Consider the following 40,508-nt stretch of genomic DNA (forward strand, 5'->3'; position numbering starts at 1 on the left):
GAAGGCGTTCTGCAAAGCAACAACATCGCGCAGGGTGCCATCGCCTGTGTTGCTTCGATTGATCTGAAGGCCGATGAGCCAGCAATCATCCAAGCCGCCAAGCGTCTTGGCGTGCCGCTCCGCGTCTTCACGGCGGACGATCTGAACGCCGAAACGCCGCGCCTCGCCAACCCGTCTGACGTGGTCTTGGCTGAAGTCGGAACCCGTGGTGTGTCCGAAGGGGCTGCCCTCGCCGCAGCGGGGCCAGACGCCACGCTGCACGTCGAGAAAACCAAAACCGCCACGACGACCTGCGCAATTGCTAAAGCGCCCGTACCGATTACGGGCCTAAAAGGTCGCCCTCGCGGGCGATTGTCTGTTGTCGGCATCGGGCCGGGTCAGGCGGCGTGGCGCACGCCAGAAGTGTCCCGTCTTGTCGCGGACGCAGAAGAATTGGTGGGTTATGGATTGTATATTGATCTTCTAGGGCCGCTCGCGGCTGGGAAGATCCGCAGCGATTTCCCGTTGGGTGGAGAAGAAGCGCGTTGCCGCTATGCCCTCGAACAAGCGGCTCTCGGCAAGAACGTCGCGCTGGTTTGCTCTGGGGATGCGGGCATTTACGCTATGGGTGCGTTGGTGTTCGAACTGCTGGATCGTGCCGAAAACGAGGAAGGCGTCAGCGATGCAGCTCGTCGTGTTGAAGTCGTCTGTTCCCCTGGTGTGTCTGCCTTGCAAGGTGCCGCCGCGCGGGCAGGGGCGCCGCTGGGGCATGATTTCTGTACGATCAGCCTGTCTGATCTTCTGACTCCACGCGATGATATCGTCCGGCGTCTGAAAGCGGCCGCCGAAGGGGACTTTGTGATCGCGTTCTACAATCCCGTGTCCAAAACCCGCCGGACGCTATTGGCCGAAGCCCGCGACATCCTGCTGCAACACCGCCCTGCGGATACGCCTGTGATGCTCGCGTCTAACCTTGGCCGCCCAACGGAACTGGTGCGCTACCGCCGTTTGGACGAACTTGAGGTGGATGAGGTCGACATGTTGACGGTTGTCCTGATCGGGTCATCCAACTCGCGCCTTGCTCAATTGGGCGAGGGACCGCGCATGTTCACTCCGCGTGGCTATGCCCGCAAAATTGACGGCGACCTTACCGACAAACGCCATGACCCCTACGAACCGGAGACTGCATAAATGACCGTTTACTTCATCGGCGCAGGGCCGGGTGATCCTGAACTTCTGACGCTCAAAGCCGCGCGCTTGATCAAGGCCTGCCCCGTTTGCCTTTACGCGGGCTCACTGGTTCCCGAACAGGTGGTTTCTATCGCGCCCGAGGGGGCGTTGGTCATGGACACTGCGCCCATGCACCTTGATGAAACCCATGCTGAAATCGTCAAAGCACACGCCAAGGGCCAAGACGTTGCGCGTGTGCATTCGGGTGATCCGTCGCTTTACGGGGCCATCGCTGAACAAATTCGTCGCCTAAAGGCTGACGGGATCGATTATGAAATCATCCCCGGCGTTCCTGCCTATACAGCGGCGGCTGCGGCGTTGGGCCAAGAACTTACCGTGCCAGAAGTGGCGCAATCTATCGTGCTGACTCGTATGTCGATGAAATCGACGGGCATGCCTGCGGGTGAAACGCTCGACAATTTCGGGCGCACCGGAACAACGCTGGCGATCCACCTTGGCATCCGTGCGCTGCGTGAAATTGAACGCCAGCTCACCCCTCACTACGGGGCCGACTGTCCTGCCGCTGTGATCTACCGCGTGGGCTGGCCGGATCAGTTGATCATCCGTGGAACCTTGTCCGATATTCGCGCAAAAGCACGGGATGCCAAAATCACTCGTACGGCACTGATTCTCTTGGGGCCCGCCCTCGCGCAGGATAACGGGTTCCCTGACTCCGCATTGTACGATGCCGCCAAACCCCATGTGCTAAGGCCCAAAGCGAAAGCATAGCGCGGATGCCGCAGCGCGGCGGAAGGTTAACTTGACGGTAACGATAAATGCGCCATCCTTTGCGCCATTGGATGGAGACTAAAATGTTGGAATCACTGCCTCAATCGATCTGGAACGAGCTTCACGCAGCTCAGTCCAAAGCTGCCGCGAAACAGACCCGCCTGCGGGTTGAGGTGAATGGCGAAAGCTACCGGATTCAACGGATGACCAACACTGGGTTCTCTCTTGATCTGGAAGACGCGCCAAAGCTGCGCGGGTTGGTCGATATTTTTGATGGTGGGCGGCATGTCAGCCAATGCCTGATCGTCGCCGCTGCTGAAGACGGCAACCACATGGTCTATGAATTCAAACGCAATACGGCGGCCAGTGATGGCGCGCCGCTTGATTTTGAGCGCAAAAAAGACGCGCCTATTGCCCTGCTGGGCCGCTAGTTACTGTAAATCGCCAAACGCTTTTGCCAACCGATCGACAGCCTCTTGCACTTGCGCGCGGGGCGCTGCGAAGTTGAACCGCAAGAAGTTATCGCCCCCGCAACCAAAGGTCGGGCCGTGGTTGGCTGCGATTTTCGCATCTTGTTCCACGCGACGGGTAAAGTCCTCGCGTGTCATACCGGTTCCGCTGAAATCCACCCAAGCAAGGTAGGTCGATTCCAATGGCATCGACGCCAAACCCGGGATCGCATTGACCGCATCATCAAACAGCTTGCGGTTGCCATCCAGATAGACGCGAAGCTCATCAACCCAAGCAGCGCCTTCCGGCGAATACGCAGCCGTGGCCATAAATAAACCAAAGCTATTGGGCGACAAGCCAAGTGCAGCCATACGCCCTGCAAATTGGGCCCGCAGATCAGGGTCTTCGATGATCACATTACCCGAATGAGACCCCGCGATGTTGAACGTCTTTGTGGTCGCCGTCATTGTGACCAAGCGGTCCTCGATCCCTTCGATGTGCGCCATCGGAGTATGTTTTGCACCAAAGGTCAGGTCGTGGTGGATTTCATCGGACACCAGCAAAAGATCATGACGTTTCGCAAATGAGGCGACTGCTTGCAATTCGCCCTTGGTCCAAACTCGTCCACCCGGGTTATGAGGCGAACACAGGATGACCATACGCTCATTGCCAGTCATTTGCGCATCATAGGCGTCGAAGTCGAACTCATAGCGTCCGCTGTGGTTGACCAGCGGGCATTCAACAACCTGACGGCCCGCCGCATTAATCACTTTGGCGAAGGCGTGATAGACGGGCGTAAACAAGACGACCCCGTCGCCGGGTGCTGTGAACGCATCCACACACATCCCTGTACCATTCACCAATCCATGGGTGGTGAAAATCCAAGACGGATCGATGTGCCAGTTATGGCGTGTCTTCATCCACCACTGAATGGCGGCAAGGTATTCGGTCTCATCGCCAAAATAGCCGTAAACACCGTGGTCGTGCATGGCCTGAATGGCGTCTTGCACACATTGAGGCGGCTTGAACTCCATATCTGCCACCCACATCGCGATACCGTCGTTGGCATCGACGCCGTAAATCGGCTCCATCCCGTCCCATTTGATGCAATGAGTGCCACGGCGGTTGATAGGGGTGTCAAAATCCATATGAAGTCTCCTGTTTTAGCCAAGCTATCGCCATGTGGCGCAGGTGCAAGCCCTTGTATGGTGGAATGAACCGCTGGAGATGTTGCGCAATCGGAGCCGAAGTCTTACATGGCGTTTCATGACATTACGCTCCATCTTGATCCACCCCGACCCACGCTTAAAAGCGACCGCTACACCCGTTGCTGAATTCAACGGCGATCTGGCAGCTTTGGCCGATGATATGCTTGAGACTATGTATGACGCGCCGGGCATCGGTTTGGCCGCGCCCCAGCTGGGCATCATGAAGCGGATGTTGGTCATGGATTGCGTCAAAGAAGAAAACGCGACGCCGGAACCAATGGTGTTGATCAACCCAACAGTTATCGAAAGCTCGGAAGAGACCAACGTTTATGACGAAGGCTGCCTGAGCATTCCTGATCAATACGCCGAAGTGGAACGCCCCGCGATTGTGAAAGTCGAATGGACGGATATAAGTGGGAAAAAGGTTCAGGAAGAATTTGACGGGCTCTGGGCGACCTGCGTGCAGCACGAAATCGACCATTTGAACGGCAAACTGTTTATCGATTACCTAAAACCGCTCAAGCGTCAGATGATCACCCGCAAGATGCAAAAACTGAAACGCGAGATTGCACGTGGTAACGCGTAATGTCCGCCTTTGGCCGGACGCCGTATTGTCACAGGTCTGTGCTGCCGTTGATGTGCACGATCCTAACACTGCAGTGCTGATCGATGATCTTTTCGATACGATGTACGCGGCGAATGGACGTGGGTTAGCTGCGCCGCAGATTGGCGCGTTGAAACGTGTTTTCGTCGTTGATGTGACATGGAAAGAAGGCCCACGTGATCCACGCGCCTTTGTTAACCCAGAGGTGCTGAGCACAAGCGAAACCATTGTCGCGATGGATGAGCAGTGCCTTTCGATTCCTGACTTACCCATGCCCGTTAGCCGCCCAGACCGCGTCCAACTGCGCTGGATTAACCGCGACCTCCAGACGGAAACTGCGTGGTTCGACGGAATGCTTGCGCGTTGTATCCAGCACGAATTTGATCACCTTAACGGCACAGTGATTTTCGATCACCAGACGTCTGATGCCCGTACCGAATTGGAAGCCGCCTATGTCTCATAGACCGTTCGTCCCTTACCCCGCCAAAGTCCTTCGCACGCCAGCAAACGAAGTTGATGCAGTAACAGACGACATTCGTATGATCTGGGCCGAAATGATCGAAGCCATGGATTCCATGCCCGGTGTCGGGCTTGCTGCACCGCAACTGGGTATTCCGTTGCAATTGGCGGTGGTCGATGCCTCCGACAAGCGTGGCCAATCGGTCCGGATGGCGAACCCGAAAGTTCTTCATGCTTCCCAGGAACTGCGTGCCCACGAAGAAGCTTCGCCAAATGTGCCAGGTGCATCTGCGACGATCAAACGTCCGCGTGCCGTGACCGTCGAATTCTTGAACGAACAGGGCGAAGTCGAAACGAAAGATTTCGTGGGTCTCTGGGCGACCAGCGTTCAGCATCAAATCGATCACCTGAACGGCAAAATGTATTTCGACCGCCTAAGCCGCACCAAACGCGATATGTTGATAAAGAAAGCCCGCAAGCTGGGCAGCTAACCCAAGGGGATTACGATGCGCATAGTTTTCATGGGGACGCCTGACTTTTCGGTGCCAATCTTGGATGCCTTGGTAGATGCAGGTCATGAGATCGCGGCTGTTTACTCACAGCCTCCCCGCCCTGCAGGACGGGGTAAGAAAGACCGACCAAGCCCTGTTCAGTCGCGGGCCGAAGAGTTGGGTTTGGACGTCCGTCACCCAATATCGCTTAGGACCGACGACGCGCAGGCAGAGTTTACCGCGCTGAATGCTGAGATCGCCGTTGTTGTCGCCTACGGGTTGATCTTACCACAAGAAGTTCTGGATGCGCCCGCGAAGGGCTGCCTTAACATTCACGCGTCTTTGCTGCCGCGTTGGCGGGGGGCTGCACCTATTCATCGCGCGATTATGGCCGGCGATTCCAAGACAGGTGTTTGCATCATGCAGATGGAAGCGGGGCTGGATACCGGACCGGTTCTGCTGCGTCGCGAAATCGCCATTGCCGTGGATGAGACAACGGGCGCTTTGCATGATCGGCTGAGTAGCTTGGGCGCGCGTTCCATCGTCGAAGCGCTCGCCACGTTGGCGGACCTGACGCCTGATCCTCAGCCTGACGATGGCGTCACATATGCATCCAAGATCGACAAAGCCGAAGCACGAATTGATTGGACGTCCCCCGCAGATGAGATTGTCCGTCAGATCAACGGGCTGTCACCTTTTCCCGGCGCATGGACCGAAGCTGCGGGGGAACGCATAAAGCTTCTTCAAGCCAGCATCGCGACTGAGACGCTCGATGTCGGGGCAATCAGTGCATCAGAAGGTAGACTGTTCGCGGGGACCGGCGCCGGAGCGCTTGAAATCTTGCGACTTCAAAAGGCAGGTAAGAAACCTGCCTTGGCTGCCGACCTCCTTAAGGGATGGACGCCACCTGCCGCCTTTGACTAACCCTTGAACGGTGCCATGCCTGCGCGCGCCAATTCGTCGGCGCGTTCGTTTTCGGGATGGCCAGCGTGCCCTTTGACCCATTCCCATGTGACGTCGTGACGATTGCGGGCTTCGTCTAAACGCTGCCAAAGATCGATGTTCTTGATCTCGCCGCCCTTCTTTTTCCACCCCTTGGCCTTCCAGCCGTAGATCCATTTGGTGATCCCGTCTTTGACGTAGGAACTGTCGGTCACCAGCGTTAGTTTTGATGCGTTCGATAAGGTTTCAAGCGCATTGATCGCCGCCAGCAATTCCATCCGGTTGTTGGTTGTGTGCGCTTCGCCCCCCTTTAGATCGCGTTCTTTGACGACAGTATCGCCATCGCGTGCGATCAACACAGCGCCCCAGCCGCCTGGGCCGGGATTGCCACTGCACGCGCCGTCTGTGTAAGCAAATAATTCAGGCAATTTTCCGGGCTCGCATATTAACAAAGGGATCAATTGTTCCGGCCATTCCGGCTTCTCGACCTTCTTCGAACCCAAGAACCTCGAACCCAGCGTCACGCAGCAATTGCTGCAATTCGTCCACGGTGACAAAGGTATAAAGCCGATCGATATGATCGCGCTTTTCACCTGTTCCGACCTTCATCGCAACATGGAAAACACCGCCATCGCGCAGAGCAGAAGCGATTGCCGAAAAATGTTTGGGCAAGTCCGGTTTAGGCGCATGCAGGAGCGAGAAATTCGCCCAGACCCCATCATAGGCCGCCACCATATCTAATTCGTCAAAAGTCAGCTTTCGCGCGCCGATGTTGTGAGCCTCATTGGCCAATTCGATCATGCCGTCCGACGCGTCAACCGGATCTGGATTGAAGCCAGCTGCGCGCATATGGACCGATGCCCGCGCAGGCCCGCAGCCAAGGTCGAGAATGTCTCCGCCGTCAGGCAACAACGACAGAAAGTCTTGCAAAGACTTACTGCTCGAGCCGCTGTCAAAACATTTGTCGTAATTGTCTGCTGCGCCGTCATAAAAAGCGATGGTTTTTGGATCGGTCATGCTGTTTCTCGCAGGACGCGCGGCACTTTGAATTCTACGTTCTCGACCGCGGTTTCCACCTGTTCAACGGTCACGTCATAGCGATCCTTAAAGGCGTCAATAACTTCGTTGATCAGCACCTCGGGGGCGGACGCGCCGGCGGTAATGCCGATGCTAGTGATACCGTCCAAGGCGCGCCAGTCGATGTTGGCGGCCCGCATGACAAGTTGGCTGTAGGCGCAACCCGCTTTACGACCGACCTCGACCAAACGTTGCGAATTGGATGAATTGGGTGCGCCAACGACCAACATAGCATCCGCCTTTGGGGCCATAGCTTTAACCGCTTCTTGGCGATTGGTTGTCGCGTAACAGATGTCTTCTTTGTGTGGCCCAACGATGGCCGGAAACCTTGCATTCAGAGCGGCAACAATGTCCGTTGTGTCATCGACCGAAAGGGTCGTCTGTGTGACAAAAGCCAATTGTTCAGGGTCGCGCGGCGTGACCTCTGCCACGTCTTCAACCGTCTCAACCAAAAGCACTTCACCATCCGGCAATTGTCCCATTGTTCCGACAGTTTCAGGGTGGCCTGCATGTCCGATCATGATCATTTGTAGACCGTTTTCTGCGTGGCGCTGGGCCTCAATATGGACCTTGGACACCAGCGGGCAGGTGGCATCAACAAAGACCATCTCGCGCTTGGCGGCGGCGGCGGGCACTGCTTTGGGCACGCCATGTGCAGAGAAAATCACGGGACGGTCGTCAGGGCATTCATCCAATTCTTCGACAAAGACAGCGCCCTTGCCGCGCAAATCATCCACCACGAACTTATTGTGTACGATCTCATGACGCACATAGACAGGCGCGCCCCATTTTTCCAAAGCCATCTCTACGATCTTGATGGCGCGATCCACGCCTGCGCAAAACCCACGTGGCGCGGCGAGGTATAACGTAAGTGGGGCTTTGGTCATGGGAGTCTCCTGCTTGCCACCGTAGGTAAGCATTTAGCGTCGGCACGTCCAGATCAAGCCCGTGCAGAAAGTCTGCAATCCATCCTGTTCTCTTTCTGCAATACGCGAAAAGCCTTGCCTTCCCCTAGGTGGAACCTCGTAGAGACGAAGTGACAATTTGGAGAGAATAATGAGCGCGAAATTTTTGACTGTTCTTACTGTTGGTGCTTTAGGACTTGGCGCAACCATGGCCGTAGCTGAACAGGACACTCACTCACAAGTGAACTTGTTCGCTTACGAGGATTTAGCCGCCGTGGCCCATGGAGCCGAACTCTATGCAGAAAATTGTGCGTCTTGCCATGGAGAGAGCCTTGAAGGGCAAGAGAATTGGCGTACTCCAAGCTCTAATGGCCGAAGTCTTGCTCCTCCTCACGACGCCTCTGGTCATACTTGGCACCACCCTGACGTGCAGCTGTTCCAGATTGTTAAATTTGGCACTGCCGCGCTTGTAGGAAATGGTTACGAAAGCGATATGCTTGGGTACGAAGGCGTCTTAAGTGATAGTGAGATTCGTAATGTAATGGCGTTCATCAAAAGTACGTGGCCCAGCGATATTGTTGAGCGCCACAATATGATGAATGCTGCGGTTGCCGCGCAGAACTAGCGATATCCAAGTCGAAGGAATTGCTATGACGTTGCCATAAACAAAAACAGGCGCCCTTGAAGGGCGCCTGCTGTTTTAGCTTTCTTCCTCGACCATTTCGGCCTTGGGTTCTTCGCGTGGCTCTCTTGGAGGGCGCCCGATAACGTCGCGCAGTTCGTCGAGTTCGATGAAGTTATCGCACTGACGACGAAGCTCATCCGCGATCATAGGCGGTTGGCTGCGGATCGTTGACACAACAGACACCCGAACACCTTGGCGTTGCAGGCTTTCAATCAACGGCCGAAAGTCACCATCACCAGAGAAGATCACGATGTGATCAACATGCGGTGCCAGTTCCATCGCGTTCACGGCCAATTCAATGTCCATGTTACCTTTGATCTTGCGACGCCCCATGGAATCAGTGAATTCCTTGGCGGGCTTCGTGACCATGGTAAAGCCATTATAATGTAACCAATCTACCAGCGGTCGAATTGGAGAATATTCATCATTCTCCAACAGGGCTGTGTAGTAAAACGCACGCAACATTTTGCCGCGCCTCATGAACTCGCTACGTAACAACTTATAATCGATGTCAAACCCGAGCGACTTAGCCGCTGCATAGAGGTTTGAACCGTCGATGAAGAGGGCGAGCCTCTCATCACGATAAAACATGACAATTAGTCCTTTCAAATTGTCCGAACCGGTGGGAACTATGTGAGTGGTTTCAAAACCCGGTAGGACACTACAGAATGTAAAGCTTTTACGACATGTCGCAAGGGGCGCAAGAGATGAAGAGCAGGATAGTGCTTGTCGCGTTGGGAAGTAATGTAACGTCACAAGCAGGCGGGCCGTCTGAAACAGTTGCTGCGGCCATTGACGCATTGGGGGACCAGTTTGGTGAAACGCGGGTCAGCAAATTTTACCAAACACCAGCATTTCCTGCGGGTTCGGGGCCGGATTTTGTCAATGCGGCCTGTGCATTTTACAGTGATCGGCCCGCGTCGGAGATTCTTGCAGGCTTGCACAGCATCGAAGCGGCATTTGGGCGTGACCGGCAGGTCCGATGGGGATCACGTACGCTTGATCTAGATCTCATCGCATGCGGTGACGACGTGCGGCCTGATCATGACACTTTTCGATACTGGCGCGATATGCCCCTGTCAGAGCAGCAAACCCGTGCGCCAGAGCAATTAACCTTGCCGCATCCGCGGCTTCAGGAACGTGCTTTCGTATTGGTTCCGTTGGCTGATGTCGCCCCTGATTGGGTGCACCCTGTCCAGAACCGCACGGTTTCTGAAATGCTGTCTGAATTGGGCGCAGCCGAGTTGTCAGAGATCACGCCACTGAATTAACGGAATCGCTTGTCTTATTGCTGTCAAGCCATTAGATAGCCGTTTCTGACCCTACCTATATCGATTTGATTGGAGTGCCCCATGGCCCGCGTGACCGTTGAAGACTGCGTTGACAAGGTTCCGAACCGTTTTGAACTGGTGATGCTTGCTGCACATCGGGCACGTGAAATTTCTGCCGGTGGTGCGCTGACTGTTGCGCGCGACAACGACAAAAACCCTGTCGTATCCCTGCGTGAGATCGCTGAAGAAACACAGACAGCGGATGATTTGCGCGAGCGCATGATCGAAGCCAACCAGACACAAATCGAAGTCGATGAGCCGGAAGAAGATTCCATGGCTCTTCTGATGGGTGGTGGATCCCCTGAAGCAGACAAGCCTGCCGAAGACGATCTGAGCGAAGAAAAGCTTCTTCGTGCTTTGATGGAAGCTCAAGGCCAGAAATAAGGTGGTGCAGCGCACATGATCTCTGCTGACGATCTGATTGCGCTGATCCGCACCTACAACCCAAAGACCAATGCGGACATGATCGCCGATGCTTTTGCATTCGGCGAGGAGATGCATGACGGCCAGTTCCGTCATTCTGGTGAACCGTATTTCACCCATCCTGTCGCTGTCGCGGCCATCCTGGCTGAACAGCAGATGGATGACGCGACGCTCATCACCGCGCTGTTGCACGACACCATCGAAGACACCAAAGCCACCTACGCCGAGGTTGAGCAACGCTTCAGCAAAGAGATCGCCGAACTGGTCGATGGCGTGACAAAGCTCACCAACCTTCAGCTCAATTCGTCCGAGACCAAACAGGCCGAGAATTTCCGCAAGCTGTTCATGGCAACATCGCGTGATTTGCGCGTTACGTTGGTCAAGCTCGCGGACCGGCTGCATAACATGCGGACCATCAAATCGATGCGCCCGCAAAAGCAGGCCCAAAAGGCCCGCGAAACCATGGACATCTATGCACCGCTCGCAGGGCGCATGGGGATGCAATGGATGCGCGAAGAACTCGAGGACCTCGCGTTCCGAGTTCTAAATCCCGAGGGCCGCAATTCTATCATTCGCCGCTTTATCACTTTGCAAAAAGAGACGGGTGATGTCGTCGAAAAGATCCAAGCTGATATGGAGCTTGAGATGGACAAGGCGGGCCTGTCTGTCGACATCTATGGGCGCGCCAAAAAACCCTATTCGATCTGGCGCAAGATGCAGGAAAAAGAACAAGGTTTCAGCCGCCTGTCTGACATCTACGGCTTCCGGGTTATCACTCAGACAGATGCCGACTGCTACGCGGCCCTTGGTGCGATTCACCAGCGTTGGGCGGCTGTGCCCGGTCGCTTTAAGGACTACATCAGTCAGCCAAAAACCAACGGGTATCGGTCTTTGCACACCACGGTTTCTGGCCGTGACGGGAAGCGCGTCGAAGTGCAAATTCGCACGGTAGAAATGCACGAAGTCGCCGAAGCAGGCGTCGCGGCCCACTGGTCCTACCGTGAGGGTGTGCGCGTCGAAAACCGCTTTGCGGTCGACCCTGCGCGCTGGATTGCTCAGTTGAGCGAACGTCTGGACGAAGACCACGACCACGACGAATTCCTCGATATGGTCAAACTGGAAATGTATCAGGACCAAGTGTTCTGCTTCACGCCCAAGGGCGATGTTATCAAGCTGCCCCGTGGTGCGACCCCAATTGATTTCGCCTATGCGATCCACACCCGTATTGGACATGCCTGCGTCGGGGCAAAGGTGGATGGCATTCGTGTTCCGCTCTGGACCCGCGTCAAAAATGGCCAGTCGGTGGAGGTTATCACAGCAGAAGGCCAAACGCCCCAAGCCACGTGGACGGATATCGCTGTAACGGGGCGCGCGAAGACCGCGATCCGTAGGGCGCTTCGCGAGGAAGATCGTGAACGATTTATCCGTTTGGGCCGTGAACTTGTCCGTGTCTCTTTTGAAAATATTGGCAAAGAAGTTACGAACAAGGCGTTGAAGACCGCCGGAAAATCGCTTGGATTATCCAATGTCGACGATCTATTGGAACGGGTCGGTGCGGCCGAGATCACATCTCGTGAAGTCGTGTCCGCAGTTTTCCCTGATCTGGCGAAATCCGTCGGTCATGAGATCGAAGCCCGCCGCGCTGTTATCGGTCTTTCGCCGGATCAGTCGCATCGTCGCGCCCAATGCTGCCAGCCGATCCCGGGGGAACGTATCGTCGGGATCACGTCGCGCGGTGAAGGTGTGGTCGTTCACGCGATTGATTGTGAGGTTCTCGTCAATTACGAAGACCAGCCCGAACGCTGGATCGATCTGCATTGGCAAGAAGGCACCCACTCGGTCACCAACACGATCACATTGGAACTAACGATAACCAATGATGCGGGTGTATTGGGCCGCATCTGTTCTGTGATTGGCGAACATGACGCCAATATTTCCGACCTTGTCTTTGTCGATCGAAAACCTGATTACTTCAGGCTGTTGATGGATGTCGATTTACGCGACACAGAACACATGCACATTATTATGAATGCCCTTGAGGTGGATAGTAATGTCGCGGCGGTCGCGCGACACCGTGACCCCGAACGCGCCGGCAAAGTTCAGCGCAGAAGTTAAGGCCCGAGGGCAGAGGAAACATAGGTGGTTTTCAGACGACGAGACAGGCGCTCATTTTGGCGCGCGACGCTGGAACTGCTCTGGCCTCGCGGCGGATGGGGCCGTGCGGCGCAATATGTCAAACATCGTGTACGTCGGCTTCCCGACACCCCTGAAAAGATTTCACGCGGAATTTGGGCAGGCGTTTTCACCACGTTTTCGCCGTTCTACGGGATTCATTTTTTCATTGCGGCATTTATCGCAATGGCCATGCGCGGCAATATACTTGCATCACTTATGGCCACGTTCTTCGGCAACCCGTTGACCTATATTCCGATCGCTTATGCGTCTCTAAGTACGGGGCACTGGCTTTTGGGGACGCGCATGAAACGCGACCTTCTTGAGGGAGCTCCAGGGCATGAAGTCTGTCGCATTGGTTGCCAGTTTAATAATGCATTTAGTGACCTATGGCATAATTTCACTGCGTTGTTCACGCATCAGGAAATGGATTGGCGCGGCTTGTCCGAATTCTACGGCGAAGTTTTCTACCCGTATTTCGTGGGCGGAATTATTCCCGGGATCATCACGGCGACCATCGCATATTACATCTCTGTACCGGTCATCCGTGCCTATCAAAATCGGCGCCGTAAACGTCTTCGCGCGAAACTTGCCCACCTGAAGAATCCTGCTGACGGCGCATAAAATCCGCGTTAGACTTAAGTCCAGCAGGAAGGGTCTCTTATGTCCAAACTACGTCTTGGTGTGAATATTGATCATGTGGCTACAGTGCGCAATGCGCGGGGCGGAAGCACTCCGGATCCCGTCCGTGCGGCCATTCTCGCGCAAGAATTTGGGGCGGACGGAATCACAGCACACCTTCGCGAAGACCGTCGCCATATTGCGGATGCGGATATTGATGCGCTGATGGACGCACTGAACGTGCCGTTGAATTTCGAAATGGCAGCGACAGACGAAATGCAAAAGATTGCCCTGCGCCATAAGCCGCATGCGGTCTGCATCGTTCCAGAAAAGCGCGAAGAACGCACCACTGAGGGCGGGCTGGAAGTCGCGCGGGAAGAAAACCAGCTTGCGCATTTCATCGCTCCGTTGCGCGAAGCAGGGTGCCGCGTCTCGATCTTTATTGCAGCGGACCAACGTCAAATCGACGCGGCTCACCGAATTGGTGCTCAGGTCATCGAACTTCACACTGGCGCTTTTTGCGATGCCCACGCAGAGGGCGATTTCGCCACACGCGATGCTGAACTGGAAAAAATGCGTGACATGTCGACCTATGCCCATTCGCTGGGGCTGGAAGTCCATGCAGGCCACGGGCTGACCTATGACACCGTGCAACCTGTTGCTGCTTTTCCTGAAGTCATGGAACTCAACATCGGGCATTTCCTGATCGGTGAGGCAATCTTCCTAGGCCTCGGACCGGCGATGGCTGAAATGCGCCGTCTCATGGACGAGGTTCGCACTTAAACGGCCCTTGATTGTCCTACTTGCTTGGCAGCGCCGAACCACGCACACTCCCTTTGGTTAGAACGGAGTTTGTCATGCGTAGATTGTTACCCCTGATCATCACACTTTTTGCAGCGCCCGTCGCCGCGCAGACGGCCTTTCCTTGTGACTGGCAGGCCCGCGCAGATGCCATCGTTGAACCGTGGGAAGACTACAGTCGAACATTCGCCGATGGGAAAGTGCGTGTTGCGTTACTAGACACCATCGAACCCGCCGCCGCGGCGATGTACCTGCTGATCCTGCACCCACCATATGATGAACTTTCCGGTCGGACCTGCACTGTCGTTGGGCTGGACGAAGGTTTGGGATACGCTGGCATGTTTTTCGAAGATCTGGACGCAAGTTACGATCCCGCAACGGGCCTGACGTTCACAATTCCTGCAATTATCTACCTCCCAGAACAGAGCTTTCAGAACTCGGCTTTGCTGAGCATTACCGTCAATCAATCTAGCGGTGATGTCGCAGTCACGCAGGAGCTTGCCGAATGAACGACCTGTTGTTCCCATTGCCGTTGATCCTGCTGGGGTGGGCGGTTGCGGGCGGCAGTCCTGGCCCTGCGACGCTTACGATTTCGAGCACATCCATGGCTCATGGTCGCGCAATGGGGCTGCGGCTTGCGGCGGGCGTTGTTCTGGGGTCCGCAATTTGGGGCATCGCAGCGGCGCTCGGTTTTTCGGCGATCATGGTCGCGAATGCATGGCTCTTTGAGGTGATCCGCTTCGCCGGTGCTGGCTATCTTCTGTTTCTTGCTGGAAAGTCATTGCTTTCTGCATGGCATGGCAAGGCCGTCCAACCGCAGGTTCCTAGCCGGGCAGGTGCATTCGGCAAAGGTTTGGCGCTGCACCTCACCAATCCCAAAGCGATCCTGAGCTGGGGGGCGATCTATGCCGTTGTTTTGTCTGCAGATGCAGCGCCAATGTCGGTCGCTTTCCTGTTTTGCGTGCTGAGTCTGACGTCCATGGCGATATTTTTTGGCTATGCAGTCCTGTTTTCCTCCGCTCCGATTGCTACGGTCTACCTACGCGCGAAACGCGGTTTTGATCTGGTGTTTGGCGTGTTATTCGGGGCGGCATCTTTGAAACTACTGACGGCAAAGCTCACCCCATGATCCTCGGCATCGGCACGGACCTCGCAAACATCGACCGGATTCAGGGGACGCTTGATCGTTTCGGCGACCGGTTCCGCAATCGCGTTTTTACCGAAGTTGAGCAACATAAAGCTGAACGGCGCAAAGATATTGCAGGCACGTACGCCAAACGATGGGCCGCCAAAGAGGCGTGTTCAAAGGCGCTGGGCACAGGGCTACGCATGGGCATTTCATGGAAAGACATGGCCGTGTCCAACTTGCGAACCGGCCAACCTGTGATGGAGGTCACGGGCTGGGCCAAAGAGCGCCTTGAGACCATGACACCAGAGGGGCATGAGGCAATCATCCACGTAACACTGACAGATGATCATCCTTGGGCGCAGGCCTTTGTTGTTATCGAATCTCGCCCAATTAACGTGTAGGTCAGTACGGGTTGACTTGGCGGGCCGTCACGCGCACATAACCCCAGATTTTATTGACGATTAAACGTGAGGTTGGGCCGTGTGGGCATCCATTAAAGAAACAGTAAAAACAGTCGTTTACGCGCTGCTTATCGCGGGCGTGTTTCGTACATTCCTGTTTCAACCATTTTGGATTCCATCGGGATCAATGAAAGAAACGCTGCTGATCGGCGATTTCTTGTTCGTCAACAAGATGGCCTATGGCTATTCTTACGCGTCTTGCCCGACGATTATTATCCCTGCTGTCGGCTTGGATGTTGATGCCGAAGATTTCTGCGGCGTATTCAAAGGCGGCAATGAACGCCTGTTCGGGTCAGAACCGGAACGCGGCGATGTTGTTGTCTTTCGCCACCCGGTTTCAGGCCGCGACTTTATCAAACGCTTGATAGGGATGCCCGGTGACACCGTTCAGGTGCAAAACGGCGTCATCATTCTGAATGGCGAAGAAGTAGCGCAAACCGAAGCGGGTCTGTTCACAGAAACGATGGAACGCCAAGGCGGGCAGGGCAACCTTCCACGCTGTACCAACGGCGCTGTTGGTTTGGGGGCAGACTGCCTAAAGCAGCGGTTCACGGAAACACTGCCGAACGGCACAGAATACTCTGTTTTGAACATCGGCGAACGTGACCTAGACAACACGGGCATCTTCACCGTTCCTGAGGGTCAGTATTTCTTCATGGGCGACAACCGCGACAACTCCTCTGACAGCCGCGTGCCTCAGATTTCTGGTGGTGTTGGCTTTGTTCCATACGAAGATATTGTTGGTCGTGCAGACCGCGTCATGTTCTCCTCATCGGGCCGTTCGCTGTTGGCGTTCTGGACATGGAGAGCTGATCGTTACTTCAAGGCCGTCGAGTGAAACTGTCGGGCGCACTTCGTGAGTTTCAAGACAGGCTTGGCCACAGTTTTGCCAAGCCAGAGCACTTGATCCGCGCGGTCACCCATTCGTCCATGTCCTCGCCACACCGCGACGACAACCAGCGTTTTGAATTTCTCGGGGATCGTGTGCTTGGTCTCGTGATGGCAGAAGCGCTTCTTGAGGCTGACAAGAACGCACCCGAAGGGCTGCTTGCCCCGCGGTTCAACGCGCTTGTGCGCAAAGAAACCTGTGCAGATGTCGCCCGCCAGATTGATCTGGGCGCTGTCTTGAAACTGGGCCGCTCAGAGATGTTGACCGGCGGTCGCCGCAAAGAAGCGCTGCTTGGCGACGCCATGGAAGCAGTCATTGCAGCGGTCTATGTAGACGCTGGTTTTGAGGTCGCACGCGACCGTGTTGTTGCGCTTTGGGGGGATCGGATCACCAACGTCGAAGAAGACGCCCGTGATCCGAAAACGGCGTTACAAGAATGGGCACAGGCGAAGGGCGAGCCACCGCCATCGTACACGGAAATCACCCGAAGCGGTCCTGACCACGCGCCCGTCTTTACGATTGAAGTCCGCCTTAAGTCAGGCGCTTCCGAACAGGCGAAAGCGCCGAACAAACGACAGGCCCAGCAGGCCGCAGCCGCAGCCCTTTTGGCCCGCGTGCAAGGAGAAGATACATGAGCGATGATACCCCACAACGCGCCGGTTTTGTTGCCCTCATCGGTGAGCCAAACGCAGGTAAGTCTACACTGTTGAACCGGATGGTTGGCGCGAAAGTGTCAATCGTGACCCATAAGGTCCAGACGACCCGTGCCCGCATTCGCGGCGTGGCTATCGAGGGCTCAAGCCAGATCGTGTTCGTTGACACGCCGGGTCTGTTCCAGCCCAAACGCCGCCTTGATCGCGCGATGGTTGCGGCCGCTTGGGGCGGTGTTGCAGATGCGGACGTCGTTGTCCTGATGATCGAAGCGCACAGTGGTATCACCAAAGGCGTCGAAGCGATTTTGGAACGTCTCGGCGATGTCGGCAAAGGCCGCACCGTTGCTTTGGCGATCAACAAGATCGACCGCGTTGAAGCGCCGGTTCTGCTTGGCCTCACCAAGGACCTGAACGAACGCTTTGATTTCGCCGAGACCTTTATGATATCTGCCGAAAAAGGCCACGGTGTCGATACGCTGCGCACATGGTTGGCCGAGCGGATGCCCGAAGAGCCGTGGCTTTACCCAGAAGACCAGATCGCTGACTTACCGCTGCGGATGATCGCCGCTGAAATGACCCGCGAAAAGCTGACCCTGCGTTTGCACCAAGAGCTACCGTATCAGCTGACCGTTGAGACCGAGAACTGGGAAGAGCGCAAAGACGGGTCCTGCAAAATCGACCAAATCGTTTACGTTATGCGGGACGGCCACAAAGGCATCGTCTTGGGCAATCGCGGCGAAACCATCAAGGCCGTCGGCAAAGCGTCCCGCGAAGAGCTCGTTGAGTTTTTGGGTCGCAAGGTTCACCTGTTCCTACAGGTTAAGGTCCGTCCGGGCTGGCTTGAAGAATCTGAACGCTATTCTGAAATGGGCCTCGACTTTAAGGACGGCAACGCTTGAGCACCCGTCTGACATCCGACCTTTGGGTGTCTGCCTATTTGACCCGTCTGCGGTTGGTTGAAATCCCCGCCTTTGTTGTGCGCAAGGGCGATGCGACGGCCGGTTCCGTTTTGGTGAAACTCAACACATTGGATGGCAATGCCCGCGCGTTTCAGCGCCAGTTTGACCTGATGTCAGGAGACCGCGAATGGGTCACCTTGGCCGAAGGACCCGAACCCGACGTGGATGCATCGTTGGACAAACAGGCAGGGTTTGACCCTGACCTTTGGGTGATTGAGGTCGAAGACCGTCAGGGCCGCCATTTGCTAGACGACCCCTCCTTGGCCTAGGTTGTCGCTATGATTGAATGGCGCGATGAAGGGGCTTTGTTGAAGGTCCGAAAACACGGTGAAAACTCCGCCATCATTGAGGTGTTTACCCAGACCCATGGCAAGGCAGCAGGCATCGTGCGTGGCGGTACAAGCCGCAAGATCGCACCCTTGCTTCAACCCGGCGCCCAACTGGACGTAACGTGGAAAGCGCGCCTCGAAAATCACCTCGGAAGCTTTACCATCGAACCTGTCCGCAGTCGCGCAGCTCAGGTGATGCAGGATCGTCTGGCGTTGGCGGGGTTAAATGCTGTGACGGGTATTCTGGCATTTGTTTTGCCAGAACGCGAAACCCACCCGCCGCTCTATGATCGCACTATCGCCCTACTTGATCTGCTTGGACAAAATGAGGTTTGGCCGCTTGCATACCTTCAGTGGGAAATCGCCCTGCTCGAAGAAATGGGTTTTGCATTGGATCTGTCCGCGTGTGCCGTATCAGGCCTGAACGATGATCTGTTCTATGTCTCTCCGCGAACTGGGCGTGCCGTTTCACGGCTGGCTGCGGGCGAATGGGCCGACCGATTGTTGGCTTTGCCAAAGGTCATGCTGGGCAAGGGGGATGCTGATATCCCTGACATCTTGATTGCGTTGAAAACCACAGGACATTTCCTGCACCATCACCTCGCGAAATCGCTGGGGGATCGCCCTTTACCCGATGCCCGCCAACGCTTGATCGACGTCTTGAAGCGCTCGACTTAACGGGCTTTGAAAACCATTGATCGTCCATCGACGTTCGACAGGATGAGCGTACCGCCCTGAACCTCGGACAACGTCATGACTTCCAATGCGGCAAAGAATGCGGATTCGGCAGCAAGATTTTCGCAGGCCATGCGCGTCGCGCCGATCCCTTCGAGAGCAAACCAAGGATAAGGCGCAGTCTGTGTTGCGAAGTAACGATTGCAGGGCGCTTGCCCCTCGACGCGTCCTTCCTCTGGAAAACTGATAGTTGCAAGCGCCGTAAACGGTGCGTCATCTATTTCAGCTAACTGATATTCAGCTTCCGGGTCGGTGAATTTGGACACGCTTTCATCCCCTTGGCAGGCTGCGAGAGCTAGGAACATCAATATCAGCAGGGGCTTGATCATGTTTGTAATGTAACCTTTGGGCACAGCATCCAAAAAGGGGAATCTTTACCAATACGGGATTGCGTGCTTTCCTATGACGTATTCAGGAGAAAAATATGATTGTAGAATTTGTTATCGCCGCCACTCTGACATTACCCACAATGGGTCCGAGCGTAACGCAGGTCGAATTCAGAGAACCTATCCGAGAGGTGGTAACTTACCCCCCAGTTGGTGTGTTAGAACAGGCATCCGGCCTCCGGTTACCCGACGAGGTCCGATCCGTGTTTGAGGAAGATTTTCTTGAGGGGCACGTCTATTTCGGTGCTTTCGCGATCACCAAGGAATTTGGCTACGGGTATGTTACGGGCGCAAACTCTATTGAAGCTGCTCGCGATATTGCCATTGAGGAATGCCTCAAGCAGGGCGCAGGGTGCCTTATCTTCGCTGAACTATATCCCGAAGGGTACGTGCCACTAGAAGACGGGCAAGTGAGCCTTGCCCCCGAAGCGGCTGCGTATTTCAACAACCCGGGCGCGGACTGGGGCACGTATCGCGCAATGGCCGTCAGCGAAGACGGGGCCTATGCCATTGTGTGGGACTATGAAACGCCCGCGGCCGCAGCGGCGGCTGCGCTCGCAGACTGTGAAGAATACGTCATCACCAATTTACCGAACCTGCGTTCGATGCCCTGTGTGTTGATCCCGTTTAAGTAGGGGTCTTACAGAATGCGGCGTGAAATCACCTGAGCCTGAATTTCACCTGCACCTTCAAAGATGTTTAAGATGCGGGCGTCGCACAGGATACGGCTGACTTTGTATTCAAGTGCAAAGCCGTTGCCGCCGTGGATTTGCAATGCGTTGTCCGCAGCCGCCCACGCAACCCGTGCGCCCAGCAATTTCGCCATGCCTGCTTCGACGTCGCAGCGGCGGCCCTCGTCTTTCTCAAAGGCGCTGAAATAGGTCAGCTGACGTGCGACCATGATTTCAACGGCCATCATGGCAAGTTTGTTGGCCACGCGAGGGAATTCGATCAGGCTTTTGCCGAACTGTTTGCGATCCTGCGCATACTGCATCGCCACATCCATAGCCGAACAAGCCACACCAATGGCACGGGCGGCCGTCTGAATGCGGGCGGACTCGAATGTCTCCATCAGCTGCTTAAAGCCTTTGCCCTCTTCACCACCCAAAAGGTTTTCACCTTTGACCGCAAAGCCATCAAACGCGAGTTCGTATTCCTTCATGCCACGATAACCGAGCACTTCGATTTCACCGCCCGTCATGCCCTCGGTCGGGAACGGGTTCGCGTCATCGCCCGGTGTCTTTTCGGCCAAGAACATGGACAGACCTTTGTAGTCCGTCGTGTTTGGGTCCGTGCGGGCCAACAGTGTCATGACGTGCGTGCGGCTTGCATGGGTGATCCAAGTCTTGTTGCCTGTAACGGTGTAGTCGTCACCATCTTTAACTGCGCGTGTGCGAAGCGATCCAAGGTCAGACCCGGTGTTCGGTTCCGTGAATACGGCTGTTGGCAGTTTCTCGGCACTGGCCAAAGCTGGCAACCATTTCTGTTTCTGCTCTTCCGTACCGCCTGCGATGATCAGTTCGGCGGCAATTTCGGAGCGTGTCCCAAGCGATCCAACACCGATGTAGCCGCGAGACAGTTCTTCGGAAACGACACACATAGATGCTTTGGACAGCCCAAAGCCGCCGTATTCTTCGGGGATCGTCAGGCCAAATACGCCCATTTCGGCAAGTTCATCGATGACGTCCATCGGGATCAATTCGTCTTTCAAGTGCCATTCGTGGGCGAAAGGTTCGACCTTTTCGACAGCATAACGGCGGAACTGATCGCGGATCATTTCCAGCTCTTCATCAAGGCCAGTTGCCCCGACGGTTACTTCTGCACTGCGTTCCTGCATCAAGGCCACAAGGCGCAGACGTGCGGCTTGGGTGTTTCCGCTTTGGGTTAGGGTCTGAATTTCAGGCGTGGCCAACGTATTCATTTGATCTTGCGTTAGGCCGATGTCTTGCAGGCGCAAAATTTCGCCTTGGTTCATCGGGATGCCACCGCTGATTTGCGCAAGGTATTCGCCGAACGCGATCTGGTGGATCAACTGTTCAACCTCACCGAACCTGCCGTCCGATTTCAGCTTTTCCGCCCAAACCTGCATCTGCGCCAAGGCTTCAACGTATGTCGCCAGCCATGCCAGCCCATGGGATGCCGTTTGTTCGGCCTCAACCTTGGGTCCTGAAACGCGGCCATCAACAACCACGAGCTCCCGAACGCAGTCTTTTGCTGTCTCGAGAAGTGCGCGAGCCGGTGCGATCACGGCTCCTGTGGTGGTCAGAAGGTCAGGCAACAGCGCAGTTTTGTCTTGTGCGTCGAGGGGCATGGTCGACTCCTTTATTATGCAGTCGCAGAAATAACGCTCTCGCAGGTGCAGCGCAATAATAATTCGCGAAAAAGTGAGTTTGCGAACGAAAATAACCGAACGGAAATTGAGTGCAGAGGGGTGAAACGAGGTGTATCTGGTTGATTATGGAATATTTACTTGGAATCGACGGTATTGGCGCTTTGGCGTACATTCTCGCGGTGGCGGTGTTCGCCGGGCTGGTGAAAGGTGTCGTTGGCTTCGCGATGCCGATGATTCTGATTTCAGGTATGACGTTAGTATTGCCACCAGAGCAGGCATTAGCCGCTTTGATATTGCCGACCCTTCTAACAAACGTATGGCAGTCGTTGCGTCAGGGCATGCAAAGCGCCGTTCAAACGATACGTGAGTTTCGCGTCTTCCTTGCGTGTTTGGTTGTAGTGCTGGTGATGAGCGCCCAGCTTGTCCGCATTCTTGAACCGCAAATGCTCTATGCATTGATCGGAGTTCCCGTCGCGCTGTTTTCGGTTTTGCAGTTGGCAGGCTGGAAACCAAAACTCTCCGCACGATCAACCCGACTGGATGCAATCATTGGCAGTTTTGCTGGTTTTGTAGGGGGTATCTCGGGTGTTTGGGGGCCGCCGACGGTTGCATATCTGACCGCAGTGAACACACCAAAACAGGACCAGATGCGCGCTCAAGGGGTGATCTACGGCATTGGTGCGGTCGCGCTGGCTGGGGCGCACCTTCAGACGGGTGTGCTGCGGAGTGAGAACCTGCCTTTGACGCTCACGATCCTGCCGTTTGCTTTTGTAGGGCTATGGATCGGGTTCCGTCTGCAAGATCAGATTCCGCAAGAGAGGTTTCGCATGTTGACCCTCATTGTGTTGGCCGTTGCGGGCCTGAACCTGATCCGCCGTGCGATGCTTGGTTAACTAAACAGGTCCGTGTAGCCGCAAACCGAAGCCAATTCGGGTAGCGTTTCGGGCGGCACAACCGTGAATGTCGTTTCATAATACGTGACCCCGTTGGATCTGGCCGTCATCGTCCAGTCGCCAAGTGCCAACTCATATGGGTAGTCGAACTGGTAAAACGTAATGCCAGGGGTCAGCTCAGCGCCGATTGACGTGCTGAAACTTTGCTTGGTTTGGCCGTTGCCAATAAGCGGCGGGTGCGTGACCGTCATGACGACGTTGTCTTGGCCAAGCGTGCCTTGAATGCCTGCGCGAACGCCGAACCCGACCCCGATCACCGCTGGAACCAACCGGCCCTCGCTGACAAAGGGTGGCGCATCTTCGACCACATGAGTGCTCCCCGCGACGGTGTTTGGGGCATCACGAACGACGCCGCCTTCGATCGCACAAAGAACACCGGCTTTATAAAATCCCAGAAGGGGTGAGACGGTATCGATGTTTTGTGCATAAACGACAACGCCCCCGCAAACTGCGAGGGCGCTGCCAAGATATAAGGTTCGCATCATCATGCGACGACTTTAGCCGATTGCTGCGGCTTTGACATCATCGTCAATGAACGGAACATATTGTTCGAAATTGCCGGAGAACATGTCGACCAATTTGTTTGCTTGCGCATCGTAGTCCGCGCCATTGGCCCAAGTGTCACGTGGGCTTAGCAGCACATCATCAACGCCGTCACAGGCAAGCGGTACATCAAAGCCAAAGTTCGCGTCCTTGCGGAACTGACCCTCAACCAGTGAACCGTTCAACGCAGCCGTCAACAACGCGCGTGTCGCTTTGATCGGCATGCGGTTGCCAGTGCCATACGCGCCACCGGTCCAGCCTGTGTTTACCAGCCAGCAAGTCGCGCCATGCTCCGCAATCTTCTTCTGCAACAGCTTACCGTAGACTTCCGGGCGGCGCGGCATGAAGGGCGCACCAAAGCACGTGGAAAACGTTGGCTCTGGCTCAGTCACACCGCGCTCTGTGCCAGCGACCTTGGACGTAAAGCCCGACAGGAAGTGATACATTGCTTGTGCAGGTGTCAGCCGTGCAATCGGAGGCAACACACCGAATGCATCACATGTCAGCATGATGATGTTCTTGGGGTGACCGCCCAGTGCGCTTTCGGACGCATTGGAGATATAGTTCAGCGGGTAGGCACAACGCATGTTGGCCGTCAGGCTGTCATCGTCAAAGTCCAGCTCAAGGGTCTCAGGATCGAACACCATGTTTTCGATAACCGTGCCAGGCATCTGCGTTGTTGCGTAGATTTCAGGTTCGGCTTCGGGGTTCAGGCCAATGGTTTTGGCGTAGCAGCCGCCCTCAAAGTTAAAGATGCCGCGGTCCGACCAGCCGTGCTCGTCGTCGCCGATCAGCGTGCGGTTCGGGTCAGCGGAAAGTGTTGTTTTACCCGTGCCTGACAGGCCAAAGAACACAGCGCTATCGACAGGATTGTCTTTGGCGTGGTTGGCGGAACAGTGCATCGGCATGATGTCTTTTTCTGGCAGCAGGTAGTTGAGCAGTGTGAAAACAGATTTTTTGTTTTCGCCCGCGTATTCAGTACCTGCGATCAAGATCATCTTGCGATCAAAGTTCATGGTGATGACTGTTTCGCTTCGGCAGCCATGGCGCTCTGGGTCGGCCAAGAAGCTTGGGCAGTTGATCACTGTCCAGTCCGGAGCGAAGGTTTCAACTTCGGACGCTTCAGGACGGCGCATCATGTGGCGGATGAACAGCCCGTGCCACGCCAGTTCCGTCACAAAACGAACGTCTAGACGGTGCGCCGGATCGGCACCGCCGAACAAGTCCTGAACGAAGTAATCCTTACCGTTCATATGCGCGATCATGTCCTCATAGAGGCGATCAAATGCTTCGGGGGCTTGTGCTGCGTTGTTGTCCCACCAGATTGTGTCTTCGGTGGTGGCGCTGCGAACGACGTGTTTGTCCTTCGGGGAACGACCGGTGAATTTACCAGTCGTCACAAGGAACGTTCCGCCTTTGCCGAGTTGACCCTCGTCGCGCTTCAGCGCTTCGGCGATAAGGTCGTCTTCGGAATAGTTATAATAGACCTGCCCCAGCCCGCTGATGCCCTGATCCTGCAGTTTCATCGAAGGGTTGGCCGTGCCGTGGTCCATTGTATCTCTCCTAAAATTTAGAGGCCGACGCGGCCTCGATGAACCGCACTTAACACGGGGATTTATGATGTGAATAGTCGCCTTTAACGCAGTTAGCGCAATCATATTCCAGTTAGCGCCACCAAGGCGGTTCGCCGCTCGGAGATTATCGGCGTTCCGGCCAGAAGTGAGACATTTTAGCCATTGGTTACCCTTTTTAAGGGCACAAGAAGGTGTCGATTGCCGCTTTTTCCTAGTTTTGGATTGATTCGTTGACCGTAAGTAGGGCAAAACTAAGAAAAAACAGGCAATAATAATTGAGCAGTAGAGGGGCAGTAACATGTCACGAATCGCACTTGTCGATGACGACCGGAATATTTTGACTTCCGTACAGATCACACTCGAGGCTGAGGGCTTCGAGGTCGAGACGTATGCAGATGGCCAGCAGGCGCTTGACGCTTTTAACAAGCGCCTTCCTGACATGGCCGTTTTGGACATCAAAATGCCGCGCATGGATGGAATGGACCTGCTTCAGCGTCTTCGCCAGAAAACCACCATGCCTGTGATTTTTCTTACATCTAAAGATGATGAGATTGACGAAGTACTCGGCCTTCGCATGGGCGCCGACGACTACGTTAAGAAACCATTCAGCCAACGTCTTTTGGTAGAACGCATTCGTGCGTTGTTGCGCCGTCAGGATGCGATGTCCGGCGAACCTATTGAAGAGACCGAGGAAACCAAAGTCCTCGTTCGTGGCGATCTCTCGATGGATCCATTGCGCCATGCTGTAAAATGGAAAGGCAATGACGTGTCTCTGACCGTCACCGAGTTCCTTTTGCTGCAGGCATTGGCACAGCGTCCAGGTTTCGTGAAATCGCGGGATCAGCTTATGGACGTCGCATATGACGATCAGGTTTACGTAGATGACCGCACGATCGACAGCCACATCAAGCGTCTGCGCAAGAAGATGCGCACGGCTGATGATGAATTTTCGGCGATCGAAACGCTTTATGGTATCGGTTATCGATACAACGAAGAGTAATGTTGCCGCTCCTTTAGTAGGGACCTTCCATGACGGTTGCCCCAAAGATTGACGTCCGAGACCTAAAATCCGTGCGCAACGCTGCGCGCGAAGGTGGCGGCGTTGTGCTTGGGGAAGACTTTGTTTCCCCGCGTTCCGGCGATGCAATGACGCAGCGCCGCAAACGTCGCGGGTTGTTCCACCTACGCAAGTCGCCAATTGCCCGTAAAATCATTACGTTCAACCTGTTGGGGCTGATCGTGATGGTTGCAGGGGTGCTTTACCTTGACCCCGCACGCGACAACCTGACGTACCAACGTGGCAGCGCGTTGGTCAGCGAAGTTGAACTCATCGCGGATGTGTTTGAAGCGCAACTGCCCATCAATGCTCCCGTCAATCTGATGAGCGGTGACGGTATGGATGCGCAGATCACACTCGAAAACCTCGATCTTCGGGGCGGTCTCGATGTCTATCTTCTGGATCGAAGCGGCACGCTCGTTCAAAAATGGTCTGCCCCGACAACAGAAGACACTCCAGTTCCCGGGCTTGAACGTGGCGGAAGCAGCGTGTTCATAACGAGGCTTCTTAACGGTGCGTTTGAAAAAATTTCAGGTTTGTTTGGAACGCGAGGCGACGAAACCGGCACCTTGGACCTGACCGAAGATTTGCAGGACGATGTGCAAACAACCCTTGATGGTGGAACGTGGTTGGAGACCCTGAAGGATGGCCAAGGGCGATCCTTCTTCAAAGTCCTGACTCCTGTTGTCCAGCAGGGTGGGGCGTCGGTTGGTGTAATTGCCCTTGTCTCATCCCCGGGAGAGCTGGATGATCTGGTCGCGCGCGACCGTGAGCGGCTTCTTCAGGTGTTTTTCATCGGGGTCATTGTCTCCATCGCGCTGAGCCTTGTGCTTGCCTCCACGATTGCGCACCCGCTGTCTGACCTAGCGAAAGCGGCAGAGCTGGGCCGGGATCGAAACGCCCGCAAAAAGTCTCCTCACAGCATTCAAATTCCTGACCTGACAGGCCGTCCGGATGAAATCGGTCGCTTATCGGGGGCGCTGCGCGGAATGGTATCTGCCCTGTTCGACCGGATTGAGGGCAACGAACAATTTGCCGCCGACGTTGCCCATGAGATAAAAAACCCGCTGGCGTCCCTGCGCTCTGCGGTTGGCACATTGCGAAACGTCACGCGTCAGGATCATCGTGATCGGATGCTAGAAGTAATTGAGCACGATGTGCAGCGATTGGACCGTTTGGTGAGTGACATTTCCAATGCATCACGTTTGGACTCCGAGCTTGTGAAGGAAGAGGAAGAAGCCTTCAACCTGATCAAGATGCTGGGTCACCTGACCGAATTCTTGGGTAATCAGGCGAAAGAAAAGGGTGTCGATTTCATTTCCGATCTGCCCGAAGGCCCAATTGAGATTTTGGGCCTAGAGGGTCGATTGGCGCAGGTTTTCGTGAACCTGATTTCCAACGCAATTTCGTTTTGTGAAGATGGCGACGCGATCCGCGTCTGGGTCCGTAAACGCGAGAATCGTGTGCTGGTCGTTGTGGAAGACACTGGGCCGGGTATTCCCGATGGCGCATTACAAAAAGTGTTCCAGCGTTTCTATTCGGAACGGCCTGAACAACAGTTCGGCGACAACTCAGGCCTTGGTCTCGCGATTTCAAAGCAAATCGTTGAGGCGCACGGTGGTGTGATCTGGGCAGAGAATATCCGCCCGACGGACGCAGACATCGGATCCGATCCTTTGGGCGCGCGCTTTGTCGTCGGCCTGCCGGTCTAAATGCTGTCGGTTGCGCCCAAAGAGGGGCCTGACGGTCGATTGCAGCTTCATGCCAGTACTGTTGTTATAAACCGCCACGCAGTTGCCCTGACAGGCCCGTCCGGCTCTGGAAAGTCAGGGCATGCGCTGGCGCTGATGTCACGTGGTGCGGTGCTTTTGGCTGATGACATCACTTGGATTGTGCGGACGTCACAAGGGTTGATCGCGCAATGTCCGCCAACCCTTAAGGGGCGAATTGAAGCACGTGGAGTCGGCATCTTGTCTGTCGATCACATCGAGAAAGCACCACTGCGTTTAATTGTTGATCTAGGAACGGTTGAAACGGACCGCATCCCACCGTGGCGCAGTATTGAGCTAATGGGCGAGCAGGTCGCGCTCCTTCACAACTCCGAGACGAGCCATTTCGCCGACGCAATTATGCAGTATATGAAACATGAACGTTCGGATTGATCTGGATAGGTTGGGACTGAAGATGGCAAACGACTCCCCTAAGCCGCAGAAGTTAATCGTCGTAAGTGGGCCGTCCGGTGCGGGGCGATCTACGGCAATCAATGTGCTTGAAGACCTCGGGTTTGAGGCAATTGATAACGTCCCCCTGACATTGATCCCGCGGCTGACGGATGGCGAATTACAATCCCCATTGGCAATTGGAATCGATGTCCGCAATCGGGACTTTTCGAACGCGGCCGTCGCTGAAATGTTGAAAAACCTCCAGCGGAGGAACGACATCGACGCGCAGCTTCTCTACCTCGAAGCGGACGAAGACACGCTGGTTCGCCGTTATTCCGAAACACGCCGTCGCCACCCTCTCGCCCCTGATGAGCCCGCAATCCAAGGTATCCGCAAAGAGGCTGACCTTCTTGCGCCTTTGCGCGAACAGGCGGAAATCCTTCTGGATACATCTGATTTGTCACCTCATGACCTCAAGGCGCGGCTCACGGATTGGTTTGGCGAGGAGGGCGGCAGCTTGTTTGGCGTGAGCCTGCAATCATTTTCTTATAAGCGTGGGGCACCGAAGGGCGTCGATATGACGTTCGATTGTCGGTTTCTCAAGAATCCCTATTGGGACCCTGCCTTGCGAACATTCACCGGCTTGGACGCGGCTGTTGGGGACTACATCCAGACAGACCCGCGCGCAGCGGAGTTTATGGACAAAGTTTTAGACCTGCTTTTGATGCTACTCCCGGCTTTCCGAGAGGAAGGAAAATCGCACGTTAGTGTCGGGTTTGGCTGTACCGGCGGGCAACATCGGTCCGTTTATGTGACGGAACAATTGGTCTTGGCCCTTGCGAACAACGATTGGCGGGTGTCTAAACGACACCGAGAATTGGATCGAGCGGCGTCGACTCGCCCAGCATCTAGCGGATCGTAAGGATACAAGAGTGATCGGAATCGTGATTGTGGCCCATGGTGGACTGGCGGCGGAATATCTTTCCGCCGTGGAACATGTGGTCGGAAAACAGTCTGGCGTCTATGCCATCACGATTGCGCCCGAAGATGACCGCGCGGTTAAGCAAGAAGAAATCTGCAATGCTGCTGATGCGTCCGATATGGGGGACGGCGTCGTTGTCGTCACAGATATGTTTGGTGGGTCCCCATCCAACCTGTCGCTGAGGGCCTGTAGCCCGTCCAACCGCCGCATCCTTTATGGTGCGAATCTTCCGATGCTTGTGAAACTCGCAAAATCTCGCAGGAAATCTGTTAACGATGCTGTGTCTGCCGCACTTGATGCAGGCCGCAAATACATCGACAGCCACATTGTCGAACTGGACACTTAGGGGCAGGTTATGGTTTCGCGCGTACTGAACATCACCAACATTAAGGGCCTGCATGCTCGCGCATCTGCGAAATTTGTAGACGTGGCCGAACAGTTTGACGCCACGGCAGAGGTCTCAAAGGATGGGCTTTCGGCTGATGGTGATAGCATCATGGGTCTTTTGATGTTGGCAGCTTCTAAGGGAACCTCTATTGAGGTCGAAACCAACGGCCCCCAGGCTGAACAGCTCATGGATGCGCTGGATGCTCTGGTGGCTGACAAATTCGGAGAAGGCAACTGACGCCTCATTCCGCGAGTGGCTAGGAAGCAAACGCTTGACTGACAAGGCGACAAGAACACGGAGCCAAACGGCGGACGAAGACGCACCTCGCGTCTATGACAACCGATCTTTGACGTATTCCGAAACCTTTGACAGCAACACCAAGCGCTGGTTCATCATGGGGATGGAATGGCTGACCGGTAAGTTGAAGGTCATCCGTCGTGTCCGCCAATTCGAAAAGATGGGCACTCATAAGGGCCAAGAATTCTGGCCGGCCACGATGAAAGCTATGGGGATCGAAATCACGACCCCCCAAGAGCAGTTCGACAACATTCCCGCGACAGGCCCCGTTGTTTTTGTCGCAAACCACCCGCACGGGATGGTCGACGGAATGATCCTTGCTGATATTATCGGGCGCCGCCGTAACGACTACCGCATTTTGACACGCTCCCTTCTGACGGGGATCGACGAAAGTGCTGCTAGCTACATGATTCCTGTGCCATTCCTTCACGAAGCCGATGCGCAGAAGAAAATGATCGAAATGCGCGCCAAAGCCATGGAGCACCTTGGCAATGACGGGTTGATCGCGCTGTTCCCATCAGGCGTAGTGGCGACGTCCAAGACGATGTGGGGCCCTGTCGTTGAGGAAGAGTGGAACGTCTTCACTGCAAAAATGATCAAACGATCCGGCGCCACCGTTGTGCCGTGCTACTTCCCGGGGTTTAACTCGCGCTGGTATCAGATCGCCAACAAGATAAGCGGTACGCTGCGCCAGGGTTTGTTGATCCACGAGATCGCACATGCGTTCGATAAACCCCAGAAACCGGTGATCGGTGCCCCGATCTTGCCGGACGAGGTCGCCGAGCGCAGCAAAGACCCACGCGCGTTTATGGCGTGGCTCCGCGAACATACGCTGTCTCTTAAGGAAACTTAACGGGTCGGAACGGGCGTTTCGCCACGGTAATCGTAGAAGCCACGCTTGGTCTTGCGACCCAGCCATCCAGCCTCAACGTATTTTGTCAGCAGTGGACAAGGGCGGTATTTCGTATCTGCCAGACCGTCGTGCAACACGTTCATAATCGCAAGGCAGGTATCCAACCCGATAAAGTCAGCCAGCTCAAGCGGGCCCATCGGATGGTTCGCACCGAGTTTTAGCGATGTATCAATGGATTCCACGTTCCCCACACCTTCATACAACGCATAGACCGCTTCGTTGATCATCGGCATCAAGATGCGATTGACGATGAACGCAGGGAAATCCTCGGCGGTTGCTGACGTCTTGCCCAAACGGTCCACGACACCTTTGCATGCGTCAAATGTCGGGGCATCTGTGGCAATACCGCGGATCAGTTCGACCAATTGCATGATCGGAACGGGGTTCATGAAGTGGAACCCCATGAATTTCTCGGGGCGATCTGTGCGCGATGCAAGGCGCGTAATCGAGATGGATGACGTGTTGGACGTCAGGATCGTGTCAGGGGTCAAATGTGGCAGCAGGTCTTCGAAAATGGCTTGCTTGACGGTCTCTCGTTCAGTCGCAGCCTCGATCACCAAGTCTGTCGGGCCAAGGTCTGTGAGGGTCAGCGTGGTGCCGATCCGGCGCAACCCTTCGGACTTTTCGTCCTCTGTTATCAAGCCCTTGGAAACCTGACGGTCCATGTTTTTGCCAACCCCCGCCAATGCCGCCTTTAGGGCGTCATCGCTAATGTCTGTCATCAGAACATCGTAACCGGCCAAGGCGCAAACATGCGCGATACCGCTGCCCATTTGCCCTGCTCCAACAACGCCGATCCGTTCAATGCTCATGATTTCGATCCTTCTGGTTGGGGTCACCATAGGGGGCTGGGCGGGCACGCTCAATCCCTCGTGGTGTCGGCAAGTTTAGGCAAATTCTGTGTTTAAGGCTTTGGCAATGGAATCGGCAGAATGTTGTCCGTGGTGAGTGAAAATTTAGAAGGGTGGGACCCATGAAATCCGATATAAAACCAAGGGGCGCATTGCGCCTAGCGCCGTGTCATTACGGCCTGTCAAAACTACCATTTCGCGGTCCAATGCGATCAACAGAAGGGCGCTTCGTTGCCTTCTTGGGCGGGTCGGAAACCTTTGCGAAGTATATCCGTAATCCCTATCCAGATAGGGTCGAGACCGAGATAGGCGAAGTCTGTATTAACCTCGGCTTTCAATCCGCGGGGCCAGATGTCTTTCTGCGTGATACAGCCGTGCAATCCTTGTGCCATGACGCCGTCGCGACAATCATTCAGGTTCTGAACGTCGCGAATGTCAGCAACTCGTTTTACAAGGTGCATCCGCGTCGCAATGATCGATTTGTTGGGCCGACCGACAAGTTGAAACAGCTCTTCCCCGAGGTCGATTTTACTGAGATCGCTTTTACCGGCCACTTGGTTGCACGCCTTCGTGCGGAAGATGAACAGCGTTTCGAACTGGTGAAAGAACACCTCCAACGTACGTGGTTGCGCCGGATGAAGACACTGGTTGGTCGCTCGGGTGGGCCAGTTGTGGTGCTTTGGCTTCGCCAAAGTAATGAGGCAGATGCGCTGGTTACGGCTCGGATGGTTGAAGGATTACGCGATTACGTTGCGCAGATCGTCGAAGTCGCCATCGAAAAGGATGGCCTTGATGAAAAATGCTATGCACCGCTCGACACTCTTGGCGCCGCAGACGCCATGGGGGCGAAAACCCACGCAGCGGTTGCGAAGGCTCTGCGTGGGCCATTGATGGCCTGCTTGCGTTAAACGAAAAAGGCCCGCCACAAACGGGCGGGCCTTTCTACAATATTATGGCGTTTGAGCCCGCGGGGATTAGCCCAGCTTTTCAGTCAGCTCAGGAACAGCCTCGAACAGGTCGGCAACAAGACCGAAATCGGCAACCTGAAAGATCGGAGCTTCCTCGTCTTTGTTGATTGCAACGATGACCTTGGAGTCTTTCATACCAGCAAGGTGCTGGATCGCGCCGGAAATACCGACAGCAACATAAAGATCAGGTGCAACAACTTTGCCTGTTTGGCCAACCTGCCAATCGTTCGGTGCATAACCAGAATCAACCGCAGCACGAGACGCGCCAACAGCCGCGCCCAGTTTGTCGGCCAGACCTTCGATCAGTTTGAAGTCGTCTTCAGACCCAACGCCACGACCACCGGACACAACGACGCCAGCGGACGTAAGCTCGGGGCGGTCAGACTCGGCAACCTTGTCTTCAACCCACTCGGACAGGCCAGTGCCACCCGGAACGGCAACCGCTTCAACAGCAGCAGAACCAGACGCCTCGGCGGCGTCAAATGTAGATGTCCGGAAGGTGATAACCTTTTTCGCGTCAGAAGATTTGACCGTCTGGATCGCGTTACCTGCATAGATCGGGCGCTCGAATGTGTCGCCGTCAACAACGCCGGACGCATCCGAAATCACCATCACGTCCAACAACGCGGCCACACGTGGCATGACGTTTTTGGCGTCTGTCGTTGCAGGGGCAACGATGTGATCATAATCGCCAGCCAATGAGACGATAAGGTCAGCCGTGGCTTCCGCAAGGCGGTGTGCCAATGCATCGTCCTCAGCCAGCAGAACCTTTGCAGCGCCCAAAGTGGCTGCCTCGTCCGCAGCGGCTTTGGCTGTTGCGCCTGCGCACAGGATCGTCACGTCGCCTAACATCTTTGCAGCGGTCATTGCCTTTGCAGTCGCGTCCATATTCAACGCGCCGTCGGTTACTTCAGCAAACAGAAGAACAGCCATTATACAGCCCCCGCTTCTTTGAGTTTCTCGATCAATTCATCGACAGAGCCGACGATAATGCCAGCGGCACGGGATTCCGGTTCAACTGTCTTAACGACTTCCAAACGTGGTGTCGTGTCCACGCCGTAATCCGCAGGTGTCTTTTCATCCAGTGGCTTTTTCTTCGCCTTCATGATGTTTGGTAAAGACGCGTAACGCGGCTCGTTCAAGCGAAGATCAACAGTCACGATGGCTGGCATCTTGATCTTGATCGTCTGCAGGCCGCCGTCGACTTCACGAGTGACTGTCGCAGTATCGCCATCCACATCCAGCTCGGATGCAAATGTACCCTGCGCCCAACCTGTCAAAGCAGCAAGCATTTGGCCGGTGGCATTCATGTCGTTGTCGATCGCCTGCTTGCCAGCAAGCACAAGACCCGGCTGTTCTTCGTCGATGATCCCCTTAAGGATCTTCGCAACGGCAAGGGGTTCGATATCGTTGTGAACGTCTTCGGACGCTACAACCAAAATCGCGCGGTCAGCACCCATCGCCAGCGCGGTGCGCAGGGTTTCTTGGGACTGCTTCACGCCGATGGACACGGCGATGACTTCTTCGGCTTTGCCAGCTTCTTTCAGACGGATTGCTTCTTCGACAGCAATCTCATCGAAAGGGTTCATGGACATTTTGACATTGGCGAGATCAACACCGCTACCATCCGCTTTAACACGAACTTTCACGTTATAGTCGATCACGCGTTTGACGGGTACGAGGACCTTCATCGGCGACTTCTCCAAAAGTGAGCGTTTTCACGCTTCGGTTCAAATTCTTGTACCCAATACCGCAGTGGGCAAGATGGGAATAGGTCAGAATCGACGCAGGTCGTATTCCTGACGTCGCGTTTGTGAAAAAACGCCCAAAAATTTCACGATGTCAAGGCTTCTGAGGTCCTAATTGAACGTTATCGATTTGCTCCCGGAACCCAAAGCACATCATCCTTGCCGCCATTATTGGCGATACGGGACGCGGCAAAGAACCAGTCAGAGAGACGGTTCAGGTATTTAACCGCCGCAGGATTGACCGCTTCTACACCTGACAGCTCAACCGTGAGCCGCTCTGCGCGTCGCGAAACTGTTCGGCATTGATGAAGATGTGCCGCCAAAGCAGACCCACCCGGAAGAATGAAGCTCCGTAGGGGTTCCAAGACAGCCGTCATGGCGTCGATTTCTGTTTCCAGTCGTGTGACTTGGGCGTCCGCCATCCGTAGGGGCGGGTATTCGGCAGTTGCATCGTTTTCCATGTCAGGACGGCACAGGTCAGCCCCAAGATCGAAAAGATCGTTCTGAATCATCGCCAGTTGCGCATCCATATCGCCGTCCGCATGAAGGCGCGCCAACCCAACGATTGAATTGGTTTCATCAACGGTTCCGTAGGCGTTCACCCGCTCCGAGTTTTTGGCAACACGGCTGCCATTCCCCAAGGCGGTCTCACCGGAATCGCCAGTCTTCGTGTAAATCTTGTTCAGAACGACCATCGATCAGCTCCCTTTACTTTTGAAGTAGGCAAAGGCCACGATAAGAACCACGGCGACGAACTGTGCTGCAATGCGAAGCTGCATGATTTTGTTGGATCGTTTGCCGTCGCCGCCTGCCTGAAACGTCGACAGCCCCCACGCAAGGATCACAGCCACCAGAAGGCAGGCCGCAATAATAACGTAAAAGAATGGATCGTTGACCATGGTCTTACTCCTCTTGGGTACGCCAGACAGCTAACATCTGCGCGGCGAAAGGGAAGGGTCAGCCTTTGCGAAGAACCCAGTCAAGCGCGCGCGTCGGCAGGATTCGCCTGAAAAACCCCATCAAATAGGTCGGGGTTGTGACGTAATATCGCGGTTTCGGGTTCGGATGTGTGACGGCGGTAAGCAGTTTGGCCGTCACGGCAGACGCCGGAAGCTCGAATTTATCAGGCCCGCTATCCTGATAAAGGCGTTTGCGGAGGGTGGATTCGTACTGCGCCCGTCGGGGTGAGTTTTCCCAGTCGATCCACTTTTCAAAATGCGGAATGGACTTTTTGCGAATGTCAGACGTAACGGGACCCGTGTTCATCGTCACGATCTTGATCTCCGTGTCCGCCATCTCAAGGCGCAATGTGTCGGTCAGGCCTTCAAGGGCAAACTTCGTCGCGTTGTAGGCGGACCGCCAACGCATCGCCACAAGGCCGAGCACGGAGGAGTGATTGACGATCCGTCCATGCCCTTGCGCGCGCATCACCGGAATGACCCGAGTGGTCAGATCGTGGACACCGAACACATTCGTCTCAAAGTTCGCCCGCAGCGCGTCGCGTGGCAAATCCTCGGCTGCACCAGGGGTTCCAAACCCACCGTTGTTGAACAGCGCATCCAACGTTCCGCCAGTAGCCGCTAATACTTCAGCAAGGCCGGATTCCAAAGTTGCGGTGTCGTTGTAATCTAACAGGGGGCTTTCAAAGCCTTCCGCGATCAGGCGGTCACAGTCGGCCTGTCGACGGCACGACGCAAAAACACGCCAACCCGCGTCGCGCATCCCGTGCGCCGCATCATACCCGATGCCGGATGAACAGCCGGTGATAAGAATGGATTTTTTCATGCTGACGTCATGCCTTGTGCCGACGTCATCAGCAATTAGATTTTTGGCTCGGTCAGGAGGCGTGCTGCCATCCAACCTTCGATACCACGATCAACCGTGGCGACATTTGCCCAACCATCCGCGTTCACATTTAGAACTTCTAGTTCGGTGCCGGGGTTCAATGTTGTGATGACTTCAAAGTCCGTTCCAGGCCCCATACGCATGTTCACGCGTGACCCCATGACTTCTCGGATGTCGAGTTTTGGCGCAACAACGGGCGCTGCGGCAAGAACCACGACGGCCTCGTCACTCTCGGTGACGTCCACGTTGGCAGCAACGGCTTCGTTAACGTCATCTGATGACACGATGTTAGATGTGGACAGAGCCAACAAAGTCGGGCTGCTGGCGCGTGTAACGATTTCTGGCGCTTGATCTTCTTGGATCACAACGGCTGCGGTTACGGTTTCAACCGGTACAAAGTCCGATCCACCGGACATTTCGTAATAAGCCCAGCCCATAAAACCAAACGTCAGCAACACATAACTTTTCATAATAGAACCCCCCAGAGATTCATCAGTACCATTCACTGAAGACAGGTTAACAAATTCGTGACGGATTCGTCAGGGGCTTATTTAGGGATTCTGCGGGGAAAAATTCCGCAACCGCGTCTTAATTCATCGTTGTCGCGCATATGCGGCTTAGATACACACGATCCATGAGCGATGACACGATAGACCCAAAGATGAACCCGACCGAAACCCTGCGCCGTGCGCTGGGTGAGAGGTATCTAACCTACGCGCTGTCCACGATTATGCACCGCGCGCTGCCGGATGCACGTGATGGGCTAAAGCCCGTTCACCGTCGAATCCTATATGCGATGTCGCGGCTAAAGCTGTCTCCGAAGGGCGGTTTCCTGAAGTCTGCCAAGATCAGTGGCGACACGATGGGGGACTTCCACCCGCACGGTGATGCGGCGATTTACGACGCGATGGCACGTTTGGCGCAGGACTTTAACGTGCGCTATCCACTGGTTGATGGCCAAGGTAACTTTGGCAACATCGACGGCGATAACCCTGCGGCCGCGCGATATACAGAAGCACGGATGACAGCTGCCGCCGAAGCGATGCTTGAGGGCCTTGGCGAAAACGTTGTCGATTTTCGCCCTAACTATGATGGTCGCCTTGAAGAGCCTTCCGTTCTGCCCGCGACCTTCCCGAACCTCTTGGCGAATGGGTCAAGCGGGATCGCTGTGGGGATGGCGACGAACATCCCGCCCCATAACCTCGAAGAACTCATTGGCGCGTGTTTGCATCTTATCAAAGCGCCGAATGCGCGGGATGAAACGCTGCTCGAATACATTCCGGGCCCTGATTTCCCAACAGGCGGCGTCATTGTCGAACCCAAAGAAAACATCGCCGAAGCCTACCGTACTGGCAAAGGCGGCTTCCGCCTGCGGTGTAAGTACGAGGTAGAGGACGTGGGCCGTGGGCAGTGGCAGGTCATCGTCACCGAGATTCCCTATCAGGTGCAAAAATCCAAGCTGATCGAAAAACTGGCTGAAGTTATTCAGACCAAGAAGATTCCGATCCTAGCAGACGTGCGCGATGAATCTGCCGATGACATTCGCATCGTTCTGGAACCGAAATCCAAGAACGTCGACGTCGAAGTCCTTATGGGCATGCTTTACCGCAATTCCGATCTGGAAACGCGGTTTAGCCTAAACATGAACGTGCTGATTGACGGCCTGACGCCTAAGGTCTGTAGTCTCAAAGAAGTGCTGCGTGCGTTCCTTGATCACCGTCGCGATGTGTTGATCCGCCGCTCTCGCTACCGTGTCGCCAAGATCGACAACCGGCTCGAGGTTCTGTCCGGCCTGATCACCGCATTCCTGAACCTTGACCGCGTGATCGACATCATCCGCTATGACGACGACCCCAAGGCGGCCTTGATGTATGAAGATTGGAGCACCGCACACCAATCAACGATCCCGCGCGCCATGACAGAAGCCGACTATAAATCACCGCTTGCGGGTGTTGATGTGTCCAGCCTGTCTTTGCTTGTCGACGAAGATGCGATCGCCCCGACATGGGCCGAAGACAGCGAACGTAAAGTTCCGTCGTCATATGCGGGTCGTGAAAATGGTCTGTCTGACGTTCAAGCCGAAGCCATCCTTAACATGCGTCTGCGCAGCTTGCGCCGCCTTGAGGAAGAAGCGCTCGTTAAAGAACGGGACGAGTTGATGCTTGAGCGCGCTGGGCTAGAGGACTTGCTAGACAGCGAAGACCTGCAGTGGAAATCCATTGCCGAACAACTGCGTGAAACCCGCAAATTGTTCGGGTCCGGTGTAGAAGGTGGGGCACGCCGCACGACCTTCGCTGAAGCTGGCGAAGTCGAGGACGTTCCACTTGAGGCGATGATCGACAAAGAACCGATCACGGTCGTCTGTTCCAAGATGGGTTGGATTCGCGCAATGACAGGACACATCGATCTGTCCCGCGAGCTGAAATTCAAAGACGGCGACGAGGGCCGCTTTATCTTCCACGCCCAAACCACCGACCGTTTGCTGGTGTTCGGCAGCAACGGGCGGTTCTATACGCTTGGCGCATCCACGCTTCCGGGTGGGCGCGGCATGGGCGAACCGTTGCGTTTGATGGTGGATCTGCCGAATGAGGCTGAAATCACGGCGCTGTTCATTCATCAGCCGGGTAATAAGCTTTTGGTGGCGTCTTCCGCAGGTGATGGTTTCGTCGTGCCTGAAAATGACGTGATCGCACAGACGCGTGCAGGCAAACAGGTCTTGAACGTCAAGGGCGACGTGCGGGCCAAAGTCTGTTCAACGGTAAATGGTGATCACGTTGCTTGCGTCGGTGAAAACCGCAAAGTTCTGTTGTTCCCGCTGGAAGAGCTGCCTGAAATGGGCCGCGGCAAAGGTGTCCGTCTTCAGAAATACAAAGACGGCGGATTGTCAGACGCGACCACGTTCACTCTCGAGCAAGGTCTCAGCTGGCTCGACCCAGCAGGGCGCACCCGCACCGAAACCGAATTGGCCGAGTGGACCGCAAAACGCGCAGGCACGGGCCGTATGGCACCGCGTGGTTTCCCAAGGGACAACACGTTTACATAAGCGGATCACCGGCAGGGCTGTCTTGAACGCCTTTTGCATTTGATTGCGAGGGCGCGGGCCTTAGGTTAGGCATAGGCGAGCAACTAAAGGGAATGGCATGCGGATTTTTGTGGCTTTGATAGGGCTGATTGTTTTGACAGCCTGCGGTGGTATTCGTGACGACCTGACTGAAACGCCCGATCCAATCGGGACCTTTCGCCTTGGCCACAACATTGCCGTCGTAAATGAACCTGTGCTTGGCCCGTTTTCGCGCACGATCACGGACGATGAATGGCAGGCGGCCATGGTTGCTGCCGTTGATGATCGTTTCGGTGAGGCGCGCTATTTTGGTGATAAATACTTCCACATCGGCGTCGCCGTAGAAGCCTATGTCTTGGCCTATCCAGGTGTGCCGCTGGTCTATTCGCCCAAATCCGTCCTGATTTTTTCTGTGAATTTCTTTGAGGATTCCACCCAGACAAAACTCAATGACGAAGCCATCCAGATCACGGTGTTTGAACCGTGCTGCACGATTCCTCTGCTTGGGTCCGGCTTTACGCGGGACGCAGAGGAGCAGATGGAAGGTCTGTCATTCAACGCAGCCCGCGCAATCGAACGCACCATGCGCGAAAATGCGGATTGGTTCGGTGGCGTGCCTGAGGTTCTGGAAGAGGACGCAACGATCATCCAAGGCAACGTGCTTGAGGACAACCCAGAGCTCATCGCACCAGAACAAGAACCACCCGCCGATTTGGTCGTGAATTAGGCCGCTTTGTAACTCACTCTTGATTTCCCCGTCATTCCGAATTACATCGCCCGCGATGTTGAACAGGGCACGCAAATGTGCCCCCGAATGACAAGGCGCCTAGATCATGGCTAAGGAAAAGTTTGAACGTAATAAACCGCACGTTAACATCGGCACAATCGGCCACGTTGACCACGGCAAGACGACACTGACAGCGGCGATCACCAAGTATTTCGGTGACTTCCAGGCGTACGACCAGATTGACGGCGCGCCAGAAGAAAAAGCACGTGGTATCACGATTTCCACTGCGCACGTTGAGTACGAAACAGAAGCACGTCACTACGCGCACGTTGACTGCCCAGGCCACGCTGACTACGTCAAAAACATGATCACTGGTGCTGCTCAGATGGACGGCGCGATCTTGGTTGTGAACGCAGCAGACGGCCCAATGCCACAGACACGCGAGCACATCCTGCTTGG

General features: G+C 55.2%; 50 protein-coding genes (1 of these 50 running past the window's edge). 34 read left to right on the plus strand and 16 right to left on the minus strand.

The features are described from left to right. The 3 genes from cobJ to KO486_RS05105 form a co-directional block, all read left to right on the plus strand. On the plus strand, positions 1 to 1,170 hold the 3' portion of the coding sequence (gene cobJ / locus KO486_RS05095) for a precorrin-3B C(17)-methyltransferase (protein WP_216036154.1). 669 nt of this gene lie to the left of the window's left edge; 1,170 of the gene's 1,839 nt are visible here — the last part of the coding sequence; the start codon falls outside the window, past its left edge; its stop codon occupies positions 1,168 to 1,170. Next, on the plus strand, positions 1,171 to 1,938 hold the full coding sequence (cobM, locus tag KO486_RS05100) for a precorrin-4 C(11)-methyltransferase (RefSeq protein WP_216036155.1): 768 nt from the start codon (positions 1,171 to 1,173) through the stop codon (positions 1,936 to 1,938). 83 nt (positions 1,939 to 2,021) lie between these two features. After that, on the plus strand, positions 2,022 to 2,369 hold the full coding sequence (locus KO486_RS05105; RefSeq protein WP_216036156.1) for a hypothetical protein: 348 nt from the start codon (positions 2,022 to 2,024) through the stop codon (positions 2,367 to 2,369). Here KO486_RS05105 and KO486_RS05110 read toward each other — a convergent pair whose 3' ends face one another. After that, positions 2,370 to 3,536, minus strand: coding sequence for a MalY/PatB family protein (locus KO486_RS05110; RefSeq protein ID WP_216036157.1), 1,167 nt, complete (start codon positions 3,534 to 3,536; stop codon positions 2,370 to 2,372). Positions 3,537 to 3,654: 118 nt separating this feature from the next. Here KO486_RS05110 and def (KO486_RS05115) point away from each other — a divergent pair, with 118 nt between their 5' ends. Genes def (KO486_RS05115) through fmt form a run of 4 tightly spaced genes read left to right on the plus strand, consistent with a single transcriptional unit; the run spans position 3,655 to position 6,074 of the window. Further along, a complete protein-coding gene (gene def, locus KO486_RS05115; protein WP_216036158.1) occupies positions 3,655 to 4,182 on the plus strand; it encodes a peptide deformylase in 528 nt (175 codons plus the stop codon). Next, positions 4,169 to 4,663, plus strand: coding sequence for a peptide deformylase (gene def / locus KO486_RS05120; protein WP_216036159.1), 495 nt, complete (start codon positions 4,169 to 4,171; stop codon positions 4,661 to 4,663). The genes def (KO486_RS05115) and def (KO486_RS05120) overlap by 14 nt, the downstream gene beginning before the upstream one ends. Continuing rightward, a complete protein-coding gene (def, locus tag KO486_RS05125; RefSeq protein ID WP_216036160.1) occupies positions 4,653 to 5,150 on the plus strand; it encodes a peptide deformylase in 498 nt (165 codons plus the stop codon). Before def (KO486_RS05120) ends, def (KO486_RS05125) begins: the two co-directional genes overlap by 11 nt. A gap of 15 nt (positions 5,151 to 5,165) precedes the next feature. Next, the gene (fmt, locus tag KO486_RS05130) at positions 5,166 to 6,074 is read left to right on the plus strand and encodes a methionyl-tRNA formyltransferase (RefSeq protein WP_216036161.1); all 909 of its coding nucleotides are present in this window, start codon (positions 5,166 to 5,168) and stop codon (positions 6,072 to 6,074) included. Here fmt and rnhA read toward each other — a convergent pair. From rnhA to ispH, 3 genes are read right to left on the minus strand one after another with little or no spacing between them, the layout of a single operon-like run. After that, positions 6,071 to 6,520, minus strand: coding sequence for a ribonuclease HI (rnhA, locus tag KO486_RS05135; RefSeq protein WP_216036162.1), 450 nt, complete (start codon positions 6,518 to 6,520; stop codon positions 6,071 to 6,073). The two genes, fmt and rnhA, sit on opposite strands and share 4 nt — an antisense overlap. Further along, positions 6,513 to 7,109 carry a class I SAM-dependent methyltransferase gene (locus KO486_RS05140; protein WP_216036163.1) on the minus strand — a complete coding sequence of 199 codons (597 nt, stop codon included), beginning with the start codon at positions 7,107 to 7,109 and terminating at the stop codon, positions 6,513 to 6,515. The genes rnhA and KO486_RS05140 overlap by 8 nt, the downstream gene beginning before the upstream one ends. After that, positions 7,106 to 8,056, minus strand: a complete 951-nt coding sequence (gene ispH, locus KO486_RS05145; RefSeq protein WP_216036164.1) for a 4-hydroxy-3-methylbut-2-enyl diphosphate reductase — start codon at positions 8,054 to 8,056, stop codon at positions 7,106 to 7,108. The genes KO486_RS05140 and ispH overlap by 4 nt, the downstream gene beginning before the upstream one ends. A 169-nt stretch (positions 8,057 to 8,225) precedes the next feature. Here ispH and KO486_RS05150 point away from each other — a divergent pair, with 169 nt between their 5' ends. Further along, on the plus strand, positions 8,226 to 8,699 hold the full coding sequence (locus tag KO486_RS05150) for a cytochrome c (RefSeq protein WP_216036165.1): 474 nt from the start codon (positions 8,226 to 8,228) through the stop codon (positions 8,697 to 8,699). A 75-nt stretch (positions 8,700 to 8,774) separates the two neighbouring features. On the opposite strand, the gene KO486_RS05155 is transcribed toward KO486_RS05150, so the two are convergent. Beyond that, on the minus strand, positions 8,775 to 9,350 hold the full coding sequence (locus tag KO486_RS05155) for an NYN domain-containing protein (RefSeq protein ID WP_216036166.1): 576 nt from the start codon (positions 9,348 to 9,350) through the stop codon (positions 8,775 to 8,777). 116 nt (positions 9,351 to 9,466) lie between these two features. Between KO486_RS05155 and folK the strand changes: the two genes are divergently transcribed. From folK to recO, 13 genes are all read left to right on the plus strand, one after another. Continuing rightward, positions 9,467 to 10,030 (plus strand): 2-amino-4-hydroxy-6-hydroxymethyldihydropteridine diphosphokinase, encoded by a 564-nt coding sequence (gene folK, locus KO486_RS05160; protein ID WP_252734562.1) that lies wholly within the window; start codon positions 9,467 to 9,469, stop codon positions 10,028 to 10,030. An 81-nt stretch (positions 10,031 to 10,111) separates the two neighbouring features. Then, the gene (rpoZ, locus tag KO486_RS05165) at positions 10,112 to 10,474 is read left to right on the plus strand and encodes a DNA-directed RNA polymerase subunit omega (protein ID WP_216036168.1); all 363 of its coding nucleotides are present in this window, start codon (positions 10,112 to 10,114) and stop codon (positions 10,472 to 10,474) included. 15 nt (positions 10,475 to 10,489) lie between these two features. Then, positions 10,490 to 12,628, plus strand: coding sequence for a bifunctional (p)ppGpp synthetase/guanosine-3',5'-bis(diphosphate) 3'-pyrophosphohydrolase (locus KO486_RS05170; RefSeq protein WP_216036169.1), 2,139 nt, complete (start codon positions 10,490 to 10,492; stop codon positions 12,626 to 12,628). Between the two features lie 24 nt (positions 12,629 to 12,652). Beyond that, complete coding sequence (locus KO486_RS05175; protein ID WP_216036170.1) at positions 12,653 to 13,309, plus strand: DUF2062 domain-containing protein; 657 nt, start codon at positions 12,653 to 12,655, stop codon at positions 13,307 to 13,309. A 39-nt stretch (positions 13,310 to 13,348) separates the two neighbouring features. Further along, positions 13,349 to 14,089, plus strand: a complete 741-nt coding sequence (locus tag KO486_RS05180; protein ID WP_216036171.1) for a pyridoxine 5'-phosphate synthase — start codon at positions 13,349 to 13,351, stop codon at positions 14,087 to 14,089. A gap of 74 nt (positions 14,090 to 14,163) precedes the next feature. Continuing rightward, positions 14,164 to 14,616, plus strand: coding sequence for a hypothetical protein (locus tag KO486_RS05185; RefSeq protein WP_216036172.1), 453 nt, complete (start codon positions 14,164 to 14,166; stop codon positions 14,614 to 14,616). Then, the gene (locus KO486_RS05190) at positions 14,613 to 15,236 is read left to right on the plus strand and encodes a LysE family transporter (RefSeq protein ID WP_216036173.1); all 624 of its coding nucleotides are present in this window, start codon (positions 14,613 to 14,615) and stop codon (positions 15,234 to 15,236) included. Before KO486_RS05185 ends, KO486_RS05190 begins: the two co-directional genes overlap by 4 nt. Then, positions 15,233 to 15,637, plus strand: a complete 405-nt coding sequence (gene acpS / locus KO486_RS05195; RefSeq protein ID WP_216036174.1) for a holo-ACP synthase — start codon at positions 15,233 to 15,235, stop codon at positions 15,635 to 15,637. Before KO486_RS05190 ends, acpS begins: the two co-directional genes overlap by 4 nt. Before the next feature lie 79 nt (positions 15,638 to 15,716). Next, positions 15,717 to 16,535 carry a signal peptidase I gene (lepB, locus tag KO486_RS05200; protein WP_216036175.1) on the plus strand — a complete coding sequence of 273 codons (819 nt, stop codon included), beginning with the start codon at positions 15,717 to 15,719 and terminating at the stop codon, positions 16,533 to 16,535. Continuing rightward, positions 16,532 to 17,221 (plus strand): ribonuclease III, encoded by a 690-nt coding sequence (gene rnc, locus KO486_RS05205; RefSeq protein ID WP_216036176.1) that lies wholly within the window; start codon positions 16,532 to 16,534, stop codon positions 17,219 to 17,221. The genes lepB and rnc overlap by 4 nt, the downstream gene beginning before the upstream one ends. Then, positions 17,218 to 18,138, plus strand: coding sequence for a GTPase Era (gene era / locus KO486_RS05210; protein ID WP_216036177.1), 921 nt, complete (start codon positions 17,218 to 17,220; stop codon positions 18,136 to 18,138). Before rnc ends, era begins: the two co-directional genes overlap by 4 nt. Beyond that, the gene (locus tag KO486_RS05215; protein ID WP_216036178.1) at positions 18,135 to 18,467 is read left to right on the plus strand and encodes a DUF1491 family protein; all 333 of its coding nucleotides are present in this window, start codon (positions 18,135 to 18,137) and stop codon (positions 18,465 to 18,467) included. The genes era and KO486_RS05215 overlap by 4 nt, the downstream gene beginning before the upstream one ends. 9 nt (positions 18,468 to 18,476) lie before the next feature. After that, positions 18,477 to 19,205, plus strand: a complete 729-nt coding sequence (gene recO, locus KO486_RS05220) for a DNA repair protein RecO (protein WP_216036179.1) — start codon at positions 18,477 to 18,479, stop codon at positions 19,203 to 19,205. Here the strand turns inward: recO and KO486_RS05225 are convergent. Continuing rightward, a complete protein-coding gene (locus tag KO486_RS05225) occupies positions 19,202 to 19,591 on the minus strand; it encodes an META domain-containing protein (RefSeq protein WP_216036180.1) in 390 nt (129 codons plus the stop codon). The two genes, recO and KO486_RS05225, sit on opposite strands and share 4 nt — an antisense overlap. A 95-nt stretch (positions 19,592 to 19,686) precedes the next feature. Here KO486_RS05225 and KO486_RS05230 point away from each other — a divergent pair, with 95 nt between their 5' ends. Then, positions 19,687 to 20,283 carry a DUF4189 domain-containing protein gene (locus KO486_RS05230; RefSeq protein WP_216036181.1) on the plus strand — a complete coding sequence of 199 codons (597 nt, stop codon included), beginning with the start codon at positions 19,687 to 19,689 and terminating at the stop codon, positions 20,281 to 20,283. 5 nt (positions 20,284 to 20,288) lie between these two features. Here KO486_RS05230 and KO486_RS05235 read toward each other — a convergent pair whose 3' ends face one another. After that, on the minus strand, positions 20,289 to 21,959 hold the full coding sequence (locus KO486_RS05235; protein ID WP_216036182.1) for an acyl-CoA dehydrogenase family protein: 1,671 nt from the start codon (positions 21,957 to 21,959) through the stop codon (positions 20,289 to 20,291). Positions 21,960 to 22,105: 146 nt separating this feature from the next. Between KO486_RS05235 and KO486_RS05240 the strand changes: the two genes are divergently transcribed. After that, complete coding sequence (locus tag KO486_RS05240; protein WP_216036183.1) at positions 22,106 to 22,873, plus strand: sulfite exporter TauE/SafE family protein; 768 nt, start codon at positions 22,106 to 22,108, stop codon at positions 22,871 to 22,873. Here the strand turns inward: KO486_RS05240 and KO486_RS05245 are convergent. Then, entirely contained in the window at positions 22,870 to 23,421 is a 552-nt protein-coding gene (locus KO486_RS05245; RefSeq protein WP_216036184.1) for a DUF3859 domain-containing protein, read from the minus strand. The two genes, KO486_RS05240 and KO486_RS05245, sit on opposite strands and share 4 nt — an antisense overlap. Before the next feature lie 9 nt (positions 23,422 to 23,430). Then, positions 23,431 to 25,029: a phosphoenolpyruvate carboxykinase gene (locus KO486_RS05250; protein ID WP_216036185.1), complete on the minus strand. Its 1,599-nt coding sequence runs from the start codon at positions 25,027 to 25,029 to the stop codon at positions 23,431 to 23,433. Between the two features lie 319 nt (positions 25,030 to 25,348). Here KO486_RS05250 and KO486_RS05255 point away from each other — a divergent pair, with 319 nt between their 5' ends. Genes KO486_RS05255 through KO486_RS05285 form a run of 7 tightly spaced genes read left to right on the plus strand, consistent with a single transcriptional unit; the run spans position 25,349 to position 30,789 of the window. Beyond that, entirely contained in the window at positions 25,349 to 26,050 is a 702-nt protein-coding gene (locus KO486_RS05255) for a response regulator transcription factor (RefSeq protein ID WP_216036186.1), read from the plus strand. Between the two features lie 29 nt (positions 26,051 to 26,079). Next, positions 26,080 to 27,819 (plus strand): sensor histidine kinase, encoded by a 1,740-nt coding sequence (locus KO486_RS05260; RefSeq protein WP_216036187.1) that lies wholly within the window; start codon positions 26,080 to 26,082, stop codon positions 27,817 to 27,819. After that, positions 27,820 to 28,269 carry an HPr kinase/phosphatase C-terminal domain-containing protein gene (locus KO486_RS05265; RefSeq protein WP_216036188.1) on the plus strand — a complete coding sequence of 150 codons (450 nt, stop codon included), beginning with the start codon at positions 27,820 to 27,822 and terminating at the stop codon, positions 28,267 to 28,269. It abuts the gene before it with no gap. A 22-nt stretch (positions 28,270 to 28,291) separates the two neighbouring features. Beyond that, the gene (gene rapZ, locus KO486_RS05270) at positions 28,292 to 29,191 is read left to right on the plus strand and encodes an RNase adapter RapZ (RefSeq protein ID WP_216036189.1); all 900 of its coding nucleotides are present in this window, start codon (positions 28,292 to 28,294) and stop codon (positions 29,189 to 29,191) included. 10 nt (positions 29,192 to 29,201) lie between these two features. Continuing rightward, complete coding sequence (locus tag KO486_RS05275; protein WP_216036190.1) at positions 29,202 to 29,597, plus strand: PTS fructose transporter subunit IIA; 396 nt, start codon at positions 29,202 to 29,204, stop codon at positions 29,595 to 29,597. Between the two features lie 9 nt (positions 29,598 to 29,606). Next, on the plus strand, positions 29,607 to 29,876 hold the full coding sequence (locus KO486_RS05280; protein ID WP_216036191.1) for an HPr family phosphocarrier protein: 270 nt from the start codon (positions 29,607 to 29,609) through the stop codon (positions 29,874 to 29,876). A gap of 34 nt (positions 29,877 to 29,910) precedes the next feature. After that, the gene (locus tag KO486_RS05285) at positions 29,911 to 30,789 is read left to right on the plus strand and encodes a lysophospholipid acyltransferase family protein (protein WP_252734563.1); all 879 of its coding nucleotides are present in this window, start codon (positions 29,911 to 29,913) and stop codon (positions 30,787 to 30,789) included. Here KO486_RS05285 and KO486_RS05290 read toward each other — a convergent pair. Beyond that, positions 30,786 to 31,661 (minus strand): 3-hydroxybutyryl-CoA dehydrogenase, encoded by an 876-nt coding sequence (locus KO486_RS05290; RefSeq protein WP_216036193.1) that lies wholly within the window; start codon positions 31,659 to 31,661, stop codon positions 30,786 to 30,788. The genes KO486_RS05285 and KO486_RS05290 overlap by 4 nt on opposite strands. A gap of 161 nt (positions 31,662 to 31,822) precedes the next feature. On the opposite strand from KO486_RS05290, the gene KO486_RS05295 reads away from it, so the two are divergent. Then, positions 31,823 to 32,608, plus strand: a complete 786-nt coding sequence (locus tag KO486_RS05295; RefSeq protein WP_216036194.1) for a DUF6473 family protein — start codon at positions 31,823 to 31,825, stop codon at positions 32,606 to 32,608. A gap of 66 nt (positions 32,609 to 32,674) precedes the next feature. On the opposite strand, the gene KO486_RS05300 is transcribed toward KO486_RS05295, so the two are convergent. The 6 genes from KO486_RS05300 to KO486_RS05325 form a co-directional block, all read right to left on the minus strand. Beyond that, on the minus strand, positions 32,675 to 33,601 hold the full coding sequence (locus tag KO486_RS05300; protein ID WP_216036195.1) for an FAD-binding protein: 927 nt from the start codon (positions 33,599 to 33,601) through the stop codon (positions 32,675 to 32,677). Beyond that, positions 33,601 to 34,359 (minus strand): electron transfer flavoprotein subunit beta/FixA family protein, encoded by a 759-nt coding sequence (locus KO486_RS05305; protein ID WP_216036196.1) that lies wholly within the window; start codon positions 34,357 to 34,359, stop codon positions 33,601 to 33,603. The genes KO486_RS05300 and KO486_RS05305 overlap by 1 nt, the downstream gene beginning before the upstream one ends. A gap of 179 nt (positions 34,360 to 34,538) precedes the next feature. Then, on the minus strand, positions 34,539 to 35,111 hold the full coding sequence (locus KO486_RS05310) for a cob(I)yrinic acid a,c-diamide adenosyltransferase (RefSeq protein WP_216036197.1): 573 nt from the start codon (positions 35,109 to 35,111) through the stop codon (positions 34,539 to 34,541). A 3-nt stretch (positions 35,112 to 35,114) separates the two neighbouring features. After that, positions 35,115 to 35,315 (minus strand): twin transmembrane helix small protein, encoded by a 201-nt coding sequence (locus tag KO486_RS05315; protein WP_216036198.1) that lies wholly within the window; start codon positions 35,313 to 35,315, stop codon positions 35,115 to 35,117. 58 nt (positions 35,316 to 35,373) lie between these two features. Further along, positions 35,374 to 36,201: an SDR family NAD(P)-dependent oxidoreductase gene (locus tag KO486_RS05320; protein ID WP_216036199.1), complete on the minus strand. Its 828-nt coding sequence runs from the start codon at positions 36,199 to 36,201 to the stop codon at positions 35,374 to 35,376. Positions 36,202 to 36,236: 35 nt separating this feature from the next. Continuing rightward, positions 36,237 to 36,731 (minus strand): SH3 domain-containing protein, encoded by a 495-nt coding sequence (locus tag KO486_RS05325; protein ID WP_216036200.1) that lies wholly within the window; start codon positions 36,729 to 36,731, stop codon positions 36,237 to 36,239. 164 nt (positions 36,732 to 36,895) lie between these two features. Between KO486_RS05325 and KO486_RS05330 the strand changes: the two genes are divergently transcribed. The 3 genes from KO486_RS05330 to KO486_RS05340 form a co-directional block, all read left to right on the plus strand. Continuing rightward, positions 36,896 to 39,304 (plus strand): DNA topoisomerase IV subunit A, encoded by a 2,409-nt coding sequence (locus KO486_RS05330; RefSeq protein ID WP_216036201.1) that lies wholly within the window; start codon positions 36,896 to 36,898, stop codon positions 39,302 to 39,304. A gap of 97 nt (positions 39,305 to 39,401) precedes the next feature. Further along, positions 39,402 to 40,049 carry a hypothetical protein gene (locus KO486_RS05335; protein WP_216036202.1) on the plus strand — a complete coding sequence of 216 codons (648 nt, stop codon included), beginning with the start codon at positions 39,402 to 39,404 and terminating at the stop codon, positions 40,047 to 40,049. A 106-nt stretch (positions 40,050 to 40,155) separates the two neighbouring features. Next, positions 40,156 to 40,508 (plus strand): GTP-binding protein (locus KO486_RS05340; protein ID WP_216035651.1); only part of this gene is annotated, 353 nt, incomplete at its 3' end.

Origin of the sequence: Octadecabacter sp. B2R22 (genome assembly GCF_018861045.1) — a bacterium.
Lineage (GTDB): Bacteria > Pseudomonadota > Alphaproteobacteria > Rhodobacterales > Rhodobacteraceae > Octadecabacter.

What these genes read in the sequence shown, in the direction of transcription:
- cobM (WP_216036155.1), top strand. Translation starts at nt 1,171, where the DNA reads ATGACCGTTTACTTCATCGGCGCAGGGCCGGGTGATCCTGAACTTCTG.
- KO486_RS05105 (WP_216036156.1), top strand. Translation starts at nt 2,022, where the DNA reads ATGTTGGAATCACTGCCTCAATCGATCTGGAACGAGCTTCACGCAGCT.
- KO486_RS05110 (WP_216036157.1), bottom strand. Translation starts at nt 3,536, where the DNA reads ATGGATTTTGACACCCCTATCAACCGCCGTGGCACTCATTGCATCAAA.
- def (WP_216036158.1), top strand. Translation starts at nt 3,655, where the DNA reads ATGACATTACGCTCCATCTTGATCCACCCCGACCCACGCTTAAAAGCG.
- def (WP_216036160.1), top strand. Translation starts at nt 4,653, where the DNA reads ATGTCTCATAGACCGTTCGTCCCTTACCCCGCCAAAGTCCTTCGCACG.
- fmt (WP_216036161.1), top strand. Translation starts at nt 5,166, where the DNA reads ATGCGCATAGTTTTCATGGGGACGCCTGACTTTTCGGTGCCAATCTTG.
- KO486_RS05140 (WP_216036163.1), bottom strand. Translation starts at nt 7,109, where the DNA reads ATGACCGATCCAAAAACCATCGCTTTTTATGACGGCGCAGCAGACAAT.
- ispH (WP_216036164.1), bottom strand. Translation starts at nt 8,056, where the DNA reads ATGACCAAAGCCCCACTTACGTTATACCTCGCCGCGCCACGTGGGTTT.
- KO486_RS05150 (WP_216036165.1), top strand. Translation starts at nt 8,226, where the DNA reads ATGAGCGCGAAATTTTTGACTGTTCTTACTGTTGGTGCTTTAGGACTT.
- KO486_RS05155 (WP_216036166.1), bottom strand. Translation starts at nt 9,350, where the DNA reads ATGTTTTATCGTGATGAGAGGCTCGCCCTCTTCATCGACGGTTCAAAC.
- folK (WP_252734562.1), top strand. Translation starts at nt 9,467, where the DNA reads ATGAAGAGCAGGATAGTGCTTGTCGCGTTGGGAAGTAATGTAACGTCA.
- rpoZ (WP_216036168.1), top strand. Translation starts at nt 10,112, where the DNA reads ATGGCCCGCGTGACCGTTGAAGACTGCGTTGACAAGGTTCCGAACCGT.
- KO486_RS05170 (WP_216036169.1), top strand. Translation starts at nt 10,490, where the DNA reads ATGATCTCTGCTGACGATCTGATTGCGCTGATCCGCACCTACAACCCA.
- KO486_RS05180 (WP_216036171.1), top strand. Translation starts at nt 13,349, where the DNA reads ATGTCCAAACTACGTCTTGGTGTGAATATTGATCATGTGGCTACAGTG.
- KO486_RS05185 (WP_216036172.1), top strand. Translation starts at nt 14,164, where the DNA reads ATGCGTAGATTGTTACCCCTGATCATCACACTTTTTGCAGCGCCCGTC.
- KO486_RS05190 (WP_216036173.1), top strand. Translation starts at nt 14,613, where the DNA reads ATGAACGACCTGTTGTTCCCATTGCCGTTGATCCTGCTGGGGTGGGCG.
- acpS (WP_216036174.1), top strand. Translation starts at nt 15,233, where the DNA reads ATGATCCTCGGCATCGGCACGGACCTCGCAAACATCGACCGGATTCAG.
- era (WP_216036177.1), top strand. Translation starts at nt 17,218, where the DNA reads ATGAGCGATGATACCCCACAACGCGCCGGTTTTGTTGCCCTCATCGGT.
- recO (WP_216036179.1), top strand. Translation starts at nt 18,477, where the DNA reads ATGATTGAATGGCGCGATGAAGGGGCTTTGTTGAAGGTCCGAAAACAC.
- KO486_RS05225 (WP_216036180.1), bottom strand. Translation starts at nt 19,591, where the DNA reads ATGATCAAGCCCCTGCTGATATTGATGTTCCTAGCTCTCGCAGCCTGC.
- KO486_RS05230 (WP_216036181.1), top strand. Translation starts at nt 19,687, where the DNA reads ATGATTGTAGAATTTGTTATCGCCGCCACTCTGACATTACCCACAATG.
- KO486_RS05235 (WP_216036182.1), bottom strand. Translation starts at nt 21,959, where the DNA reads ATGCCCCTCGACGCACAAGACAAAACTGCGCTGTTGCCTGACCTTCTG.
- KO486_RS05240 (WP_216036183.1), top strand. Translation starts at nt 22,106, where the DNA reads ATGGAATATTTACTTGGAATCGACGGTATTGGCGCTTTGGCGTACATT.
- KO486_RS05245 (WP_216036184.1), bottom strand. Translation starts at nt 23,421, where the DNA reads ATGATGATGCGAACCTTATATCTTGGCAGCGCCCTCGCAGTTTGCGGG.
- KO486_RS05250 (WP_216036185.1), bottom strand. Translation starts at nt 25,029, where the DNA reads ATGGACCACGGCACGGCCAACCCTTCGATGAAACTGCAGGATCAGGGC.
- KO486_RS05255 (WP_216036186.1), top strand. Translation starts at nt 25,349, where the DNA reads ATGTCACGAATCGCACTTGTCGATGACGACCGGAATATTTTGACTTCC.
- KO486_RS05260 (WP_216036187.1), top strand. Translation starts at nt 26,080, where the DNA reads ATGACGGTTGCCCCAAAGATTGACGTCCGAGACCTAAAATCCGTGCGC.
- KO486_RS05265 (WP_216036188.1), top strand. Translation starts at nt 27,820, where the DNA reads ATGCTGTCGGTTGCGCCCAAAGAGGGGCCTGACGGTCGATTGCAGCTT.
- rapZ (WP_216036189.1), top strand. Translation starts at nt 28,292, where the DNA reads ATGGCAAACGACTCCCCTAAGCCGCAGAAGTTAATCGTCGTAAGTGGG.
- KO486_RS05280 (WP_216036191.1), top strand. Translation starts at nt 29,607, where the DNA reads ATGGTTTCGCGCGTACTGAACATCACCAACATTAAGGGCCTGCATGCT.
- KO486_RS05290 (WP_216036193.1), bottom strand. Translation starts at nt 31,661, where the DNA reads ATGAGCATTGAACGGATCGGCGTTGTTGGAGCAGGGCAAATGGGCAGC.
- KO486_RS05295 (WP_216036194.1), top strand. Translation starts at nt 31,823, where the DNA reads ATGAAATCCGATATAAAACCAAGGGGCGCATTGCGCCTAGCGCCGTGT.
- KO486_RS05300 (WP_216036195.1), bottom strand. Translation starts at nt 33,601, where the DNA reads ATGGCTGTTCTTCTGTTTGCTGAAGTAACCGACGGCGCGTTGAATATG.
- KO486_RS05305 (WP_216036196.1), bottom strand. Translation starts at nt 34,359, where the DNA reads ATGAAGGTCCTCGTACCCGTCAAACGCGTGATCGACTATAACGTGAAA.
- KO486_RS05310 (WP_216036197.1), bottom strand. Translation starts at nt 35,111, where the DNA reads ATGGTCGTTCTGAACAAGATTTACACGAAGACTGGCGATTCCGGTGAG.
- KO486_RS05315 (WP_216036198.1), bottom strand. Translation starts at nt 35,315, where the DNA reads ATGGTCAACGATCCATTCTTTTACGTTATTATTGCGGCCTGCCTTCTG.
- KO486_RS05320 (WP_216036199.1), bottom strand. Translation starts at nt 36,201, where the DNA reads ATGAAAAAATCCATTCTTATCACCGGCTGTTCATCCGGCATCGGGTAT.
- KO486_RS05325 (WP_216036200.1), bottom strand. Translation starts at nt 36,731, where the DNA reads ATGAAAAGTTATGTGTTGCTGACGTTTGGTTTTATGGGCTGGGCTTAT.
- KO486_RS05330 (WP_216036201.1), top strand. Translation starts at nt 36,896, where the DNA reads ATGAGCGATGACACGATAGACCCAAAGATGAACCCGACCGAAACCCTG.
- KO486_RS05335 (WP_216036202.1), top strand. Translation starts at nt 39,402, where the DNA reads ATGCGGATTTTTGTGGCTTTGATAGGGCTGATTGTTTTGACAGCCTGC.